The following is a 52,333-nucleotide window of genomic DNA, read 5'->3' as shown; positions in this document are numbered from 1 at the left end:
AAGGCAATCTGGAATGAATTTTGGCTACGTTACTGTGAACGGAGTGAACAGTAACGAATATTTTCATAATTTATGATATGCAGAAATGTCAGGGTATGATATAATAGATAAACTATAGTATTTTTACTGCGATAGTATTTGAGAGCAAATGTTCTGTAAGGAATACGTTACTGTTTACTATGTGTTTCATATCAGAAATATACATATATCAGACACTGTGACATATATGAATCGGGTATAGAAATCAGACGAATGCTGTAAAAAACTGTATAAGAAAGTGTAAGCAAATGAGAAACAAAAAGAAATCAATATTTAACACCATTTTTCTGATCCTTATATTTTCCATTACCGTATATATGGTATTTAAGGGAGAGGATCTGGGAGAGATTATTCATACAGTACGGCAGGCAGATCCGGTTTACTTACTGATCAGCGTGGTTTGTGTGGTACTGTTCATACTTGGCGAGTCTGTAATTATCTTCTATATGATGCGGACTCTCGGAGCAAAAGTAAAGATGGGGCATTGTGCTCTGTATTCTTTTGTGGGATTCTTTTTCAGCTGTATCACACCGTCTGCATCCGGCGGACAGCCAATGCAGATTTATTTTATGAAAAAGGACAAACTTCCGATTCCTGTCACTACGCTGGTCCTGATGATTGTCACGATTACTTATAAAGCGGTTCTGGTAGTGATCGGAATTGTAATCTGGATTTTTGGCAGAGGCTTTCTGGAAGGATATCTTGGTCAGTACATGTGGGTGTTTTACCTGGGCGTAGGCCTGAATATTTTCTGCGTTACTTTCATGATGATCCTTGTATTTGCCCCTGGATTGGCGAAGTGGATTATGGTAAAAGGACTGAAACTTATTGAACATTTCCGTTTCCTTAAGCCAAAGACAACCCGGCTTGAGAAACTGGAAGCGTCTATGGATCAGTATCATGAAACTGCGGCTTTCTGGGCAAGTCACAAGCTGGTGATCCTGAAAGTGCTCCTGATCACTATGGCGCAGAGGATTTTGTTATTTACAGTTACATACTGGGTATACCGTTCGCTGGGATTTCATGGATATTCCATCATAACCCTTACGATTTTGCAGTCTGTCATATCTGTCTCTGTTGATATGCTGCCTTTACCCGGAGGAATGGGAATCAGTGAGTCTCTTTATCTGGTGATGTTTGCACCGGTTTTCGGAGAAGCATTACTTCCTGCAATGCTGCTCAGCAGAGGAATTTCCTATTATGCACAGATGCTTATCAGTGCAGTGATGACCTGTGTGGCGTATTTCATAATAGGAAGAAAAGAACAAGAAGAAAAGTAGGGGGAGAAAATATGTTTTTAGGAATTTATGATTATACGGTAATATTGACTTATATAAGCCTGGGAATTTCCGTATTTGGAATTACCAGGGCTCTGGAGGGGGATTTTAAGGTTGCGATTTTCTGTCTGGCACTTTCCGGACTGTGTGATATGTTTGACGGAAAGATAGCCAGAACAAAGAAGAACCGTACGGATGATGAGAAGAATTTCGGGATTCAGATCGATTCCTTATGTGATGTGGTCTGCTTTGGTATTTTTCCGGCAATGATCTGTTACTGTCTGGGTGTGAATACACCGGCGGGGATTGGGGCGCTTATTTTTTACAGTGTGGCATCTGTCATCCGTCTTGCATATTTTAATGTTTCAGAAGCAAAGAGACAGAATGAGACTTCTGAGAACAGACAGTATTATCAGGGGCTTCCAATCACATCCATGGCGATCATTCTGCCGTTCCTTTATCTGATGAGAAGATATTGCGGACTCTATTTCCTGATCGTGATACATATTGCAGTAATTATCGTGGGATTGCTTTTTATTCTGGATATAAAGGTAAAAAAACCTCAGAATCCGGTACGCATCCTGCTGGTTGCAGTCGTAGCACTTGCACTTGCGAAGATGTTCCGTTTGATATAAAATAAATATAACTGTTGACTGGCCGCAGCGGTTCCCGGGAAACGGGAGGCTGCGGTTATACTTTTATGGAGGGAAGATACGAATGAAGTATATTGACAGAAAAGGAAATATCACGATTGAAGAGAATGAGCAGGATAAATTCCTACGGCATTTATATAATGACCGGGGTGGCAGACTCTGCCTGAAACTCCTGATCAGACCTTTCGTGTCAAAGGCAGCGGGAGTCCTGCTTAACACCAGACTTTCTGCCAGATTTGTACCGGATTTTGTAAAAAACAACAAGATTGACCTAAGCATTTACGAAAAACAGAACTTCTCTTCATGGAATGACTTCTTTATAAGGCGCATCCGAAAAGAAGAACGCCCGATCGATATGCGCGAAAACATCCTGATCAGCCCCTGTGACGGAAAACTTTCCGTACACAGGATCAGCTCAGACTCACGTTTCAGCATCAAAGATACAGAATATACAGCAGGACAGCTTCTGAAGAATAAGGCAATTGCTGAGAGATACACAGGCGGCTATGCGTTGATTTTCAGACTGACAGTAGATGACTATCATCATTACTGCTATGTGGAAGATGGAAGAAAATCCGCGAATGTAACTCTGCCCGGCGTTTTCCACACAGTGAATCCTGCAGCAAACGATGTATATCCCATCTACAAAGAAAACGCCAGAGAATACACTCTGCTGAAAACAAAACAATTCGGAACCATCCTCATGATGGAAGTAGGTGCCATGATGGTAGGAAAAATCACAAATCTCCATAAAAATCCTGCCACAGTAAAGAAAGGCCAGGAAAAAGGCAACTTCGAATTCGGAGGTTCCACAATAATCCTCCTCATCCAGCCGGGAAAAGTCCGTATTGACTATGATCTGATCGAGAATACAGAAGAGGGATATGAGACTATCGTAAAAATGGGCGAACGAATTGGAGAGTGCAGAAAATCAAAAAATACAAAGAATCATTACGAAGGCACAATAGAGAATGCCTGAACAGGCATTCGCATTTTATTAAAAGATAATAAAAAGCATTTGTGAAGATGCAGAAAGGATATAATAATACTGTTGAATAAACGAAACTATCAGAAAGAACTGGAAAAACTTATAGATCAGGCGCAAAAAGACAACAAAATCCCAAGCCTGTTTCTCCACAGCTGCTGTGCACCCTGCAGCAGTTACGTACTGGAATACCTGTCGAAATATTTCAACATCACAGTATTCTATTACAACCCAAACATCTACCCGGAAGAAGAATATCGCAAACGAGTCCATGAAATTACCCGTCTTGTAAACTCCATGGAATTTGAACACCCTGTCAAACTGATAGAGGGTCACTACGACCCACAGGAATTCTTCCGAATGGCAAAAGGTCTCGAAGATGTACCCGAAGGCGGCGAACGCTGCTTCAAATGCTACCGCCTCCGCATGGAAGAAGCAGCAAAACTGGCAGAAGAGGGCGGCTATGACTATTTTACCACAACTCTTTCCATCAGCCCTCTGAAAAACGCAGCCAAGATCAACGAAATCGGAGAAGAACTGGCAGAAATCTACCACGTCCAACACCTCCCATCTGACTTCAAGAAAAAAAACGGCTACAAACGTTCCATCGAACTATCCCACGAATACGACCTCTACCGTCAGAACTACTGCGGTTGCGTCTATTCCCGAAGAGAGGCTGAAAACAGAAAATAAAGCAGTAACCACAATTATGTAACATATAGCCAATACCCAGTGAAGAAAAAGAAGGTGTGTTGGGGCGCATTTGAGGGTTCTTGTAATTCTTGGTATTCGGGAATCTGCGTTATGAGCCGACCGTCTCACGTGTCTGAGCGAAGTTTGCAACGGAGCGAGTTTGAGAGGGCGGCTCATGGTTTTAGCAGATTCCCGAATGCCTTAGAATTACAGGGTTCCGAAACTAAGCCCCAACACACCTTCTTTTTCTTCACGTACCTTTTGAATGATTCCAAACTAACTACTTTGCAATACTGAAAAAATATGTTACACTAACACGTAAAAGCAATAATACCAAAAATAAAGAAGAAACGAGGAATAACACAATGGCACAGCTTTGGGGCGGACGTTTCACAAAAGAAACAGACAAACTTGTATATAACTTCAACGCATCCATCTCTTTTGACCAGAAATTCTATGAACAGGACATCAGAGGAAGCAAAGCACACGTAGCAATGCTCGCCAGACAGGGAATCCTGACAGCAGAAGAAAAAGACCAGATCGAAGCAGGACTTGACGGAATCCTTGCAGACGTAAAATCTGGCAAACTCGAGATCACATCCGAATACGAAGATATCCACAGCTTTGTAGAAGCAAACCTTATCGACAGAATCGGTGATGCAGGCAAGAAACTTCACACAGGAAGAAGCCGTAACGACCAGGTAGCCCTTGACATGAAACTCTATGTAAGAGATGAGATTGACGAGACAGACGAACTGGTAAAGAAACTTCTCGAAGCACTTCAGAAGATCATGGAAGAGAATGTCCACACATACATGCCAGGCTTCACACACCTCCAGAAAGCGCAGCCGGTCACACTGGCTCACCACGTAGGTGCATACTTTGAAATGTTTGTACGTGACAGAAGCAGACTTGCAGATATCCGTAAGAGAATGAACACCTGTCCTCTGGGTGCAGGCGCACTGGCAGGAACCACCTACCCGCTTGACAGAGAATATACAGCACAGCTTCTCGGTTTCGACGGCCCGACCAGAAACAGCATGGACTCTGTATCAGACAGAGACTATGTGATTGAACTGCTGTCCGCATTCTCCACAATTATGATGCACATGAGCCGTTTCTGCGAAGAAATCATTATGTGGAACTCCAATGAATACCGCTTCGTAGAGATAGACGACGCCTACAGTACAGGCAGCAGTATCATGCCTCAGAAAAAGAACCCGGATATCGCAGAACTTGTAAGAGGAAAAACAGGACGTGTATACGGGGCATTAACATCTATCCTTACAACCATGAAAGGAATCCCTCTTGCATACAACAAAGATATGCAGGAAGACAAAGAACTTACATTTGATGCCATTGACACTGTAAAAGGATGCCTTGCCCTTTTCACGGGCATGGTCTCAACTATGCAGTTCAACAAACAGAATATGGAAGCAAGTGCAAAGAATGGCTTTACAAACGCCACAGATGCAGCCGATTATCTGGTAAATCATGGAGTACCTTTCCGCGATGCACACGGCATTGTAGGCCGTCTGGTGCTTACCTGTATTGATAAAGGGATTTCTCTGGATGAACTTCCTCTTGAAGAATATAAAGCCATCAGCCCGGTATTCGAGAACGATATTTACGAAGCGATCAGTATGAAAACCTGTGTGGAAAAACGTATGACCATCGGTGCGCCGGGACCTGACGTGATGGAGAAAGTGATCGCTGAGAACAAAAAATATCTGGAAGAAAATTAAAAAAATGCTTGCAATTTATTTTGGTTTGTTATAGTATGTACAAGAAAGACAGATGTACGTAATATAAGGACACCTGGATAAAAATGTCCGCGCAAGGGTAGAGACGCGGGCAGAAGATAAAGAGGAGAAAGATATTATGAGTGAAAAGCTTAGAGTCGGTATTTTAGGTGCTACAGGTATGGTAGGTCAGAGATTTATCTCTCTGCTTGAGAATCATCCATGGTTTGAAGTTGTAACTGTAGCTGCAAGTCCGAGAAGTGCAGGAAAGACATACGAAGAGGCAGTTGGAGGAAGATGGAAAATGGATACTCCAATGCCGGAGGGTGTCAAGAATCTTGTTGTTATGAACGTAAACGAAGTAGAGAAGGTTGCTGCAACAGTTGATTTCGTATTCTCTGCTGTAGATATGTCAAAAGAAGAGATCAAGAAAATCGAAGAAGAATATGCTAAGACAGAGACACCGGTTGTTTCCAACAACAGTGCTCACAGATGGACACCGGATGTACCGATGGTAGTGCCGGAAATCAATCCGGAACACTTCGATGTAATCGAATCCCAGAAGAAACGTCTCGGAACAACACGCGGATTTATCGCTGTTAAACCAAACTGCTCTATCCAGAGCTATGCTCCTGTATTAACTGCATGGAAAGAGTTCGAGCCATATGAAGTAGTTGCTACTACATATCAGGCAATCTCTGGAGCAGGTAAGACATTTAAGGACTGGCCGGAAATGGTTGGAAACATCATCCCATACATCGGCGGCGAGGAAGAGAAGAGCGAGAAAGAGCCATTAAGAATCTGGGGTAAAGTAGAAGACGGTGTGATCAAACCTGCTACAGAACCGGTTATCACATGCCAGTGTATCCGTGTACCGGTACTGAACGGACATACAGCAGCTGTATTCGTTAAATTCCGTAAGAACCCTACTAAAGAGCAGCTTATCAAAGCATTAGTAGAGTTCAAGGGACTTCCACAGGAATTAGAACTTCCAAGTGCTCCGAAGCAGTTCATCCAGTATCTGGAAGAGGACAACCGTCCGCAGGTTACAGAGGATGTAAACTTCGAACATGGCATGGGCGTATCTGTAGGACGTCTTCGTGAAGATACCGTATATGACTGGAAATTCGTAGGACTTTCCCACAATACAGTCAGAGGTGCAGCAGGCGGAGCAGTTCTCTGTGCTGAAACCTTAAAAGCAAAAGGATATATCCAGGCGAAATAATTTATAGAAAATAATAAAAGAGGTGCCGGTAACGGTGCCTCTTTTTATGAGGACACGACGGATTATGAAAGAAAAAGTTCTGACAACAGTGGTGACTTTTGAAACTACCACTCAGGCAATTGCCATGGAAAGGGAATGTAAGAAAAACAAATTTACAGGCAGATTGATTCCTGTGCCAAGAGAAATATCAGCTTCCTGCGGCCTTGCGTGGAAATGCGGGGAACAGAACGAAGAAGAAACAGCTTCCTATATGAAGGAACAGGATCTGGAATATGAAAAGATTTATAGGATTCTTGCATAAAATGGAAAGATTTATAGGAATACCTGATATATGGTAAACGGTTCATATTTTGACGGATATGTGAAAACATGATACAATGATAGCACTGAATCTCTTGTTATAGAAGATATGTAACTATTCGGCAGTCTGTTGGCTGTGAAAGTACGTTACTGTTCACTCCGTTTACAGTAACGAAAGTATTGAACAGTTACGCGGAGATTCTGAATATGGAGATCAATTGGGGTGAACTGACTTATGGGAAATGAAATGAAAAAAAGTGAAGTGCGTCTTACACAGCTTGCCAGTGCAGCCGGATGCGGTGCTAAGATTGGCCCGAAAGTTCTGGCGCAGGTAGTAGGCAAACTTCCGAAATTTACAGATCCGATGCTTCTGGTAGGTCCGGAGACATCAGACGATGCAGCAGTATACAAGATTAATGATGAACTGGCAATGATCCATACAGTAGACTTTTTTCCGCCGGTAGTGGATGATCCGTATATGTACGGGCAGATTGCGGCAGCCAATGCACTGAGTGATGTCTATGCAATGGGCGGTGTTCCGAAACTGGCATTAAATGTGGTAGCATTTCCAAACTGCCTTGGTCCGGAAGTACTGGAGCAGATTCTGCGCGGCGGTGCAGATAAGGTCATGGAAGCCGGAGCAGTCCTTGCAGGCGGGCATACTATCAATGATAAAGAACCGAAATACGGACTCTGTGTAACTGGTTATGTGCATCCGGACAAAATGTGGAAAAATTACGGTGCAGAAGAAGGAGACATCCTTATTCTTACCAAACCGCTGGGCTGTGGAATTCTTAACACTGCCATTAAGGCAGAAATGGCGTCTCAGGAAGAAATTGAGAGAGTCCAGAAGATCATGGCGAAGCTGAACAAATATGCAGCAGAGATTGCATCTAAATACACGATCCACAGCTGTACCGACGTAACAGGATTCAGTCTTGCAGGCCACAGTCTGGAAATGGCAAAAGGCAGCCAGAAAACTCTGGTGATCCAGTCTGAGAAACTTCCGATCATTGAGGGTGTTGAAGAATATGCACAGATGGGGCTGATCCCTGAAGGTGCATACAGAAATCGTGACTTCGCAGGCGATGAAGTACGAAGCGAGATTAAGGAACTCTGGATGGAGGATCTGGTATTCGATCCGCAGACATCCGGCGGACTTCTGCTTGCAGTACCGGCAGAAGAAGCCGATGTTCTTGCAGAAGAACTTGCAGGTATGGATATCTTCGGCGGTGTTATCGGATATGTAACAGAATTGCAGGATAAAGCAGTTGTATTTGAATAAAAAAACCAGCTTTAATTTCAGACATTTTCTCCTGCGTCAGCATGTCTGCAGATATCTTTCTTGTCCTTTGTATTCAGCCGAACTGTCTTGAACACATTAGTTTATGGAATTGCTATAAAAATCTTCGAATATAATGGAACATAATTACAAATCTGATGAATATTCTTGAATTGTTTGACGATTTCGGTTGTGAAACAGATATTCAGGTGATATAATGTTCTCAATAAAATACATTGCGGAGGTGTAGTTATGAATTACGAAGATGTACAGAAAGTGTCAAACGCGGCGAAAGCCAAGAGTAACCTGGTGAATACCAACTTTTTCAAGTACTTTATACGTGCGGTCATGGCGGGATTTTTTATTGATGTGGCCATGATCTACAGTAATGTAGTTGGAAACGTATTCTCCAAGACCATGCCTGAATGGGGAAAATTTATGGGGGCATTAGTATTCTCCATTGCAGTGCTCCTGATCAGCTTTGTAGGCGGCGAGCTTTTTACAGGAAATAATATGGTAATGGCGTTCGGAGCCTATGATAAACAGGTAAGTTGGAAAGAGGCCGGTAAGGTATGGGGAGTAAGCTACCTTGGAAACTTTGTCGGATGTGCAATTTTAGCATTGCTGTTTGTATGGGCCGGAGCATCCGGAACAGCAGATTATTTTGCAGGATTTATCGGAAACAAGCTGAGTATTCCGCTCGGACAGATGTTCTTCAGAGCAGTGCTCTGTAACTTCTTCGTCTGTCTTGGTGTGCTCTGTGGTATGAAATTAAAGAGTGATGCAGGAAGATTCCTGATGATCGTTATGTGTATCTCAGGATTCGTTGTAAGCGGATTTGAGCACTGCATCGCAAACATGGGAATCTTTGTTACCGCATACTGTCTGGTACCTGGATTATCCCTTGGAGCCATGGTAAAGAGCATGGTAGTAGTAACTTTAGGAAATATGGTGGGCGGTGCCCTGTTGCTGGCATGGCCGCTCAGAAAGATGAGTGCAGATAAATAATATGTCAAAAGCTTTATACATAGCCGAAAAGCCCAGTGTGGCACAGGAATTCGCAAAAGCTTTGAAAATCAACGGACAAAGACGGGATGGCTACCTGGAATCTCAGGACAGCGTGGTGACCTGGTGCGTGGGACACTTGGTCACCATGAGCTACCCGGAAAAATATGATATCAAATATAAAAGGTGGAGTTTAGATACCCTGCCTTTTTTGCCGCGCGAATTTAAATATGAAGTGATCCCCGGAGTGCAGAAGCAGTTTGAGATTGTCAAAGGACTGCTTAACCGTGAGGATGTGGACACCATTTACGTGTGTACCGACTCCGGACGTGAGGGGGAATACATTTACCGTCTGGTGGCACAGATGGCAGGTGTTCATGGAAAAAAAGAAAAGAGGGTCTGGATCGACTCTCAGACAGAAGAAGAAATTATGAGAGGAATCAGAGAGGCAAAAGATCTGTCAGCATATGACAATCTTTCTGCTTCAGCCTATCTTCGGGCGAAAGAAGACTATCTCATGGGAATTAATTTTTCCCGTGTACTGACACTGCGTTATGGAAACAGTGTGTCAAATTATTTAAATACGAAATATCAGGCCATTTCCGTAGGACGGGTTATGACCTGTGTACTTGGAATGGTAGTGCGAAGAGAGCGCGAGATCCGTGCATTTGTGAAAACTCCGTTTTACCGCGTACTCAGCAGCATTGCCCTTGAGGGAGAAAACTTTGAGGGAGAGTGGAGAGCTGTGGAAGGCAGCAGATATTTCCAGACTCCTTATCTGTATAAAGAGAACGGATTTAAAGAGAAAGCCTATGCTGAAAAACTGATACAGGAGCTGTCTGTGAGTCAGCCGCTGCAATGTACAGTAGAGAAAATCGAGCGGAAAAAAGAGAACAGGAATCCGCCGCTTTTATTTAACCTGGCGGAGCTTCAGAATGTGTGCTCCAAGTTGTTCAAGATCAGCCCGGATGAGACATTAAAAATCGTACAGGAACTGTATGAAAAGAAACTGGTCACTTATCCCAGAACAGATGCCCGTGTATTGTCTACTGCGGCTGCAAAGGAGATTTATAAGAATATTTCCGGGTTGCGAAATTATGAACATACAGCAGAAATCGCACAGCACATTATTGAACAGGAAAATTACAAAAATCTGGCAAAAACCAGATATGTCAATGATAAACAGATTACAGACCATTATGCAATCGTACCCACAGGCCAGGGCTTAAATGCATTGAGAAGTGTTTCTCTTACTGCGCAACGTGTATATGAGACGATTGTCAGAAGATTTATATGTATTTTTTATCCGCCTGCAGTATATCAGAAGATTAGTCTTGTGACAAAAATTCAGAATGAGAGCTTCTTTTCTTCATTTAAAGTACTGCTGGATGAAGGGTACTTAAAAGTTGCCACAAATTCTTTTGCGAAGCGAAAAGCAGCAAATGCCATGAGCAGTGTGAACAGAGCCGGTGCAGCGGACAGTGAGGGAAGTGAAGAGGAAGATCCGGATACAGGAAAAAACGGCGGGAACAAAGCTGATGATTCGGCTGAGGATATGGCATGTGATACCAGACTTCTTGCCGCATTGCAGAACCTGAAAAAAGGTGATATACTCTCTGTGGACAGCCTGAGTATCAAAGAGGGCGAGACATCGCCGCCAAAGCGTTATAATTCCGGTTCTATGATTCTTGCAATGGAGAATGCAGGTCAGCTGATCGAGGACGAAGAGCTTCGTGCCCAGATTAAAAGCTGCGGAATCGGAACCAGTGCCACCAGAGCGGAAATTCTTAAGAAACTGTGCAATATCAAATATCTGGCACTCAATAAGAAAACCCAGGTGATCACTCCAACCCTTCTTGGAGAGATGATCTTTGATGTGGTAAACTGCTCCATCAGACAGCTTCTGAACCCGGAACTGACTGCAAGCTGGGAAAAAGGACTGAATTATGTGGCAGAGGGTAGTATTACAGAACAGGAATATATGGACAAGCTGGAGCATTTTGTGCGCCTTCGCACCAGACAAGTGGAGGACAGCAATATCCAGCCATATCTGAGACAGTTCTTTGATGCTGCAGCAGTGAATTATAAGGATTCATCTGAAAAAAACAGTGCGAAAACAACAGGCAGATCAACGTCCGCAGCGGGACGGTCACGTACCTGCAGAAAGCCGTCTGCTTCAAAGTAGTGTGTATTTGTGACAGATAAAAGAAAACATGTCATCATAGCGAGAGAAAAGAGGAAAATATTATGTTAAAAGATTTTACAATTGCAAACCTTCTGGATCTGAACGAAACAATCGCAAAGGATTTATTTGAAGGAAAAACATATCCATGGGAAGTATTACCGGAGATCGGAGATTTCATTCTGAAACTGGGACAGACCTTAAGTGAAGAAGAATACGACCACCCATCAGAAGATGTATGGATCGCCAAGAGTGCCAAAGTAGCACCTACAGCCTGCATCAACGGTCCGGTCATCATAGGTAAAGAAGCAGAAGTACGCCACTGTGCGTTTATACGTGGAAAAGCAATTATAGGTGAGGGTGCAGTAGTAGGTAATTCTACGGAATTAAAGAATGCGGTACTTTTCAACAAGGTACAGGTTCCGCACTACAATTATGTAGGCGATGCAGTTCTCGGCTACAAATCCCATATGGGCGCAGGTTCCATCTGTTCCAATGTAAAATCTGACAAGAAACTGGTAGTTGTAAAAGACGGTGACGAGAAGATTGAAACAGGCTTGAAGAAATTCGGCGCAATGCTGGGTGACAACGTAGAAGTAGGCTGCGGCTCCGTATTAAATCCCGGAACTGTGATCGGACGATGCTGCAACATTTACCCACTTTCTTCAGTAAGAGGCTGCGTACCTGCAAATCACATTTACAAGTCAAAAACAGAAATTGCAGAAAAGAGAAGTTGAAAATATAGAAGAGGCAGGTTGTATGAAGGATATTATTTCAGTCATACAGCCTGCCCTTTTATATTTTTATGTCTGTCTGATATAGACGATATTTGTTGTACCTGATATTACATATGAAATAAAAGTTTTCTCAGGATTACCAGAATGGTAATGTGCACCGGATAAAACCAGTAAAAAACATATTTCAGAAATTTTCCTTTTACAAATCCACGTTCACCATTGTACATATTAATGGAAAGAAAAGCAAAGCAGGCTTTCCATTCATAGTAAAGCCAGCAGCTTCCGATGATCGCCTGGGCGGTTTTATCGTTGCGGAACCAGTACATGATCAGCAGGAATACAAATCCCCGCCATCCGTAATCTGCCTTCAGAAACACAGAGACAGTCAGCAGTGCCAGCACGCAGACAAGCTGCATTTTCTGATTATCCCAGAAGTATTCCAGGGCACAGAATGCCAGGTATCCCAGAAACAGGGTGAAAAATACATTCTGTTTTTCATATCTCCAGGTGTTGGTAAACATGAAGTTCCATGGAATCTCAGAGATACATGCAAATAGAAACAGATTCAGGCCATATTTCTTACGGTTATGTGTATGCAGAAATCCCTCCACTAACAGAAAACAGAAAATTGGAAAAGCGGCCCTGCCGATATCCCGGAAAATCCGATACCAGCTGTAATCCACGCCGCCGAAACTGAAAAGGGTTGCAGTTGTGGCCGGATAATTATACAGGATCATTAAGCCGGTATGGTCGATCAGCATCAGGATGATAGCGATTAATTTTAAAGTGCTCCCGCTCAGAACCTGAAATTTTGCAGGGAGAAAGGAAGCAGGTAACTTTGTTGTCATAATAGAAATCCCTTCATTAATAGAAATTAGAACTATTTTACCACAAAAAAATCAAAGATGGTTAAAAATTTTACAATTTATGACTGGACGAATCAGCACTTTTGTGAGAAAATAACACTAGGTTGTTAGGCATACTCCTCTGAAGTCATTCAGCAGACATCAGAGTTTTACCCTGTGCAGTTCATTCAGCAGTTCTGTACAGCGGCGAGTATAACAACATGAAGTTAATCTATACTTGAAAGGAGTTTTACAATGATTTATTCACGCGAAGTAGAAGAAATGTGCCCAGTTGCACAGGGCGTTCATCATGGCGCCGCTCCAATCCCAGAAGAAGCTAAATGGGTACAGGCAAAAGAAGTCAAAGATATTTCCGGTCTTACACACGGTGTTGGCTGGTGTGCACCACAGCAGGGTGCCTGCAAGCTTACATTAAATGTTAAAGAGGGTATCATCCAGGAAGCACTGGTTGAGACTATCGGATGTTCAGGTATGACTCACTCTGCAGCTATGGCTTCCGAGATTCTTCCGGGACTTACAGTTATGGAGGCACTGAACACTGACTTAGTTTGTGATGCGATTAACACAGCTATGAGAGAACTCTTCCTTCAGATCGTTTATGGACGTACACAGTCTGCATTCTCAGAAGAAGGACTTCCAGTAGGTGCTGGACTTGAAGACCTTGGTAAAGGACTTCGCTCTCAGGTTGGTACAATGTATGGAACTCTGAAAAAAGGACCTCGTTACCTTGAAATGGCAGAAGGTTATGTAACAGGTATTGCTCTTGATGCAGATGATGAGATCATCGGATATCAGTTCGTAAGCCTTGGAAAAATGACTGATTTCATCAAAAAAGGCGATGACCCGAATACTGCATGGGAAAAAGCAAAAGGTCAGTACGGCCGTGTTGCAGACGCTGTTAAAATTATCGACCCAAGAAAAGAATAATTTAGGAGGTAACAGGAAATGGCTTTATTTGAATCATATGAGAGACGAATTGACAAGATCAATTCTGTTTTAAACAGCTATGGCATTGCTTCTATCGAAGAAGCTGAGAAAATCACAAAAGACGCAGGTCTTAATGTTTACGATCAGATCAAAGGCATTCAGCCAATCTGTTTTGAGAACGCTTGCTGGGCATATACAGTAGGTGCTGCAATCGCAATCAAAAAAGGATGTAAGAAAGCAGCAGACGCAGCAGCAGCTATCGGTGAAGGACTTCAGGCTTTCTGTATTCCTGGATCCGTTGCTGATACACGTAAAGTAGGTCTTGGACATGGTAACCTTGGCAAGATGCTTCTTGAAGAAGAAACAGAGTGCTTCTGCTTCCTGGCTGGACATGAGTCCTTCGCAGCAGCTGAAGGTGCTATCGGTATCGCTGAGAAAGCTAACAAAGTTCGTCAGAAACCATTACGTGTTATCCTGAACGGTCTTGGAAAAGATGCTGCTCAGATCATCTCCCGTATCAACGGCTTTACATATGTAGAGACAGAATACGATCCATACAAGAACGAAGTTAAAGAAGTATTCAGAAAAGCATACTCCGAAGGACTTCGTGCAAAAGTTAACTGCTACGGCGCTAACAGCGTTCCGGAAGGTGTTGCTATCATGTGGAAAGAAGACGTTGACGTTTCTATCACAGGTAACTCCACAAACCCGACACGTTTCCAGCATCCGGTTGCAGGTACATACAAGAAAGAACGTCTTGAAGCAGGTAAGAAATACTTCTCAGTTGCTTCCGGTGGTGGTACAGGACGTACACTTCACCCAGACAACATGGCAGCAGGTCCAGCTTCCTACGGTATGACAGATACATTAGGACGTATGCACTCTGATGCACAGTTCGCTGGTTCTTCTTCCGTACCGGCTCACGTAGAGATGATGGGTCTCATCGGCGCTGGTAACAACCCGATGGTTGGTATGACAGTTGCAGTAGCTGTTTCCATCGAGGAAGCTGCTAAAGCTGGTAAATTCTAATAAATGGCTTAAAATAAGCATTTATCGTGTCCAAACAGAGTAGTGAAAAATGGTTAAAATGGGGTCGTTTGTAACACGTTTGCAACACACCGTTTGTAACACATGTGATTTAAAAAATTGGGAGTTATTCATCATTGAGTAGCTCCCTTTTTGTTGTAATTTTTCCAAGTCTCTTCTTAACCATTCTAAGTCTCGGACAGTATATGCAGACTCAGTCATATCTTTAAATATGCGAAGATAAGAAATGTTCAGGATAAGGGAGCATAAAGATAAAAAAGTCGATTTTCAGATCATCACAGGAGAAGTAAACTCCTGTGGATGATATCTGAAAATCGACTTTTCTGTTTATGATGTATCTGTCGTGAGCAAAAAGAATGAAATCATTATCCCATGCAAACAGTTACATGATATTCCTTCTTACCTTCTTCAAAAGGAATCAGGCAGCCTTCATATTCTTTGCCGTCTACAACCACTTTCTTAACACCCTTCTGAACGTTATCCGGGTTCTTGACTTCGATGTGGTAAACAGCATCGCGGAATGTTCTGGTAAGTGTGAAATTACCAAATCCTTCCGGGATACATGGGTTGATACACAGTCCGTCGTAGGATGGCTGAACACCCAAGATAGCCTGAGACAGGTTCCAGAAAGTCCATGCTGCAGTACCTGTCAGCCAGCTGTTCTTTGCCTGACCATGGAAAACTGCGTCAGCGCCTGCAACCATCTGAGAATATACATATGGTTCCGTACAGTGGATTTCGCTGATATCTTCGATGTAGGACGGGCAGGTCTTTTTGTAAATCTCAAAAGCTCTGTTGCCGCGTCCGATGACGGTTTCTGCGATAGAAACCCATGGATTATTGTGACAGAAGATACCTGCGTTCTCTTTATATCCCGGCGGATAGGAGGAAATTTCTCCAAGGTTCAGATAATACTGGGTATAGGCCGGCTGAAGGATCATAATACCGTATTTGGTATCCAGACGCTCTTTGACAGAATCCAGAGCCTTTTGGGCAAGACCTTCTTTCACACCGATTCCTGCCATAACGCAGAAGCCCTGCGGTTCGATAAAGATCTGACCTTCCTTGCATTCTTTGGAACCAACTTTTTTTGATTCTGCATCATATGCACGTACAAACCATTCTCCATCCCAGCCGGCATCCAGAACTGCCTGATACATGGTATCGACTTCTTTTTCGGCTCTGTCTGCGGCTGTGGTGTCCCCCATATGACGGCTGATCTCTGCGAATTCTCTGCCGTATTTTACAAACATACCTGCGATAAATACAGACTCTGCAACAGGTCCTTCGGAAGGTCCTGTAGTCTGGAAGGATTCTCCCGGTTCTGTGGAGAAACAGTTAAGGTTCAGGCAGTCGTTCCAGTCTGCACGTCCGATCAATGGCAGCTTGTGCGGTCCGAGATGAGTGGCTGTATATTCGAAAGAACGGCGCAGATGCTCATACAGAGGTGCTGCTTTTTCTTTTTGATTATCGAAATCTACCATCTCATTTAAGATAGAGAAGTCACCTGTTTCTTTCAGATAAGCGGAAACAGCTGCAATCAGCCATAATGGGTCATCATTAAATCCACTTCCGATGTCCAGATTACCCTTCTTGGTAAGTGGCTGATACTGATGATAAGCGCTTCCATCTTCGAACTGAGTAGCTGCGATGTCCAGGATACGTTCTCTTGCACGTTCCGGGATCAGGTGTACGAAACCAAGAAGATCCTGACAGGAATCACGGAATCCCATTCCACGGCCTGTGCCGGATTCGTAGTAAGAAGCAGAACGTGACATGTTGAAAGTGACCATACACTGATACTGGTTCCAGATGTTGGCCATACGGTTTACGTGTTCGTCATTACTTTCTACATGATAACGAGAGAGTAGTGTATCCCAGTAAGCATTCAGTTCTGCGAATGCCGCATCAACCTGTTCGGTTGTCTGGAACTGTTCAAGGATTTTATGTGCGCCGTCTTTGCGGATTACGTTCGGAGCAACAAACTTCTGATCCTGAGGGTTCTCGCTGTAACCAAGAATAAAAATAAAGTCCTTGGATTCTCCGGCGGAAAGTGTTATATTAATCTGGTGGCTTGCGATAGGGTACCAGCCGCTTGCCACAGAATTTCTTGCTTTATTTTCTTTTACAGCAGCAGGGAAAGCGTTTCCGTTATTCATACCAAGGAAAACATCTCTGCTGGTATCAAAACCATCAACAGGGCTGTTTACGCTGAAGAAACTGTAATGTCTGCGGCGTTCGCGATATTCGGTTTTGTGGTAAATAGTGCTGCCTTCGAGTTCGACTTCTCCGATGCTTAAATTTCTCTGGAAGTTTGTGCTGTCATCAACTGCGTTCCATAGACAGAACTCTACATAAGAGAAAAGGGAAAAAGTTTTCGAAGTATCAGTTGTATTTGTGAGAGTCAGTTTGTTGATTTCGCAGGTTGAGTTAACAGGAACAAAAGCAAGAAGATTAGCTTTTAATCCATTTTTGGAAGAAAGAAAACGGCTGTAGCCGATTCCGTGATGGCATTCATAAGAATCCAGAGGTGTTTTGGAAGGCATGGAACCTGGATTCCAGATTTCTTCGCCGTCATGGATGTAGTAATATTTTCCGTTTGAATCTACCGGGATATTATTGTAGCGGTAACGAGTGATGCGAAGAAGTTTGGCATCTTTGTAGAAACTGTATCCGCCACAGGTATTGGAAATCAGTGAGAAGAAATCCTGAGACCCCAGATAGTTAATCCATGGGAGTGGAGTGTCTGGTGTAGTGATGACGTATTCTTTGGCACTGTCATCGAAATAACCGAATTTCATAAGAAGTCCTCCTGTTTTATAAATGATTTGTAGCAATTGTTCTGAATATACAGAAAACAAATACACGAAAACGAATAAGTTTAGAATAAAAACGTACGATTATCGTGGCATTACTGCTATTTTTCTTTAGTATAACGGAAGATGTTGATAAAATCAACTGCTTTGCAGAGAAATAAATGTCAAAAAATAAGAGTGAAATTTCGTTAAAATGATGAAAAGGATTTGTGATAAAAGGAAAATATAAGGGATAAAAATTGTGCAATCATACAAAAAATAGCAAAGATGCACAAAAAATAAATCTAAAAGCTTGAATAATTGTGCGGGTAGCTATACAATAAAAGCACGAAAACGTTTACGAAAATTTTAGGAAAGATTGAGGCATACCTATGGTTTCGATGAAAGAAATTGCGAAAAAGTGTAATGTCTCTGTGGCCAGTGTCAGCAAAGCATTGAATGGTTATTCCGATATCAGTGAGGAAACACGGAAAATGATTCTGAAAACAGCTTCGGAAATGGGATACTTGCCTAATTCTTCAGCAAGAACGCTGAAGACTAAGAGAAGCTATAATATCGGAGTAATGTTTGTTGATGAAGCTGCCAGCGGGCTTACCCATGATTATTTTAATCATGTGCTGGAGAGCTTTAAGAGGACTGCAGAGGAAAGAGGGTACGATATTACCTTCACGAGCGGAAAGATTTCCGGACAGAAACTGAGTTATTATGAGCATTGCCGTTACAGAGGAGTAGACGGGGTTGTGATTGCCTGTGTGGATTTCTATGCAGATGAAGTGCAGGAACTGATCCGTTCGGAGATTCCGGTGGTAACCATTGATCATGTGTTTGATGGAAACATTGCAGTTGTTTCCAATAACGGTCAGGGAATGGAAGATCTGGTTACTTATATTTATAATCAGGGACACAGGCGTATTGCATATATTCACGGGGATAATACATCTGTAACCAGGATACGTCTTACCAGTTTTTACCGGACTTTGCAGAGAGTGGGAGTGGAAACTCCTGATGATTATATTAAGGAAAGTCCGTACAGAGATGCGGACAGCGCTGCGAAAGCAACTAGAGAGTTGCTGGATCTGCCAAATCCGCCGACCTGTATTCTTTATCCGGATGATTATGCGGCCATTGGAGGAATCAATGAGATTCGGGAGAGAGGACTTCGGATTCCGGAGGATATTTCTATCGCAGGATATGATGGAATTACCATTGCGAAGATACTGGAACCGAAGCTGACAACGCTCTGTCAGGATACGGTTGCGATCGGCAGGATTGCGGCTGAGAAGCTGATCGATCTGATCGAGAATCCGAAGACAACTATGATCGACAAATTTACTGTGGATGGTACGTTATTTAAAGGTGCATCTGTAAAACAGTTATTGCCAGATAAGTAGATGTTGTGCTATTCTGACATCAGAGTTAAAAGGGGAATACAAGAAAAATAAGATCAGGAGTTAAAAACTAAATATGGATTATCAGTCAATAGTGACATTTGTCATGGAAATGGCAGGAACTGTGGCGTTTGCAGCTTCCGGAGCAATGGTGGGAGTAGAGCGCAATATGGATATTTTTGGCGTCAGTGTCCTGGGGGTGGCAACGGCAGTAGGAGGAGGAATGATCAGGGATATTGTTCTGGGAGTGATACCTCCGGCTGTATTCAGAAATCCGGTGTATGCACTGGTATCTGTGCTTGCTTCCTGTATTGTGTTCTTTATTTTTTATTTCAAAAGAGAGCTTTTGGAGGGACACAGAAGAGAAACCTATGACAAATTTATGCTGGTGCTGGACTCTGTGGGACTGGGGATTTTTACAGTAGTAGGAGTAAATGCGGGAATCCGTCAGGGACATATGGATAATGCATTTCTGCTTGTGTTTCTCGGAACGATCACAGGAGTGGGAGGTGGTCTTTTGAGAGATATGATGGCAAGTGTGCCGCCGTATATTTTTGTAAAGCATATCTATGCCTGTGCATCAATCATTGGCGCGATCGTTTGCGTATATATGAACCGGTTTGTGGGAAATGTAGAAGCGATGGTGGTATCGTCAATTGTGGTGGTGCTGATCCGATATCTGGCCGCGCATTATCACTGGAATTTACCCAGATTGTCTCCACATGAAGAACAGAATGACAGAAACAGAAATTAAAGGAAGAAAGCCCCGGGAATAACCCCGGGGCTTTCTTCCTTTTAGGATATTTATTATGAGTGGAAAGCTTATTTAGTATCCTGGAGAGCTAGATAACCTTCTTCTCCGGTACGGATCTTCACTACATTTTCAATATCATATACAAATACTTTACCATCACCAATCTGGCCTGTATGAAGGACTGCTTTGGCAGTTTCAATAACTTTCTGTACAGGTACGAGACTGACAACAATCTCAATTTTGATCTTAGGAAGAAGATTCATTTCCATCTCAACACCACGATAGTAGGATGGAGCCCCTTTCTGTACACCGCATCCGAGAACGTTCGTGATAGTGATACCTGTAACACCAATCTCGTTCATTGCCTGCATAAATTCATCAAGTTTATTCTGACGAGTGATGATAACAACTTTTGTAAGCTTATGAACGCCTTCTTTCGGAAGTTCAGGAACTGATTCAGCAGGAGCAGAAGGTCTGGCTGTGACAACAGGAGCTTTTATGGAAGTTCCCATAGGAGTCGGAACACCAGCCATTGCGAAACCGTCATAAGCACTTGCAAGACCATGTTCTTTGGAGTCAAGACCTGCAATCTCTTCTTCAGCTGAAACACGAAGTCCGATTGTATGTTTGATTACCTGGAAGATAATTGTCATAGTAACAACAACCCATGCGATTGTAATGATCATACCAGTGAACTGAACACCAAATCCGTGGAAGCCGCCGCCTGTAAGGAGTCCTTTCCAGTCTGTGCCTGATCCGTCTGAGAAAAGACCAACTGCAAGGGTACCGAAAGCACCGTTTAAACCATGAACACCGACAGCACCAACAGGGTCATCAATTTTCAGAACCTTGTCAATAAATTCAATACCAAATACTACGATAAAACCGGAAGCAATACCGATGATTGCTGCGGATGTAGGAGAAACTGTGTCACATCCTGCTGTAATTGCTACAAGTCCTGCAAGAGAACCATTCAGAGACATGGAAACATCTGGTTTTTTGTAACGTACCCATGTGATGATCATAACAGTTACAGTTGCAACAGCTGCTGCAAGGTTAGTAGTAACGAAGATTTTACCTGCACTTACAATTGCATCGCCTTCCATGCTGACTGTGGAAGCGCCGTTAAATCCGAACCAGCAGAACCAGAGGATAAATACACCTAAAGCACCAACTGTAAGGTTGTGCCCTGGGATAGCCTTTGATTTGCCGTCTTTTGTATATTTACCGATACGAGGTCCAAGGATGATGGCACCAATCAGAGCTGCCACACCACCTACCATATGTACTGCACAGGAACCTGCGAAATCATGAAATCCCATCTGGCTGATAAATCCACCGCCCCAGATCCAGTGTCCGGATACCGGATATACAACAAGACTGATCATAAGACTGTAGATGCAATAGGAAAGGAACTTGGTACGTTCTGCCATTGCACCGGAAACAATTGTTGCGGATGTTGCACAGAATACTGTCTGGAAGATTAAGAATGCCCAGAAAGGAACTCCGTCAGGAAGCATTCCTGAACCATAGTGTGCTTCTGTGGCAATACCACCGATCTTTCCGATAAATCCATTACCTGCACCAAACATCAGACCGAAGCCGACCAGCCAGAAGACCGGGGTTCCGATACAGAAGTCCATCAGGTTTTTCATAATAATGTTACCTGCGTTTTTGGCTCGTGTGAAGCCTGTTTCTACCATTGCGAATCCGGCCTGCATAAAGAAGACCAGTGCGGCGCCGACCAGCACCCATATTGTGTTTACTGCGGAAAATTCCATAATAATATTCCTCCCTCATAAAAATTTCCTCATATTTTATAAAATGCAAAAAGCGCAATGCCTGGAAATGTAGCCAGTTCATCGCGCTTTTGCGAATATAAAATCCATATTTATAGTGTATTGCATAACTGATGTAATAGAAAAGACATTTCGTATGACTGTATGCAATGCAGTTTAAAATCAAAATTATATGTAAAACAGGGGAATATCAAAATATCGTGTGATTAATGGATGAGGAAATCGATAATGAATTATGAAGTAGAGTTCATAAAGATATTCCCCTGTTATTACCTGTTAATTAAACGGAAAACAGAAGCTTGTCATATGTAGGATATGGAAGCAGTGCATCCGGAATCAGAGTTTCTGCTGCATCTACAGACTTTCTGAGTTCATCCATATCAGAAAGAACAACTGTCTGGTATGCTTTTGCATTAGCCAGAGGATCTTCTGTAGCAAGCGCTTTGGCAGTGTCTGCTTTTAAGGTCTCAAGACCTGTGGAAATCTCATCAGCAAGCTGTGACAGCTCTTTGATCAGTTTTCCTTCAGAAGCTGTGCTGACATCTGAAACAACTGATTTTTTAGCAACAGCAGTAGCTGCAACTTTGTCGATATATGCGAATACAGATGGAAGGAAATCCTTCTGTACCATTTCAACCATAGTATTGGACTCAATGTTAAGAATCTTGGAATAGGATTCCAGCCAGATCTCATAACGGGATTCAATTTCTTCTTTTGTGAAGATATGATATTTGGTAAAGAGTTCAATATTCTTATCTGCGATCCACTGAGGAAGAGCATCCGGTGTAGATTTCAGGTTGAAGAGACCACGTTTCGTAGCTTCTTCAATCCATTCGTCTGTATAACCGTTTCCGTTAAAGATAACACGTTTATGATTAATAATTGTCTTCTTGATCAGCTCGTGGATTGCATCCTCCATCTTGTCTTCCGGTACATCTTTTAACTGTTCTGCAAACTGGTGAACACACTCAGCGACAGCAGTGTTTAAGATAATGTTCGGGTTTGCAACAGAAGCCTCGGAACCAAGCATACGGAATTCAAATTTGTTTCCTGTAAATGCGAATGGTGAAGTACGGTTTCTGTCTGTATTGTCTTTTACGAAATGTGGAAGTACTTTTGCACCGATATCCATCTGGACTGCGCGGCTTCCTGCAAAGTATTCATTATTTTCGATAGATTTTAATACTTCTGTCAGTTCATCGCCGAGGAATACGGATACAACAGCAGGCGGAGCCTCGTTTGCACCGAGACGGTGATCATTTCCTGCACTTGCTACAGAAATACGAAGTACATCTGCATATTCATCAACTGCTTTGATAACAGCTGTCAGGAAAATCAGGAACTGTGTATTTTCAGCAGGTGTTTTTCCCGGATCAAGGATATTTACACCGGTATCTGTGATCATAGACCAGTTGTTGTGTTTACCGCTTCCGTTGATTCCCTCAAATGGTTTCTCATGAAGGAGGCATACAAGTCCATGCTTGTCGGCAACTTTCTTCATTACTTCCATTGTTAACTGGTTGTGATCAACTGCAACGTTTGTTGTATCGAATACAGGAGCCAGCTCGTGCTGTGCAGGAGCAACTTCGTTATGTTTTGTTTTGGCAGGAATACCAAGTTTCCAGAGCTCTACATCCAGGTCATGCATATAAGCTGCAACACGAGGTTTCAGAGCACCGAAGTAATGATCTTCCATTTCCTGACCTTTAGGAGCAGGAGCACCGATCAATGTACGTCCGCAGAATACAAGGTCTTTTCTCTGCTTGTATAATTCCTTGTCTACCAGGAAGTATTCCTGTTCAGGACCTACAGTTGTATTTACGTGTTTGACATCTTTATTACCTATTATATGGAGAAGTTTTGTAGCTTCTTTATCAAGTGTCTGCATGGAACGAAGGAGAGGGGTCTTTTTATCAAGAGCTTCTCCGCTGTAGGAGCAGAATGCTGTAGGAATGTAAAGGGTTCCGTCTTTGATGAATGCCGGTGATGTCGGATCCCATGCTGTATATCCTCTTGCCTCGAATGTGGCACGAAGACCGCCTGACGGGAAACTGGAAGCATCCGGCTCACCTTTTACCAGTTCTTTTCCTGAGAAATCCATGATCACCTGACCATCTCCTGTAGGAGAAATGAAACTGTCATGTTTCTCTGCAGTTACGTTTGTCATTGGCTGGAACCAGTGAGTATAATGAGTGGCGCCGTTCTCGGTAGCCCATTCTTTCATTGCAACAGCAACGGAGTTGGCAACATCAAGTTCAAGGTGTGTACCGCTCTCGATTGTTTTCTTTAATGCTTTGTACATGTCTTTTGGCAGTTTACTTCTCATTACTTTGTCGTTGAAGACCAGGCTGCCGTACAGTTCAGGGATATTCTGTGCCATATAGGTACTCTCCTTTCGGTTTGCAATATTTTCTGAATATGTGTAGTGCCGCTGCAGATCACCATTGTGACTGCCTGCGGTTTTCGTCTCATAGAAAATTCCTCATCGAACATTTTCTATGAAACGAAAGTTTTATAAAACGAAAAAGGCGCCTTGGATGCGATCTCTGTAGATCTTTCCAAAGCGCCTTTGCTTTATGTGCTGTACTATAAACGAAATGAAAACAGATGTCAAGCACTTTTTTTGAAAAAATTCAGAAAAAATTTTTGAGATATGGCAAAAAAAGGATAGGTTGACAAATTTGTTTCTATTATTATAATTTGATTTTGGAACCCGCCAAACATAAGAAAACAATGTCAGCGGGTTTTGAAAGTAAAGTTAAAGTCAGACAAGAGAATACGATCGGAGGAAATCAGATGGCTGGAATAAAAGAAGAGTGCGGCGTCTTTGGAATTTATGATCTGGATGGCGGCAATGTAGTTCCGTCCATATATTATGGACTGACTTCCCTGCAGCACAGAGGACAGGAATCCTGCGGACTTGCAGTTTCTGATACTAAGGGAGAGCGTGGAAATGTGAAGTTTCATAAGGATCTGGGACTTGTAAGTGAAGTTCTCAGACAGGATGTTGTCCGTAAATATGAGGGAGATATTGGTATTGGTCATGTAAGATATTCCACAACAGGAGCTTCTGTTGCAGAGAATGCACAGCCCCTTGTTTTGTCTTATGTAAAGGGAACTCTTGCACTTGCACATAACGGAAATCTGGTTAATACACCGGAACTGAAATGGGAACTGATCCAGAATGGAGCGATTTTCCATACAACTACAGATTCAGAGGTTATTGCGTTCCATATCGCAAGAGAACGTGTGCATTCTAAAACAGTAGAAGAGGCAGTGCTAAAGACTGCAAAGAAGATCAAAGGTGCATATGGTCTGGTAGTTATGAGCCCGAGAAAACTGATCGCAGTCCGCGACCCATATGGACTGAAACCATTGTGTCTCGGTAAAAGAGGAAATGCTTATGTTATTGCTTCTGAGAGCTGTGCTCTGACATCTGTAAGTGCGGAATTTATCCGTGACATTGAGCCGGGTGAGATTCTTACGATCACAAAAGACGGACTGAAGTCAAATAAAGAGCTTGCGTCTGCTGCTGCAAAACGTGCGCATTGTGTGTTTGAGTATATATATTTTGCAAGACTTGACAGTACCATTGATGGGGTGAAGGTCTACGATGCCAGAATCCGCGGCGGTAAATCTCTTGCCAAGTCTTATCCTGTAGAGGCAGATCTTGTAACAGGTGTACCGGAGTCCGGACTCCCTGCTGCAAAGGGATACTCCGAAGCATCAGGAATCCCGTTTGCATTTGCGTTCTATAAAAACAGCTATATTGGAAGAACATTTATCAAACCGACTCAGGAAGAACGTGAGTCCAGTGTTCATCTGAAACTGAGTGTGCTGGAATCTGTTGTAAAAGATAGGAGGATTGTTCTGGTGGATGATTCTATTGTTCGTGGAACAACCATTGCAAACCTGATCCACATGTTAAAAGAGGCGGGAGCAAAGGAAGTGCACGTACGTATCAGTTCACCGCCATTTTTACATCCATGCTATTTCGGAACGGATGTGCCGTCAAATGATCAGCTCATTGCAGCCAGCCACAGCACAGAGGAAATCTGTAAAATGATCGGAGCAGATTCTCTTGGCTACATGCAGACAGATTATCTGGAAGGAATGGCGGGCGGCCTGCCCTTATGTAAGGCATGCTTCGATGGAAATTATCCGATGGAGATTCCGGATTATACAAATGCGGAGTTTGCAGATATTGTGAAGTGTTAAGTCGCAAAAATTCATAAAAAATGCAGAAACCTGTCGATGATATATGGAATCAATCTCACATAATGGTAAAACCAATATAGGATGAAGTCATATATAATGTATAAAATAATGCTGTAAAAACATATATAAACGAACAAAATGTACAATAGAACCCTTGCGCTTTATGAAAATTGGATAAATTTAAAAACTTGACAAATTCTGAAATGTGGAACATAATATGGGCGTCTGATAGAAAAAAACAAAGAATGTTTTCAGAAAGGGTGATCACGATGTCACAGAGTAAAATCAAGTTAAATGCAACTGAAGAGGTGCAGGAATTTGTGAATGCTGCAAGCAGATGTGATTTTGATATTGATGTTTATTACAACAGATTTTTAATTGATGCCAAATCAATCCTTGGTGTACTTAGTCTGGATCTGACCAGAGAACTGACAGTAGACTGCCACGGGGAGAGCCGGGAATTTGATCGTACATTGAAGAAATTTGCAGTTGCATAAATTTTGCATTTTTATAACCGAATAATTATTGCAGAGAAGACGGGTCTGGAAGATGAACTTCTACAGATTCGTTTTTTCTGTATTATGACTGTGTTCAGAGTAATTCCATAAAATATAACTGCTTCATAGTTTATCAGAAGGAACTTGTTTGATTTGCTTTTGCTTAAAAATGGGAAATTCATTATTGACAAACGAAAAAAAATGTTTTATAGTATAGCATATTTTTAAAGAAAGCCAATTGAACATATTATTATAGAAGATATGATGATCTGACAAAGGCGTCAGATGCAGAATACCAGATGGGTCAAGTGCCCTCTGATAGCTGCATCTGACGCTTTTTTATTAACAAAGGATGATGGAGGAGGAAATCAAAATGGCAGTGAAATACGTATTTGTTACAGGAGGAGTTGTTTCCGGTCTTGGAAAGGGAATCACAGCTGCATCTCTGGGGCGTCTTCTGAAAGCGAGAGGATACCAGGTAACCATGCAGAAGTTTGATCCTTATATCAATATCGACCCCGGAACCATGAACCCGATTCAGCACGGAGAAGTTTTTGTAACAGACGATGGTACAGAGACAGACCTGGATCTGGGACATTATGAGAGATTCATTGATGAGAGTCTTGATAAAAATTCCAATGTGACAACCGGTAAGGTTTACTGGTCTGTTCTTCAGAAAGAACGTCACGGGGATTTCGGCGGGGGTACCGTACAGGTAATTCCTCATATTACAAATGAGATTAAGAGCCGTTTCTACCGCGCCAAATCACCGGAGGAAAACAAGATTGCCATTATCGAGGTGGGAGGAACAGTCGGTGATATTGAAAGCCAACCGTTCTTGGAAGCAATTCGTCAGTTCCAGCTCAATGTGGGACATGACAATGCAATCCTGATCCACGTAACATTAATTCCTTATTTAAAGGCATCTGAAGAACTGAAAACAAAACCTACACAGGCAAGCGTAAAGGAACTTCAGGGAATGGGAATCCAGCCGGATGTACTGGTGTGCAGAAGTGAACATGAGCTGACAGAGGACATTAAAGAAAAAATCGCTTTATTCTGCAACGTACCTGTATCACATGTACTTCAGAACCTGGATGTGGAATATTTATATGAAGCTCCTCTTGCAATGGAAAGAGAGAAGCTTGCAGATGTAGTTCTTTCAAGTCTCCGTCTGGAAAACAGAAAACCGGATTTAAGTGACTGGGAGGAAATGGTAGAAAGTCTGAGAAATCCGAATAAAACAGTAAAGATCGCAATTGTAGGAAAATATACACAGCTTCATGATGCATATCTCAGTGTAGTAGAGGCACTGAAACATGGCGGAATTTCCTGCAGAGCCAAGGTAGAGCTTGACTGGATCGATTCTGAAGAACTGACAGAGAAGAATCTGGATCAGCAGCTTCACAATGTAGATGGTATCCTGGTTCCGGGTGGTTTCGGAAACAGAGGTACAGAAGGAATGATTCTGGCAGCACAGTACGCAAGAGTACATAAGATTCCATATCTTGGAATCTGTCTGGGAATGCAGATGGCAATTGTAGAATTCGCCCGTCATGTACTTGGATACGAAGATGCAAACAGTATTGAACTGAATCCGGAGACAAAGCATCCGGTAATTGCATTAATGCCGGATCAGGAAGATATCGAAGATATTGGTGGAACCTTAAGACTTGGAAGCTATCCATGTATTCTTGCAGAAGATTCCAGATCCTATGAACTCTTTGGCAAAAAAGAAATCCATGAGCGTCACAGACATCGTTATGAAGTAAACAATGCATTCCGTAAAGAACTTCAGGAGAAGGGAATGAATATCGTAGGAACTTCCCCTGATAATCGTATCGTAGAGATGATCGAGATCGCAGGGCACCCGTTCTATGTAGGAACCCAGGCCCATCCGGAATTCAAATCCCGCCCGAACCATGCACATCCTTTATTCAAAGGATTCATCCAGGCGGCCGTCGATAAGAAAATAAGCGAAGAACAGCAGCAGAAATAGAAAGGATGAGGAGATTATGAAAGAAGTGAGAGAACAGCAGCAACAGCAAGGTATGTACAGGCCTGAATTTGAGCATGACAACTGCGGTATCGGAGCAGTTGTCAATATCAAAGGCAAGAAAACCCACGATACTGTTGCAAATGCATTAAAGATCGTAGAACATCTGGAACACCGCGCAGGTAAGGATGCGGAAGGCAAAACCGGTGACGGTGTAGGTATCCTTCTCCAGATTTCCCATAAATTTTTCAAGAAAGCCTGTAAGAAAGAGGGATTTGAGATTGGCGATGAGAGAGAATATGGCATCGCACAGTTTTTCTTCCCGCAACACGAGATCAAACGTGCACAGGCAAAGAAGATGTTTGAGATCATTCTTGAAAAAGAAGGTCTGGAACTTCTTGGCTGGCGTCAGGTTCCGGTATTTCCGGAGGTACTCGGACATAAAGCCAGAGAATGTATGCCATGTATTATGCAGGCATTTATCAAAAAGCCGGAAGATGTGGAAAAAGGTCTTCCATTTGACCGTATGCTCTACATTGCAAGACGTGAGTTTGAACAGAGTAATGATAATACTTATGTAGTTTCCATGAGCAGCCGTACCATCGTTTACAAAGGTATGTTCCTGGTTGGACAGCTTCGTACTTTCTTCGAAGATCTTCAGAACCCGGATTATGAATCTGCAATCGCCATGGTACATTCCCGTTTCAGTACCAACACAAACCCAAGCTGGGAGAGAGCACATCCTAACCGCTTTATGGTACACAACGGTGAGATCAACACCATCCGCGGCAACGCAGATAAGATGCTTGCAAGAGAAGAAAATATGGAATCACCATATCTGGAGGGACAGCTTCATAAAGTGCTTCCTGTTGTAAACAGAAATGGTTCTGATTCTGCAATGCTTGATAATACACTGGAATTCCTGGTAATGAGTGGCATGGAGCTGCCTCTTGCAGTGATGATCACAATCCCTGAACCATGGGCAAACAATGATACTATTTCACAGGCAAAGCGTGATTTCTACCAGTACTATGCAACTATGATGGAGCCATGGGACGGACCTGCATCTATCCTCTTCTCAGACGGTGATGTGATGGGAGCTGTCCTGGACAGAAACGGTCTCCGTCCATCCAGATATTATATTACCTCCGATGGTTACATGATCCTTTCCTCAGAAGTGGGTGTTCTGCCAATCCCGGAAGAGAAAATCGTATTAAAAGAGCGTCTCCATCCTGGAAAAATGCTTCTTGTAGATACTGTAAAGGGAAAAGTAATTGATGACAATGAACTGAAAGAGGGTTATGCAAAAATGCAGCCATACGGTGAATGGCTGGATAGTCATCTGGTACAGTTAAAAGACATCAAGATTCCTAACGAAAGACCGGAAGAATATACACCTGAGCAGAGAGCACGTCTGCAGAAAGCATTCGGCTATACTTATGAGCAGTACCGTACTTCCATCAGAAACATGGCGTTAAACGGAGCAGAGAGCATCGGAGCTATGGGTGTGGATACCCCGCTTGCAGTATTTTCCAAACAGAACAGACCATTATTTGACTACTTTAAACAGCTCTTTGCACAGGTTACCAACCCTCCGATCGATGCGATCCGTGAGGAAATCGTTACCAGCACAAGTGTTTATGTAGGTAAAGACGGAAACCTGCTGGAGCAGAAACCGGAAAACTGTCAGGTATTAAAGATTAATAACCCGATCCTGACAAATACAGACATGATGAAGATCAAGAGCTTCAAGCATGAGGGCTTCAAGACAGCTGTTGTTTCTACCTTATATTACAAAAGCACCAAGCTTGAGAGAGCAATTGACCGTCTTTTTGTAGAAGTAGATAAAGCATTCCGTGAGGGTGCAAACATCCTTGTTCTTTCAGACAGGGGAGTAGATGAAAATCATATGCCAATCCCGTCACTTCTGGCAGTATCCGCAGTTCATCAGCATCTGGTAAAGACGAAAAAGAGTACCTCCCTTGCAATTATCCTGGAATCCGGAGAGCCAAGAGAAGTACATCACTTTGCAACCTTACTTGGTTACGGCGCAAGTGCCATCAACCCGTACCTTGCCCTTGAGACCATTCATGAACTGATCGACAGCCATATGCTGGACAAAGATTACTATGCAGCAGTAGATGATTACAACCATGCAGTTATCAGCGGAATTGTAAAGATTGCTTCCAAGATGGGTATTTCCACCATTCAGTCCTATCAGGGATCTCAGATTTTTGAGGCAATTGGTATCTCTTCTGATGTGATCGAGAAATACTTTACAGGTACAGTCAGCCGTGTGGGCGGAATCACACTGGAAGACATCGAAGAGAATGTAGAGAAACTTCACTCAGAAGCATTTGACCCGTTAGGACTTCCGACAGACCTAACACTGGACAGCGTTGGTGCACATAAGATGAGAAGCCAGGGAGAGGAACATCGTTACAATCCTCAGACCATCCATCTTCTGCAGCAGTCCACATGGACAGGAAGCTATGATCTGTTCAAACAGTACACAGATCTGGTAGATAAAGAAAACCACGGAAACTTAAGAGGTCTTCTGGACTTTAAGTTTGCTGAGACACCGGTTCCGCTTGAAGAAGTAGAAAGTGTAGATGATATCGTAAAACGATTTAAGACAGGTGCTATGTCCTATGGTTCTATTTCACAGGAAGCACATGAGACACTGGCAATCGCCATGAATCACCTCCATGGAAAATCCAATACAGGTGAGGGCGGTGAAAGTGACGAGAGACTGGATTCTGCAGGAAGCAGCGATGACAGATGCTCCGCAATCAAACAGGTTGCCAGCGGACGTTTCGGTGTAACCAGCCGTTATCTTGTATCTGCAAGAGAAATCCAGATCAAGATGGCACAGGGTGCAAAACCTGGTGAAGGCGGACATCTTCCTGCAAAGAAGGTATATCCATGGATTGCCAAAACCCGTCATTCTACACCAGGTGTCAGCCTGATCTCCCCGCCACCGCACCACGATATCTATTCTATCGAGGACCTGGCACAGTTAATCTATGACCTTAAGAATGCAAATAAATATGCAGATATTTCTGTCAAACTGGTATCTGAAGCAGGTGTGGGTACAGTTGCAGCAGGTGTTGCAAAAGCCGGTGCACAAACTATTCTGATCTCTGGTTATGACGGAGGTACAGGTGCAGCTCCGAGAAGTTCTATCCACAATGCAGGACTTCCATGGGAACTTGGACTTGCAGAAACACATCAGACACTGCTCAAGAATGGTCTGAGAAACCGTGTCCGCATTGAGACAGACGGTAAGCTTATGAGTGGTCGTGACGTTGCGATCGCAGCATTAATGGGTGCCGAGGAATTTGGTTTTGCAACAGCTCCGCTTGTAACCATGGGATGCGTTATGATGCGTGTATGTAACCTGGATACCTGCCCGGTTGGTGTGGCAACACAGAACCCTGAACTTCGTAAGAGATTCAAAGGTAAACCGGAATATGTAGAGAATTTCATGCGCTTTATCGCACAGGAATTAAGAGAATACATGTCCAAGCTCGGATTCCGTACAGTCAGTGAAATGGTAGGCCGTACAGATCTCCTTGTTCAGACAGACAACGTACAGGAACCACATCAGGGCAAAGTAGACTTAAGTGCAATCCTGGACAATCCGTTCGCAGGCAAAGACCAGAAAGTTACTTTTGACCCGAAAGCCGTATATAACTTCGAACTGGAAAAGACCATGGATGAAAAAGTTCTGGTTAAAAAATGCGCAAATGCCATCAATAAAGGTCAGAAAACAGAGCTTTCTGTAAACCTGACAAACATTGACCGTACATTCGGAACCATCCTTGGTGCAGAGATCACCAGAAAGAATAAAAACGGACTTGCAGATGACACTATCACTGTACACTGCAATGGTGCCGGCGGACAGAGTTTCGGTGCATTTATTCCGAAAGGTCTGACACTGGAACTGACCGGTGACAGCAACGACTACTTCGGAAAAGGTCTTTCCGGTGGTAAACTGATTCTGAAAGTTCCGGAGAAAGCTGCATACAAAGCAGAAGAGAACATTATCGTAGGTAACGTTGCCCTCTACGGTGCAACCAGTGGTACTGCATTTATCAATGGTGTTGCAGGCGAGCGTTTCGCAGTCCGTAACTCCGGTGCATCTGCAGTTGTAGAAGGTGTAGGAGAGCACGGCTGTGAATATATGACAGGCGGCCGCGTAGTCGTACTTGGTAAGACTGGCAAGAACTTTGCCGCAGGTATGAGCGGCGGTATCGCATATGTACTGGACGTAGACAATGTCCTTTATAAGAACCTCAACAAAGCTATGATTTCCATCGAAAAAGTGGAAAACAAATATGACAAAAAAGAACTCCGTGACCTGATCGAAGCCCATGTAGAAGCTACAGGCTCCAAACTCGGTGCGAAAGTTCTCGCTGACTTTGATTACTATCTGCCACACTTCAAGAAACTCATTCCGAATGAGTACAAGAAGATGATCACTTTAAGTGCGAAACTGGAAGAAAAAGGACTCAACAGTCAGCAGGCACAGATGGAAGCGTTCTATGAAAGTATTGGCGCTAAACATTGATAATAATTGAATATATCGTGTGAACTTATCAATGTTGCCCCGTCATCTTTTAGAATAAATAAAAAGGTGGCGTGGGCCATACCATTATTGCCGCAGCAAGTGCGGCGAAGAGGAGGAAATCATGGGCAAACCAACAGGATTTTTAGAATATGAGAGAGAGACGGCAAAAGTTCTGCCGCCAAAGGTCCGCATTGCAAACTTCAAAGAATTCAGGACCCCATTAAATAAAGAAAAACAGAAACTTCAGGGCGCACGCTGCATGGCATGCGGCGTCCCGTTCTGCCAGTCAGGTATGATGATCGGCGGTATGGCATCCGGCTGCCCTCTGCACAACCTTGTACCTGAGACAAACGATCTGGTTTATACAGGCAACTGGAAACAGGCATTCTTAAGACTGAGCAAGACACATAGCTTCCCGGAATTTACTTCCCGTGTCTGCCCCGCACTCTGTGAAGCAGCCTGCACCTGTAATATAAACGGAGAACCGGTATCCACCAAAGAAAACGAACGTGCGATCATTGAGACAGCCTATGAGAACGGATGGGTAACCCCGCAGATCCCGGAAGTACGTACAGGCAAATCTATAGCAGTCATCGGAAGTGGTCCCTCCGGACTGGCAGCAGCCCAGCAGTTAAACAGACGAGGCCACAGTGTAACTGTATTTGAAAGAAAAGACCGTGTAGGCGGACTTCTCCGCTACGGTATCCCTAACATGAAGCTGGATAAAGCTGTTGTTGACAGAAGAATCCATCTTATGGAAGAAGAGGGAGTTAAATTCGTTACAAATGTAAACGTAGGAAAGGACATCAAAGCAGAAGAACTTCTGAAACAGTTCGACCGCGTTATCCTTGCCTGCGGAGCATCCAATCCACGAGACATTAAAGTTCCGGGACGGGATGCAAAAGGAATTTATTTCGCAGTAGATTTCCTGGGACAGGTAACAAAAGCGCTGTTGGACTCTGATTTTGCCAAAGTTCCATATGAACTTGCCAAAGGAAAAAATGTTCTGGTCATCGGTGGTGGTGATACAGGAAATGACTGTGTGGGAACATCTATCCGTCTGGGTGCCAAATCTGTGATCCAGTTAGAGATGATGCCCAAGCCGCCAGTGGAAAGAACACCATCCAATCCATGGCCGCAGTGGCCGAGAGTCCTCAAAACAGACTATGGCCAGGAAGAAGCTATCGCAGTATTCGGACATGATCCACGAGTATACCAGACTACTGTTACCGAGTTTATCAAAGATAAAAACGGAAATGTCTGCCAGGCAAAGCTCACAAAATTAAAGAGCGAAAAAGATCCAAAGACAGGACGTATGATGATGGTTCCTGTAGAAGGAACAGAAGAAGTCATTCCTGTAGACGTAGTTCTTATCGCAGCCGGATTCCTTGGCAGTGAGAAATATGTAACAGACGCATTCAAGGTAGCCATCAATGGAAGAACCAATGTAGATACAAAACCAGAGCAGTATCAGACCTCCGTAGACAAAGTCTTCACAGCAGGAGACATGCACAGAGGCCAGTCCCTGGTAGTATGGGCGATCCGTGAAGGCAGAGAAGCTGCGAAAGCGGTAGATGAATCACTGATGGGATATTCCTATCTGTAAAAAATAATAAAATAAAAGTGAAAAATGCTGCTGTCTGATGAAAGTAGATTATCAGATGGCAGTATTTTTGTTGGTAGATTCATCAGGCCAGTCAGGTGAATATTTGCAATTGAAGTTTGAGTGATTCGATTGATTTGGTTAAAATATCGATTGACAAAGAACAGGTACATTGTTATAATTGCCTACATGAACAAAGGCGTTCTTTCTATAGAAAAGTAACTGTAGAAAGTGCGCCATTTTTTATATCATTATAAAAAGAATCTATAAAACTTCCAGACAGGACAAAACTGTATCGAAGAATCATTAAGAAAGCAAAAACAGCAGAAACTATGCTGACAAGGAGTGAATGAAAATGGGGAATTATACCAGAGAAGAAATATTACAGATGGCTGAGGAGGAAGACGTGGAATTTATCCGTCTCCAGTTCACAGATATGTTCGGAACGCTGAAAAACATCGCCATAACTGCCCGGGAACTTCCCCGTGCGCTGGATAACCGATGTATTGTAGATGGTTCCTTTATCGCAGGAATTGCAGGAGAATCTGAACCGGATATGTACTTAAGACCGGATCTTGACACTTTTGCAATTCTCCCATGGAGACCACAGCAGGGCAAAGTTGCCAGACTGTTATGCGATATCTATTGTCCGGACGGAACCCCTCATGAGAGAAGTCCGAGATATATCCTGAAGAAAACCGCCCGGGAGGCAAAGAAGGAGGGATACACCTGTCTGGTAGATCCGGAATGTGAATTTTTCCTTTTTCATACAGATGATAACGGAGTTCCGACTACTGTAACACATGAAAAGGCCGGATATCTGGATGTCAGTCCTGTGGATCTGGGTGAAAACGCAAGACGTGATATTGTATTAAATCTAGAAGACATGGGGATTGAGGTAGAATCTTCTCACCATGAAACTGCTCCTGCACAGCACGAAGTAGATTTCAAATACGGTGAAGTCCGTACGATTGCAGATCGGATCATGTCATTTAAGATGACGGTCCGTACCATTGCCAAACGCCATGGACTTCATGCGACATTTATGCCGAAACCAAGGGCAGAAGTAAACGGCTCCGGAATGCACATTCATTTCTCCTTATTTAAAGATGGAAGAAATGTATTCGTCAATCCGGGAAATCCACAGGAATTAAGCGAAGAAGCTTATTACTTCGTAGGAGGTCTTCTGGCTCACAGCAAAGAGATGGCACTGATCACCAATCCTATCGTAAATTCCTACAAACGTCTGGTTCCGGGCTATGAAGCACCGACAGAACTGACATGGACAAAGAACAACCAGAATTCACTGGTAAGAATTCCGGGATCCAGAGGTATGGAGACAAGGATCGAACTGAGAAGTCCGGATGCAGCAGCAAATCCGTATCTGGTATTTGCAGTATGTCTGGCAGCAGGGCTGGATGGAATTCATAAGAAAATTTATCCGACCAAGTCTTCAAGCAGAGAATTATCCGAAACAGATCAGAAAACAATGAAGATTGAAAATCTTCCGGGAAATTTGAACGAAGCAATTGATTACTTCGAACAGAGTGACTGGATCAAAGAAGTACTTGGAACAGAATTTTGTAAAGAATACGCAGCAGCCAAGAAAAAAGAATGGCTGCGCTATACAAGAGAAATTTCAGCCTGGGAAATCGAGGAATACTTATACAGAATTTAACCGAATCAAACAAGTCCCCTGTAGAAATTGTAAAAGGCAATAAGCAGTGGATGGAAACTCAGGCTGTAACAGAAATAGGAGTGGCAGAGTTATGAGCAGCAGCATTGTGATTGCGTTACCGAAAATTGAAGACGCAAAGAAAATCCGCACAATACTTAACAGACATGGGCTCACAGTAGCCTCTGTCTGCAGCTCTGTCTCTAATGCGCTGGCCAGTATCTCAGAACTTGACAGTGGTGTCCTGATATGCGGGTATAAGCTGACAGATGCCTATTATAAAGACGCTCTCGATGACCTGCCACAATATTTTGAAATGCTGCTTCTGGCTTCTCAGCGTATTATAGATGAAGCACCGAATTCCGTCAGCACTGTACAGATGCCGATGAAAGCAAGCGCACTGATAGATACGGTCAATGACATGCTCTATCATCTGGAACGCCGGATCAAAAAAGAAAAAAAGAAACCAAAGCCCAGATCAGAAAAAGAACAGAATTATATCTCGAATGCCAAACGCCTTCTTATGGAAAAAAACCAGATGACAGAAGAGGAAGCATATCGACACATCCAGAAATGCAGCATGGATTCAGGAACCAACATGGTAGAAACTGCACAGATGTTACTCATGCTGATGTATGATGAAATCTGATTTTTCAAACACGTTCTAAATAAAATATCCGAAAATAATAAGGAAAATTTTGTAAAAAATGACGATATTATTTTGACAGAATATGTGGTAATATACAGAATATATTTTTGTTCATATCAAGTTAGAGGAAAAATACATTTTAACCCTAACATTATATATAGAAAGAACACAAACAAACATAAAATAGATAATAACAGGAAGAATGATTACAAAGGCGTAATCAGAGAGTCCAGGGGATAAGTGTCTCCGGATTTTCTGATTACGCCTTTTTGATATTCCAGGGTTTTAAGCCAAAAAGTCGTTGTGCTTGCACGAAAAGCCTTTTGAACTTGAAACCAGTGAAGATATCACAAAGGTTTTCAGAAATGAAGAAATGGAGGATGAGGAAATGGAATTTATGGATGGAACATGGAAAAAAGAAATCAATACCTGGGAGGAACTCGTAGGTAATAATCTCCTGAACCAGGAAGCCGTAATCGAAGGCGCTGTTCACAGCATCCGTAATATGGGTGATGTGGCATTTATCATTCTTAGAAGAAGGGAAGGCTTATTCCAGACAGTCTATGAAAATGAAATGGCAAATGTTTCCATTCATGAATTGAAGGAAGCAATGACGGTCAGGGTGAAAGGAATCCTGCATGAAGAGGAGAGAGCACCCCACGGAAGAGAACTTCTTATCCGTCATATTGATATTTTATCAACACCTGCAGAACCTCTTCCAATGGCAATTGACAAATGGAAACTGAACACTTCCCTGGAGGCGAAATTAAACTACAGACCGATTTCCCTGAGAAACATTCAGGAGCGTTCCAAATTTAAAATCCAGGAGGCACTGACAAAGGCATTTCGTGATTATCTCTACGGACAGGGATTTACAGAGATTCACACTCCGAAGATTGGAGCCAGAGGAGCAGAGGGTGGGGCAAACCTTTTCAAATTTAGCTATTTCCACAAACCTGCAGTACTTGCGCAGAGCCCACAGTTCTACAAACAGATGATGGTTGGCGTATTTGACAGAGTATTTGAGACAGGCCCCGTATTCCGGGCTGAGAAACATAATACCAAACGTCACTTAAATGAATACACCAGTCTGGACTTCGAGATGGGATATATTGACAGCTTCGAAGAAATTATGGCAATGGAAACAGGATTTCTCCAGTATGCTATGAACCTTCTGAAAACAGAATATGCAAAAGAAGTACAGATTTTGAAGCTTGAGATCCCGGATGTATCCAAAATCCCGGCAGTCCGTTTCGATGTAGCCAAGGAACTGGTATCACAGAAATATAACCGTAAGATCAGAAATCCATTCGATCTGGAGCCGGAAGAAGAAGCACTGATCGGACAGTATTTCAAAGAAGAATATGGCTCAGATTTCGTATTTGTCACACATTATCCGTCAAAGAAACGTCCATTCTATGCAATGGATGATCCGGAAGACGCAAGATTTACCTTAAGCTTTGACCTGTTATTCAAAGGCCTTGAGATCACAACAGGCGGACAGCGTATCCATGATTACAATATGCTGGTACAGAAAATTGAAGACAGAGGTATGACGCAAGAAGGCATGGAACAGTATCTGGATACCTTCAAACATGGTATGCCGCCTCACGGTGGGCTGGGAATCGGTCTGGAACGTCTGACCATGCAGCTTATCGGTGAAGAGAATGTTCGTGAAACCTGTCTCTTCCCGCGAGATATGAACCGTCTGGAACCGTAAATAAGAAGTCGGAAATAAAAGCAATATAGAATGTTACAGGCAGTATATATAAGGAGAAAATCATGGCAAAGATCATAGATGATGAAACAATGGAAAATGTCTGCATCCTGGCCAAGCTTTCCCTCTCGGAAGAAGAAAAGGAAAAAGCAAAAGCTGAAATGCAGAAAATGCTTGATTATGTAGAGAAACTGGATGAACTGGATACATCGGAAGTAGAGCCTATGTCCCATATTTTCCAGGACGAAAACGTATTTCGTGAGGACGTTGTCACAAACGGAGACAACAAAGAAGCAATGCTGGCAAATGCACCGAAGGCAAAAGAAGGACAGTATCAGGTTCCGAAAACCATAGGATAGGAGACAGGACAATGGAGTTGGAAAAATTAACAGCCCTGCAGCTTGGGGAAAAAATAAAACAGCGTCAGGTCAGCGTCCTGGATGGAGTAAAAACTGTTTTTGAACAGATTGAGAAACAGGATTCAGAAGTACACGCTTATCTTGACACATATAAAGAAGAAGCATACAAACGTGCAGAAGAAGTACAAAAAGGCATCGAGGACGGTACTTATACCAGTCCTCTTGCAGGCGTACCGATCGCGATCAAAGATAATATCTGTATTAATGGAAAGAAAACTACCTGTGCATCAAAGATTCTTGAGAATTTTGTGCCTCAGTATAATGCAGAAGTCATTGACCGTCTGGAAAAAGCCGGACTGGTCATTATCGGAAAAACAAACATGGATGAATTTGCCATGGGAAGTACAACAGAGACCTCCGCTTACGGCATCACCAGAAACCCATGGAATCTGGAACATGTACCAGGCGGTTCTTCAGGTGGTTCCTGTGCAGCAGTAGCAGCAGGAGAAACTTATCTGGCACTTGGTTCAGATACAGGCGGATCTATCCGTCAGCCAAGTTCCTACTGTGGTGTAACCGGAATTAAACCAACCTATGGAACAGTATCCCGTTACGGCCTTGTAGCTTATGCATCTTCCCTGGATCAGATCGGTCCTGTAGGAAAAGACGTATCTGACTGTGCAGCTCTTCTGGAGATCATCGCAGGACATGATACAAAAGACAGCACATCCATGAAAAGAGAAGATCTTCAGTTCTCCAAAGAACTGACAGGAGATATCAAGGGGATGAAATTCGGAGTTCCTGAAGAATATCTGGCAGAGGGACTTGATCCGGAAGTAAAAGCATCTTTTATGGGTGTTCTTGATACGCTGAAAGAACTGGGAGCAGAAGTAGAATTCTTCTCTATCAAAACCATGGAATACATGATTCCGGCTTATTATATTATCGCCAGTGCAGAAGCAAGTTCCAACCTGGAACGTTTCGATGGAGTGAAGTACGGTTTCCGTGCAGCAGAATATGAAGGTCTTCACGACATGTACAAAAAGACCAGAACAGCAGGTTTCGGTGAGGAAGTAAAACGCCGTATCATGCTTGGTTCCTTCGTGTTAAGCTCCGGTTATTATGATGCATACTATCTGAAGGCACTCCGCACAAAAGCCCTGATCAAGAAAGAATTTGACCAGGCATTTGGCAAATATGATGTGCTCCTTGCACCGGCATCTCCATTTACAGCGCCGAAGATCGGTGAAAGCTTAAAGAATCCCCTTGCCATGTATCTTGGAGATATCTACACAGTAGCAGTCAATCTCTGCGGTTTTCCGGGAATTACAGTTCCATGCGGAAAAGACAGCAAAGGTCTCCCAATCGGTATCCAGATGATCGGGGACTGCTTCATGGAAAAGAAAATCCTGCGTGCAGCACACGCCTATGAAACCAGCCGCGGCTCCTTTGCCGTGCCAGGAGAAGGAGGCACCAGATAATGAAACAGTACGAAACAGTCATAGGACTTGAAGTCCATGTAGAACTTGCAACAAAAACAAAAATTTTCTGCGGATGCTCCACTGAATTCGGAGGAGCACCCAATACACATACATGCCCGGTCTGCACAGGTATGCCGGGTTCCCTGCCTGTATTAAATAAGAAAGTAGTAGAGTTTGCCCTGAAAGCAGGTCTTGCAGCAAACTGCCAGATCCATCAGTACTGCAAATTTGACCGCAAGAACTATTTCTATCCGGACAACCCACAGAACTATCAGATCTCTCAGTTATATCTGCCAATCTGTCATGACGGATGGGTAGAGATTGAAACCTCTGCAGGCAAAAAGAAAATCCGCATCCATGAAATGCATATGGAAGAGGATGCAGGTAAACTGATTCATGATGAATGGGAAGACTGCTCCCTGGTAGACTATAACCGAAGCGGTGTCCCGTTGATCGAGATTGTATCCGAGCCGGATATGAGAAGCTCTGAGGAAGTAATCGCCTATCTTGAAAAACTCCGTTGTATGATGCAGTATCTGGGTGTATCAGACTGTAAGCTTCAGGAAGGTTCCATGCGTGCAGACGTTAACCTTTCTGTCCGTGAAGTGGGAGCAGAAGAATTCGGTACCAGAACAGAGATGAAGAACCTGAACTCTTTCAAAGCCATTGCCAGAGCAATCGAAGGCGAAAGAGAACGTCAGATCGAACTGATCGAAGAAGGCAAGGCAGTTACACAGGAGACACGCCGTTGGGATGACAACAAAGAATATTCTTACGCCATGCGTTCCAAGGAAGATGCCAAAGACTACAGATATTTCCCTGATCCAGATCTGCCTCCAATCCATATCTCTGATGCATGGATTGAAAAGATTAAAGCGGAACAGCCGGAGCTTCGCGAAGTGAAACAGGCCCGTTATCAGGAAGAGTACGGACTTCCGGCATACGATGCGGGAATCCTTACAGAATCCCGCCATCTTGCAGGTCTTTTTGAAGAAACAGCAGCAATCTACGGAAATGCAAAGAAGACAGCAAACTGGTTTATGGGTGAGGTACTCCGTCTGACGAAAGATAAAGCTATGGATCCGGAACAGGTATCTTTCTCACCGAAGCATCTTGCAGATCTTCTGGTAATGGTAGAAAAATCCGAAGTCAGCCCTCAGAATGCCAAAAAAGTCTTTGAGAAAGTCTTTGAGGAAGACATTGATCCTGTAGCCTACATTGAGGAACATGGTCTGAAGATTGTAGAAGACACAGGACTTCTGGAAGAAACCATCAACAGGATCCTGGATGCTAACCCAGGACCACTTTCAGAACTTCTGGGAGGTAAAGATAAAGTCATGGGCTTCTTTGTAGGTCAGATCATGAAAGAAATGAAAGGCAAGGCAAATCCTGCAAGCGTCCGCGAGACACTTATGAAAGAAGTAGAGAAGCGCAAATAAAATAAATCACCCCGGACATTATGCCCGGGGTAAAAAATGTTACTGTTCACTCTGTTCACAGCAACACGCTTCGCGATGCAAAAAATATGAACCTCCTTGTACAAAGCACAAGGAGTATCGTTTGCTTCGCAAACTTAATTTATGCTAATCGCATAAATTCGCACAGTATGTCTCGGGTTTTCTGTAACCTTCGCTCACAAAAAACACCTCGCGGGATATTACCAGTGAACAGTAATGTTAATATTAAAAATTATGCTCAGAAAATACTTTGAGACTTTACATTATTAAATAATTAAGTATAATAAAACTCGAATAAAATATATTTGCAGAAAAGACACAAATAGAAATGGAAAGGCAAAGCAGCAGCCTGCTGTAGACAGGTATATAAAAACTGCGAAACATGCCAGGGAGGAAATCAAACATGGTAACAGTAAACCACAACTATCTGAAATTACCGGGAAGCTATCTGTTTTCCACAATTGCAAAAAAAGTAAAAGCATATAAAGAAGCCAACCCACAGGCAAACGTGATCTCACTGGGAATCGGTGATGTAACCCAGCCTCTGGCTCCGGCGATCATTGAGGCACTTCATAAATCTGTAGATGAAATGGGTGATGCAGCTACATTTCATGGTTATGCACCTGATCTTGGTTATGAATTCTTAAGATCTGCCATTGCAAAGAATGACTACAAAGACAGAGGCTGTGACATTGAAGCAGACGAAATCTTTGTATCTGACGGTGCAAAGAGCGATTCCGGAAATATCCAGGAAATATTCGGACTGGATAACAAGATTGCAGTGTGCGACCCTGTATACCCAGTATATGTAGATACAAACGTAATGGCAGGCCGTACAGGAGAATACAACAAAGAACGTGGCAACTTTGATAACGTAATCTATATGCCATGTACAGCATCCAACGGCTTCCTTCCGGAATTCCCGGAAGAAGTACCGGATCTTATCTACCTTTGCTTCCCGAATAACCCAACCGGTGGTGCGATCACCAAACCCCAGCTTCAGGAATGGGTAGACTATGCAAATAAAAACGGTTCTGTAATTATCTATGATGCAGCATACGAAGCATACATCTCCGAAGAAAATGTACCCCACAGCATCTATGAGTGCGAAGGAGCAAGAACCTGCGCCATCGAGCTGCGCAGCTTCTCCAAAAATGCAGGTTTCACAGGTGTCCGTCTCGGCTTTACAGTTGTACCAAAGGATCTGGTTCGTGACGGTGTAGATCTCCACAGTCTCTGGGCAAGACGTCATGGCACAAAATTTAATGGTGCGCCATATATCGTACAGCGTGCAGGAGAGGCTGTATACTCTCCTGAAGGAAAAGCACAGCTGAAAGAACAGGTAGGCTACTATATGAGCAACGCCAAAGCCATCTACGAAGGTCTGGCATCAGCAGGCTATTCCGTATCCGGTGGCGTAAACGCTCCGTATATCTGGCTGAAAACACCTGATAAGATGACTTCCTGGGAGTTCTTTGACTATCTCCTTGAAAAAGCCAACATTGTAGGAACTCCAGGCTCAGGATTTGGTGCTCATGGTGAGGGATTCTTCCGTCTCACTGCGTTTGGAACCCATGAGAATACACTGGAAGCAATTGAACGAATTAAGAATCTGTAAGCAGCTTCCTGATAGGGATGCGGCAGATGTCACTTTGATAGAGAAAATTCGAAGGAGCATGGAGAACTGATTTTAACATTATTTTCAGAGGAATAGTTATGATATACACAGTAAAACGAATTGAGGAAGACCTGGACTTCGGTTGTGAAGAGCGACCGAAAGGCATGCCAGTCATGGCAATAGTGACGCTTATGGATTCTTCAGGCGAAGAAATAAGGATAAAAGCAGAGGATGCCATGCTCTATGAATGTAACATCAATGAAGGGGACAAGGTTTGCCTTGATGCGAATAATAAGTTAGAAAAAGTAAAATAGAAATTATAGAAGAACCAGAGAATATATTTGGATAAAGAAAACCAATGGCTTTGACTGTTATCAGTCTGCACCATTGGTTTTTTTAGGATAAATATAAGGCAAAAAAGCTGGCACGACAGATTGACAACATAGCATATATCTGGCGTTATTAAATAACGCAATGCGTTAATTTGGCGGGAGAGTTTTATCATGAGTAGAGGAAAAGAAGTAAAAGAATTAAGAGAAAAAATGGGAATGAACAGACGTGAATTTAGTGACTACTATGGTATTCCGTATCGCACCGTTCAAGATTGGGAAGCAGAAAAAAGAGAACTTCCAGATTATCTGTTACGTTTATTAAAGTATAGAGCAGAAATAGAATGTCGAATCGAAAGAGCAGGTAAATAGAATAATTTAACTAATGACTTAACTTTTTATTACCAGTTACGATGTAATGAACATAAAAAAAGAAACGAGCACCCTTTTCCAGTCCGAAGACATTACTCAGTAAAAAACCCATTTCTTAGTTATGATTGTATCCCCATAGTAGCAAAAAGTCAATAAAAAGAAACGAATATATTTTGGAATATTTTGGAAATCATTTCACAATTAAATAAGGCACTCTAATGAAAACCCAGCCTAGCTATTCATCGGAAAGACCATAGAAAAGCCAGGTTCAGATACACTGATTACTCTCAGTGCGTTCGGACCTGTTTTTTTGTTGCTATTGTTTCTTTCGACTGCCTTTGCCACGCTTACTTCCGGGGAATTTCGGAATATCGCATTTACGAAGAATGTCTATTAAAGTGACAAATTCATCTTTGGTGATTTTGCTATATTTGATTCCTAATTGTTTCAGGAATATGGAAACCCTGTTTATAAACCAGGAGAACATCATGCAGCTTGAATAGTTCTGGTTTTGATCAGTGATTTCAAGTAGGCGCATTCTTCATCTGATATTGCTATACTATAAGGTAATGCTGGCATAATTGACCTCCATAAAATGTATTTATTAAGTTCATCGTACCAGATATTGAAACTATCAACAACTTAATTTGTGTTATGTTAGTTTACTACTGCACTTTTTTAACCAGATTTTCATTGTATGATATGAAAAAATTGAGTATAATGATTACAACTTGTAAATTATATTGTAAAAACAAAGGAGTGAAAAAGTTATGAGAAGAAAAAACATGTGGGCCGGCAGACTGACAGCAATCCTGCTTTGCACTGTTTTATCAGCAGAGCCAATTGCAATCTATGCAGAAGATTTTTCTGATGGAACTGCAAATACAGAGATGCAGGATAAAACAGAAATTCCAGAAAGTACAGAATCTTATCAGAACGCCGAATCTCAAGTGGATGCGGATCCGGAATCCCTGTCAGATGAATTTGAATCTCCTGAGCAGGATTTTGAATCTGAAGAAGATGCATTTTCATCCGGAATCCCGGATACCCAATCAGAAGATGCGCCATCTGCAGGGGCTGTGCGAAATGGAACCTGTGGAAAGAACGTTACATGGGCTCTGCAGAATGGAGTATTAACTGTAGAGGGAAACGGCGCAATGGATGATTTTTACAGAATAGTAGACTGGGAAACAGGTGAACCGGTAAATTCACATCTGTGCCCATGGGAAGATTATGCAGATGAGATCGTGGAAGCAGACATCAAAGACGGAGTTACATCAATAGGTGACATTGCATTTGTTAACTGTAATAATCTTCGAAAAGTTGTGATTGGAAATTCTGTGAAGCGAATCGGTGAAAAAGCTTTTGCAAACGATTATTCTCTGACAGACATTACTATCGGAAACTCTCTGGAAAACATTGAAGATGATGCTCTTTATGGATGTGGTATAAAAAAGCTTGTGTTACCTGCAAGCCTGAAAGAGATAAGTCCCTTTGGCCTGGTTTCTTTATGGGAGCTGGAGGAAATAGATATTCCGGATAATGGCGTTTTTAAGTCCATAGATGGAGCTCTATATATAGATCAGGGAAAAACACTTTTACTCTATCCACCCAAACGTACGGGTGAATATGTGATCCCGGATGGAGTGACTGCGATTGGAGGAAACGCTTTCTCATCTACACATCTTACAAAAGTTGTAATTCCGGGTACGGTTAAGGAAATTGGAATGTGTGCATTTAGTTACAGTAACTATCTTACTACAATCATTTTTGGGAATGGAATTACAGAAATTCCATCGATGTGCTGTTTTTACTGCAAAGCACTTACTTCTGTGACACTTCCGGAAGGGCTGAAAACAATAGAATATTCTGCTTTTGATTCCTGCACATCATTAAAAAGCATTACTGTTCCTTCTACCGTTACAAACTTAGGACAGGACGCATTTGATAATGGAACAAAAGTAACTTTTCTGAATCCGTCTTTCTCCCGGCTGGAGGATGGCAGCTACATAAACGGAATCAATGTAAACGTAGAGGCAAAAGAAATGTATGCAAAAGCCTTTCAGGTCCTTGATCTTGTAAATAAGGAAAGAGCAAAACAGGGTCTCTCACCACTAACAATGGACAGCAGCCTTCTTGATACTGCGATGCAGAGAGGATTTGAAAATGTACTCTACTGGTCTCACACCAGACCGAGCGGTCAGGATTGTTTTTCCGCTAATAGTCTAATGATGGGAGAGAATATCGCAATGGGGCCTGATGCTGCCGGGCAGGTTATGAACCTGTGGATGAATTCAGAGGGACACAGAAACAATATTTTGTCAGCAAGATTCAGAAGTATCGGAATTGGATGTGTATGTTACCAGGGAATCTACTATTGGGTACAGTGCTTTGGTGAACAGCTGAGTTCAACAGCAGACAGCACCTCTTATACAGACAAAACTAACAGCAGAAATGTACTGGTAAACTACACCCCAAAATATTATAAAGCATCCCTGCAGGTTTCAAAACATCACTGCAGAAAGGCCAGACAGGGGAAGTAAATATTTTCTGGGATGATCTGCCGCTAAAAGGTTCTGGTGCGGTCATAGAATCTTCTGATCCATCTGTATGTACAGTAAAGGATGGAATCATTACAGCAGTCGGAAAAGGAAAAGCAGATATCCGTATGTATTTTGAAGGACATCCGGAAACGACTCTTACCAAAACGATTCAGGTTACAAAGCCCGCAACCGTCCAGAAAAAAGTAAAAGTTACATTTAATGCCAATGGCGGATCCGTAAATATAAAATCCAAAAATATAACTGTGAAATCTAAAATCGGAAAACTCCCGATACCTCGCAGAAAAGGCTATGTTTTCACTGGATGGTATACTGCAAAGACCAAAGGAAAGAAAGTGATTTCTTCTACTAAGATAACTAAAAAACAAACCTTGTATGCTCATTGGAAAAGAGCATAAACTATATAGTTTTTTCGAATATGAGAAGAGCCCCAGTCAATAAAGGATGGGCTTCTTCTCATATGCACATAAAAAGATCCAAACCACATAGATAAGAATCTCTATCCAGCTTGGATCTTTTATTTCAATATATTTATTATTTATATCATTGCCAAATAGCTTTTACCAATATTCTTCCACATAACCGGCCGCATCTTCTTCTGACAATGAAAATACCTTCATCAGGTTTTTCACTGTAACATCTTTACTGGCGTTAAAACTTTTACAGGTACTGATTGTCGCCTGGATGCCCTCTAACCGTCCTTCACGCCAATCACAATTCCCAGTTCGGATGTGATGTTTCTGTTTTTATATACCGTATTGATTCTTTGGTAATCGCGTTCATAAATAGAACGGCTGATATCAAATACAGCAGCAACTTCCGGATCTTGAAAATCACAGGTTTCACTTGCCCTCAGCTGAAGCAGATTCATTTTATAATCCGACACCATTGGACGGACTTTTTCAGGAATCTCAAGCATATCTGCCAAACATAGCGGGCCATCCCATGGATCTTTGCCTGATTCTCCAGTCCTCAGAGGACAAAATCAATGCCATAGGCAGTTTCCTTTACAACATCCAGTATTTTCTGGACAGTTTCTGCATGACCATTAAATTTGATCAGTGAAGAAACATCGGTGTCAGCTTCTGTAAGGTCATTCGGATTCAGCACTTGTTCCCCATCGAATAATGCCGCATTGAACAAGTCTGCAAAATGGTGGTTGTTTCTTCAGAAGTTCTTTAGTATGGTATCTGGTTTTACTTTATTTTGTTCCAGCGTTCGACATCTCCTGCTGTTTTGTTACTACCACTATATCACATATAACGTTTTATTTCCATAAGAGAATTTATCGAAATGTGTCATTTGGCAATATATTCAAGGGTCCTTGCTTCAGCAATATCTTTTATCATGCGATTTTCTATGAATAGAACAGCGATTTTATCCTGATGCTCAACCAGACTGCCGATCCTTGCAAAGCAGCTTAATATCTCACCTTATCAGTTATCCTATGTAACTAACAGCGGTGAAGGTGAAGGACTTCTGTTCTATGGAAGCACTATCATTCCGTTCAAGGATAAGTTCGATAAGACATTAAAGCTTTACTCACTCATGACTACTAAGCCGGAAGAGATTGAAGCCAGAAAGCAGAAGGAAATGGAAGAATAATTGTGAAAAGAGTGTGTGAATTATTGACTAGAGTGGCTTCCAATGGTATATTTAAATTACCCAACGGGTAATTTAAAAAGGAGGGCAAACGTGCAGCTACTATACAATAACAGCAAAGTTCAGAAACAATGTACCGATTTAAAAACTGCAAAAAAGTTGTTTGGCGGGAATGCTGCATTAGCAACCAGCTTATTTGCCCGAATAAATGCTATGCAGCAGGCGAATGTAATTAAGGATATAGTAATGATGCCGACGTTTCATTTTCATAAGTTGAATGGCAACATGGATGGATTTTTTGCTATAGACGTAAAAACGAGGAGAGATCCATGGCGTATTATTATTCAGCCATTAGATGAGAATGAAGAACCTTATGATCCTTGTAATATTGATGAAATTGCTGGTGTGGTTAGAATTGTTGAAGTAAAGGAGGTAAGTAACCATTATGAGTAACTATATTGAATATAATGATAAGATTGCTTTTCATCCTGGATACTATATCAAAGAAATCATTGAAGAAAGTGGACTTTCTCAGAAAGATTTTGCAAAACGATTAGATACCACGCCAAAGAATTTAAGTATTCTGGTACGTGGGGAGCAAAGCTTATCAATCGATATAGCCATGAAATTATCTCGAATGTTAGGGACTAGTGTTGAATACTGGCTGAATCTTCAGAAGAGCTATGACGCTTTGATTGCTGAGTTTGAATTATCCAAGGAATTAGAACAGGAAAGAAGAATATTCAAGTACTTTCAGTACACATATTTCAGAGAGAATTTTGGACTGCCTGATCTTCCGAGAAAAATAAATGAGCAGATTAAGTGCCTGCGTGAATTTTTAAATGTTGCATCATTATCTGTTTTCACAAAGCAAAATATGGCAGTTAGTTTCCGAAGTGCATCTGAGGATATGAAAGAGGCTAATATTGCCAGAGCAAATGCAATGGTTCAGATTGCAATTAATCAGGCTCTGAAGATAGAAGCACCTAAGTTTGACAAAAAGAAGTTTGAAAAAGCTGTTGATTATGCATTGACATTAACAACACAGCATGGTGATTTTTATCCATTGATTAGGAAGGCCTTTGAAGATGCGGGAGTAATATTCGTAATACTTCCAAATCTTCCGGGTTCAGGAATAAATGGTGCAACCAAGAAAATTGGGCAGAATGTAATGCTGATGGTGAATGACAGACGTTTCTATTCAGATACATTTTGGTTTACTCTGTTCCATGAGATTGGCCATATTATTAATGGTGATTATGGAATTACGTTTGAAAATGAGCATGTTGGACAGGAGGATGCAGCAGATAAATATGCGGAAGATAAATTGATTCCTCCAGGAGAATATGAGGCTTTTGTTAAAATGAATGAGTTTAGCGAAAATGCTATCCGCAGATTTGCTGAAAGAATTGACAGAGATCCAGGTATTGTCCTTGGCCGCTTGCAAAATGATCAGATTGTTCCATTTACAAATGTTGCACTGTCAAAAGCATTAAAACACAAATACAAAGTAATAACATCATAAAAAAGTATATAACTTGAGGTCGTCTACTATTATCCACGATAGATGGCGGAATAATAGATGCTGTGATAGAATAAAGAAAACGATTTGATGTGTAAACTGGAATTTACAGGGATGATAAGCGGTTCATTATGATATAAATTGAATATGGAAATGAAAAGGCTATTTACCGTAAAACAGTAAATGGTCTTTTTTATATTTTTTTGGAACAAGTAGAAATGTATAGCTGGAAATATACGTTTTATCATAATCTGTGAAATAAGATGGGTTAATTCTTCGATTTATATATTTTTTAAGGCGTTCTGGCATGGTATTATGGTACTTATAAAGAACCTATTATGTTTGTTGGAGAGAGCGGTGAAAAGTTATGAAGCTATTATTTAAACAAAGGCTGTTTTCATGGTTTGACAGCTATGATATCTATGATGAAGCAGGCAACACTGTTTATGTAGTAAAGGGGCAGTTGTCCTGGGGACATAAACTTGCAATTTATGATGCTTATGGAAATGAAGTAGGAATGGTTGTTCAGAAAGTTCTTACCTTCCTTCCTAAATTTGAAATTTATAAAAACGGCAGTTATATCGGATGCCTAAGCAAAGAATTCTCATTCCTGACACCACATTATAATATTGATTATAATGGATGGCATATTGATGGAACAATTATGGAATGGGATTATAGCATTCTTGATCGAAGCGGTTATTCAATTGCACGGGTTAGTAAAGAATTGTTTCATATGACTGATACATATGTTATTGATGTGCCGGATACAGGAAATGCGTTGGATGCTCTGATGTTTGTACTTGCGATTGATGCAGAAAAATGTTCCAGGAATTAAATAGTTGATTTTGGTGCCGTGTGATAGGGGAGAATATAAATGAGGTGATCAGATGGAAGCAGCACAGAGAATTCGATTGATCCGAATAATAGAAAAGACAGAGAAAAATCCGGAATTCAGTAATAAGATTGGAATAAAGAATACATCTGAATATTTAACAGAGAAAGAAAAGAATAAATGAAAGACATATATTAGAATGAGTTTCAGGAGGAGTAAAAATGTTATCATTATTATTTACAATTTGTATGATCTGGTTTGTAGGAAAATTTTTTGTTTTTGGGTTAAGAGCATCTTGGGGAATTATGAAACTGCTTTGTACAGTTATTTTCTTTCCGGTAATATTGATTGGTATGGTTATAGGTGGACTGCTGTACATTGCTTTTCCATTGTTGATTGTCGGTGGTATTATAGCATTGGTAACATCACATTCATAATGGATCCAGAGAAGAAAAAGAAGCAATTCGAAGAACAGAAAGTATAGTCAATCAATTACAGCGTATGTAAGGTAAAAGGCAATGAGTCAGAAATGGTTCATTGCCTTTTGTGGTGTTATAGATTATTTTAATTTTTCTTTCTCAGCATTTAAGAGTTTGAGATTGAGCCTCTGTTCTCCAGCTGTCTTATCTACCCAAAGATTCAAAGAGTCTATGGCCAAAGAAATTTCATCAAGTTTTTTACTGATATAAGCAAAATCTTTTATTTCATCATCGCTGATCTTACCGTCACGGGCAATCTGGATCAGACGACCGGTAAGAGGGTTGATTTCATTTAGACTGGCAATTGTCTCCAAAATGATATTTGACAGATCGGTTACTTCTACTTCTGGAACATAACGATAGCCAATTTCACATTTGTGAGAGCAATAATAATTGCAAAGATCTGGTCTTTTGTAGGCATCTGCCATCTGAAGGATATCATAAGGCGTAGGTTCTTGTGTTTCATATTCAAATTTTTCAATTTTTGAAGCAGAGACAGCATTCATTTTTTCACTGGCCTCTGCTCTTGTAAGTCCTGCCGCTTCTCGGCAAAGCTGATAAATTGTTTTGTTTTCCCGGGTGGATTGTTTACCCATGAGAATTTCCTCCCTGTATAGCGCTAAACATGAGGATTATCTATCTTTCAGACCACATGCTGAGCGTGTATTTCTTATATGAATTTTATTATACATAAATTATGAACTAACAACAAGTAATAGGCTTTGTAAAATTATCATTTTAACAACCGTAGCAAGAATTCCCTCACCTCTATAGGGACGCCACTGAAAAAGTCTTTATTTTGCATAAAGCAGTACAATATAAAGTGTTTTTATTTGTTTTAATCTACTATATAATGTGTATAAAAATAGTTTTTCAGTGGCGTCCTATAGGTGATGGGATGAATTGCACATTCGAGCATGTCTGCTCAAATTCATAAAAAATCGCAAAAACACTTGTTTTGATACAATAAATATATTATAATAGAAAAAGAACAATATGCTCTTGAAATTTAGACGGCCGAAATAAGCAATAAGTGAGTGTACATAATGAGTTTAGATAATAATTCTCATTCA

Annotated in this window: 42 protein-coding genes and 1 pseudogene; 36 read left to right on the top strand and 7 right to left on the bottom strand. The window is 42.1% G+C overall.

Annotated features, from left to right (window positions below):
• The first annotated feature begins 287 nt into the window (after positions 1-287).
• The 11 genes from G4417_RS12390 (at position 288) to G4417_RS12340 (ending at position 12,120) form a co-directional block, all read left to right on the top strand.
• On the top strand, positions 288-1,319 hold the full coding sequence (locus tag G4417_RS12390; protein ID WP_173683705.1) for a lysylphosphatidylglycerol synthase transmembrane domain-containing protein: 1,032 nt from the start codon (positions 288-290) through the stop codon (positions 1,317-1,319).
• Positions 1,320-1,330: 11 nt separating this feature from the next.
• Positions 1,331-1,951 (top strand): CDP-alcohol phosphatidyltransferase family protein, encoded by a 621-nt coding sequence (locus tag G4417_RS12385; protein ID WP_118341815.1) that lies wholly within the window; start codon positions 1,331-1,333, stop codon positions 1,949-1,951.
• Positions 1,952-2,033: 82 nt separating this feature from the next.
• Complete coding sequence (locus G4417_RS12380; RefSeq protein WP_173683704.1) at positions 2,034-2,948, top strand: phosphatidylserine decarboxylase; 915 nt, start codon at positions 2,034-2,036, stop codon at positions 2,946-2,948.
• 69 nt (positions 2,949-3,017) lie between these two features.
• A complete protein-coding gene (locus G4417_RS12375; protein WP_119243712.1) occupies positions 3,018-3,647 on the top strand; it encodes an epoxyqueuosine reductase QueH in 630 nt (209 codons plus the stop codon).
• Positions 3,648-4,012: 365 nt separating this feature from the next.
• Positions 4,013-5,392 carry an argininosuccinate lyase gene (gene argH / locus G4417_RS12370; protein WP_173683702.1) on the top strand — a complete coding sequence of 460 codons (1,380 nt, stop codon included), beginning with the start codon at positions 4,013-4,015 and terminating at the stop codon, positions 5,390-5,392.
• Between the two features lie 136 nt (positions 5,393-5,528).
• The gene (asd, locus tag G4417_RS12365) at positions 5,529-6,614 is read left to right on the top strand and encodes an aspartate-semialdehyde dehydrogenase (RefSeq protein ID WP_008707510.1); all 1,086 of its coding nucleotides are present in this window, start codon (positions 5,529-5,531) and stop codon (positions 6,612-6,614) included.
• 64 nt (positions 6,615-6,678) lie between these two features.
• Positions 6,679-6,915 carry a DUF3343 domain-containing protein gene (locus G4417_RS12360; RefSeq protein ID WP_008707504.1) on the top strand — a complete coding sequence of 79 codons (237 nt, stop codon included), beginning with the start codon at positions 6,679-6,681 and terminating at the stop codon, positions 6,913-6,915.
• A gap of 246 nt (positions 6,916-7,161) precedes the next feature.
• The gene (gene selD / locus G4417_RS12355) at positions 7,162-8,199 is read left to right on the top strand and encodes a selenide, water dikinase SelD (protein WP_173683707.1); all 1,038 of its coding nucleotides are present in this window, start codon (positions 7,162-7,164) and stop codon (positions 8,197-8,199) included.
• Positions 8,200-8,448: 249 nt separating this feature from the next.
• The gene (locus tag G4417_RS12350) at positions 8,449-9,204 is read left to right on the top strand and encodes a formate/nitrite transporter family protein (RefSeq protein ID WP_173683701.1); all 756 of its coding nucleotides are present in this window, start codon (positions 8,449-8,451) and stop codon (positions 9,202-9,204) included.
• 1 nt (position 9,205) lies between these two features.
• Positions 9,206-11,386 (top strand): DNA topoisomerase, encoded by a 2,181-nt coding sequence (locus tag G4417_RS12345; protein WP_173683700.1) that lies wholly within the window; start codon positions 9,206-9,208, stop codon positions 11,384-11,386.
• Between the two features lie 62 nt (positions 11,387-11,448).
• Positions 11,449-12,120 (top strand): UDP-N-acetylglucosamine pyrophosphorylase, encoded by a 672-nt coding sequence (locus G4417_RS12340; protein ID WP_008707500.1) that lies wholly within the window; start codon positions 11,449-11,451, stop codon positions 12,118-12,120.
• A gap of 107 nt (positions 12,121-12,227) precedes the next feature.
• Here the strand turns inward: G4417_RS12340 and G4417_RS12335 are convergent, their stop codons facing one another.
• On the bottom strand, positions 12,228-12,968 hold the full coding sequence (locus G4417_RS12335; protein WP_055058250.1) for a TraX family protein: 741 nt from the start codon (positions 12,966-12,968) through the stop codon (positions 12,228-12,230).
• A gap of 252 nt (positions 12,969-13,220) precedes the next feature.
• Between G4417_RS12335 and G4417_RS12330 the strand changes: the two genes are divergently transcribed.
• The gene (locus tag G4417_RS12330; RefSeq protein ID WP_008707498.1) at positions 13,221-13,913 is read left to right on the top strand and encodes an iron-sulfur cluster assembly scaffold protein; all 693 of its coding nucleotides are present in this window, start codon (positions 13,221-13,223) and stop codon (positions 13,911-13,913) included.
• An 18-nt stretch (positions 13,914-13,931) separates the two neighbouring features.
• On the top strand, positions 13,932-14,942 hold the full coding sequence (locus tag G4417_RS12325) for a GGGtGRT protein (protein ID WP_008707497.1): 1,011 nt from the start codon (positions 13,932-13,934) through the stop codon (positions 14,940-14,942).
• 383 nt (positions 14,943-15,325) lie between these two features.
• Here the strand turns inward: G4417_RS12325 and G4417_RS12320 are convergent, their stop codons facing one another.
• Positions 15,326-17,761 carry a GH36-type glycosyl hydrolase domain-containing protein gene (locus G4417_RS12320; RefSeq protein WP_173683699.1) on the bottom strand — a complete coding sequence of 812 codons (2,436 nt, stop codon included), beginning with the start codon at positions 17,759-17,761 and terminating at the stop codon, positions 15,326-15,328.
• A gap of 386 nt (positions 17,762-18,147) precedes the next feature.
• Here G4417_RS12320 and G4417_RS12315 point away from each other — a divergent pair, with 386 nt between their 5' ends.
• Both G4417_RS12315 and G4417_RS12310 read left to right on the top strand, forming a co-directional pair.
• A complete protein-coding gene (locus G4417_RS12315; RefSeq protein ID WP_173683698.1) occupies positions 18,148-19,167 on the top strand; it encodes a LacI family DNA-binding transcriptional regulator in 1,020 nt (339 codons plus the stop codon).
• Positions 19,168-19,240: 73 nt separating this feature from the next.
• The gene (locus G4417_RS12310; protein ID WP_173683697.1) at positions 19,241-19,918 is read left to right on the top strand and encodes a trimeric intracellular cation channel family protein; all 678 of its coding nucleotides are present in this window, start codon (positions 19,241-19,243) and stop codon (positions 19,916-19,918) included.
• A gap of 68 nt (positions 19,919-19,986) precedes the next feature.
• On the opposite strand, the gene G4417_RS12305 is transcribed toward G4417_RS12310, so the two are convergent.
• Entirely contained in the window at positions 19,987-21,699 is a 1,713-nt protein-coding gene (locus G4417_RS12305; RefSeq protein ID WP_173683696.1) for an ammonium transporter, read from the bottom strand.
• A 298-nt stretch (positions 21,700-21,997) separates the two neighbouring features.
• Complete coding sequence (locus G4417_RS12300) at positions 21,998-24,097, bottom strand: glutamine synthetase III (protein WP_173683695.1); 2,100 nt, start codon at positions 24,095-24,097, stop codon at positions 21,998-22,000.
• A gap of 416 nt (positions 24,098-24,513) precedes the next feature.
• On the opposite strand from G4417_RS12300, the gene purF reads away from it, so the two are divergent.
• From purF to G4417_RS12220, 16 genes are all read left to right on the top strand, one after another.
• Positions 24,514-25,935 (top strand): amidophosphoribosyltransferase, encoded by a 1,422-nt coding sequence (purF, locus tag G4417_RS12295; protein WP_173683694.1) that lies wholly within the window; start codon positions 24,514-24,516, stop codon positions 25,933-25,935.
• 269 nt (positions 25,936-26,204) lie between these two features.
• The gene (locus tag G4417_RS12290) at positions 26,205-26,432 is read left to right on the top strand and encodes an HPr family phosphocarrier protein (RefSeq protein WP_020993699.1); all 228 of its coding nucleotides are present in this window, start codon (positions 26,205-26,207) and stop codon (positions 26,430-26,432) included.
• A gap of 373 nt (positions 26,433-26,805) precedes the next feature.
• The gene (locus G4417_RS12285; RefSeq protein ID WP_119235390.1) at positions 26,806-28,431 is read left to right on the top strand and encodes a CTP synthase; all 1,626 of its coding nucleotides are present in this window, start codon (positions 26,806-26,808) and stop codon (positions 28,429-28,431) included.
• A gap of 16 nt (positions 28,432-28,447) precedes the next feature.
• Positions 28,448-33,001 (top strand): glutamate synthase large subunit, encoded by a 4,554-nt coding sequence (gene gltB / locus G4417_RS12280; protein WP_173683693.1) that lies wholly within the window; start codon positions 28,448-28,450, stop codon positions 32,999-33,001.
• Positions 33,002-33,122: 121 nt separating this feature from the next.
• Complete coding sequence (locus tag G4417_RS12275; protein ID WP_173683692.1) at positions 33,123-34,607, top strand: glutamate synthase subunit beta; 1,485 nt, start codon at positions 33,123-33,125, stop codon at positions 34,605-34,607.
• A gap of 352 nt (positions 34,608-34,959) precedes the next feature.
• The gene (locus G4417_RS12270) at positions 34,960-36,282 is read left to right on the top strand and encodes a glutamine synthetase family protein (protein WP_119233465.1); all 1,323 of its coding nucleotides are present in this window, start codon (positions 34,960-34,962) and stop codon (positions 36,280-36,282) included.
• 91 nt (positions 36,283-36,373) lie between these two features.
• On the top strand, positions 36,374-36,928 hold the full coding sequence (locus tag G4417_RS12265; RefSeq protein ID WP_022380270.1) for an ANTAR domain-containing response regulator: 555 nt from the start codon (positions 36,374-36,376) through the stop codon (positions 36,926-36,928).
• A 388-nt stretch (positions 36,929-37,316) separates the two neighbouring features.
• Positions 37,317-38,648 (top strand): aspartate--tRNA(Asn) ligase, encoded by a 1,332-nt coding sequence (aspS, locus tag G4417_RS12260; RefSeq protein WP_173683706.1) that lies wholly within the window; start codon positions 37,317-37,319, stop codon positions 38,646-38,648.
• Between the two features lie 62 nt (positions 38,649-38,710).
• Positions 38,711-39,004 (top strand): Asp-tRNA(Asn)/Glu-tRNA(Gln) amidotransferase subunit GatC, encoded by a 294-nt coding sequence (gene gatC, locus G4417_RS12255; protein ID WP_008704901.1) that lies wholly within the window; start codon positions 38,711-38,713, stop codon positions 39,002-39,004.
• Positions 39,005-39,015: 11 nt separating this feature from the next.
• Positions 39,016-40,485, top strand: a complete 1,470-nt coding sequence (gene gatA / locus G4417_RS12250; RefSeq protein WP_173683691.1) for an Asp-tRNA(Asn)/Glu-tRNA(Gln) amidotransferase subunit GatA — start codon at positions 39,016-39,018, stop codon at positions 40,483-40,485.
• Positions 40,482-41,924, top strand: coding sequence for an Asp-tRNA(Asn)/Glu-tRNA(Gln) amidotransferase subunit GatB (gatB, locus tag G4417_RS12245; RefSeq protein WP_026650061.1), 1,443 nt, complete (start codon positions 40,482-40,484; stop codon positions 41,922-41,924). The genes gatA and gatB overlap by 4 nt, the downstream gene beginning before the upstream one ends.
• A 421-nt stretch (positions 41,925-42,345) precedes the next feature.
• Positions 42,346-43,560: an LL-diaminopimelate aminotransferase gene (locus G4417_RS12240; RefSeq protein ID WP_118331640.1), complete on the top strand. Its 1,215-nt coding sequence runs from the start codon at positions 42,346-42,348 to the stop codon at positions 43,558-43,560.
• Between the two features lie 98 nt (positions 43,561-43,658).
• Positions 43,659-43,874 carry a hypothetical protein gene (locus G4417_RS12235; RefSeq protein WP_055153464.1) on the top strand — a complete coding sequence of 72 codons (216 nt, stop codon included), beginning with the start codon at positions 43,659-43,661 and terminating at the stop codon, positions 43,872-43,874.
• Between the two features lie 189 nt (positions 43,875-44,063).
• Positions 44,064-44,261 (top strand): helix-turn-helix domain-containing protein, encoded by a 198-nt coding sequence (locus G4417_RS12230; protein ID WP_173683690.1) that lies wholly within the window; start codon positions 44,064-44,066, stop codon positions 44,259-44,261.
• Positions 44,262-45,031: 770 nt separating this feature from the next.
• Positions 45,032-46,804, top strand: coding sequence for a leucine-rich repeat protein (locus G4417_RS12225; protein WP_173683689.1), 1,773 nt, complete (start codon positions 45,032-45,034; stop codon positions 46,802-46,804).
• A 125-nt stretch (positions 46,805-46,929) separates the two neighbouring features.
• A complete protein-coding gene (locus G4417_RS12220; RefSeq protein WP_173683688.1) occupies positions 46,930-47,220 on the top strand; it encodes an InlB B-repeat-containing protein in 291 nt (96 codons plus the stop codon).
• Positions 47,221-47,513: 293 nt separating this feature from the next.
• Here the strand turns inward: G4417_RS12220 and G4417_RS12215 are convergent, their stop codons facing one another.
• Both G4417_RS12215 and G4417_RS12210 read right to left on the bottom strand, forming a co-directional pair.
• The gene (locus tag G4417_RS12215) at positions 47,514-47,750 is read right to left on the bottom strand and encodes a hypothetical protein (RefSeq protein WP_173683687.1); all 237 of its coding nucleotides are present in this window, start codon (positions 47,748-47,750) and stop codon (positions 47,514-47,516) included.
• Between the two features lie 44 nt (positions 47,751-47,794).
• Positions 47,795-47,965 (bottom strand): hypothetical protein, encoded by a 171-nt coding sequence (locus G4417_RS12210; RefSeq protein WP_243872140.1) that lies wholly within the window; start codon positions 47,963-47,965, stop codon positions 47,795-47,797.
• Positions 47,966-48,189: 224 nt separating this feature from the next.
• On the opposite strand from G4417_RS12210, the pseudogene G4417_RS16995 reads away from it, so the two are divergent.
• The 5 genes and pseudogenes from G4417_RS16995 to G4417_RS12190 form a co-directional block, all read left to right on the top strand.
• A pseudogene (locus G4417_RS16995) lies at positions 48,190-48,427 on the top strand (conjugal transfer protein); the annotation flags it as partial.
• A 42-nt stretch (positions 48,428-48,469) separates the two neighbouring features.
• Positions 48,470-48,877 (top strand): type II toxin-antitoxin system RelE/ParE family toxin, encoded by a 408-nt coding sequence (locus G4417_RS12205; RefSeq protein ID WP_082809124.1) that lies wholly within the window; start codon positions 48,470-48,472, stop codon positions 48,875-48,877.
• Positions 48,870-49,949, top strand: coding sequence for a HigA family addiction module antitoxin (locus G4417_RS12200; protein WP_062807548.1), 1,080 nt, complete (start codon positions 48,870-48,872; stop codon positions 49,947-49,949). Before G4417_RS12205 ends, G4417_RS12200 begins: the two co-directional genes overlap by 8 nt.
• A 364-nt stretch (positions 49,950-50,313) precedes the next feature.
• The gene (locus G4417_RS12195) at positions 50,314-50,784 is read left to right on the top strand and encodes an LURP-one-related/scramblase family protein (protein WP_055153458.1); all 471 of its coding nucleotides are present in this window, start codon (positions 50,314-50,316) and stop codon (positions 50,782-50,784) included.
• 218 nt (positions 50,785-51,002) lie between these two features.
• Complete coding sequence (locus G4417_RS12190) at positions 51,003-51,218, top strand: hypothetical protein (protein ID WP_062807549.1); 216 nt, start codon at positions 51,003-51,005, stop codon at positions 51,216-51,218.
• 122 nt (positions 51,219-51,340) lie between these two features.
• Here the strand turns inward: G4417_RS12190 and G4417_RS12185 are convergent, their stop codons facing one another.
• Entirely contained in the window at positions 51,341-51,856 is a 516-nt protein-coding gene (locus G4417_RS12185) for a helix-turn-helix domain-containing protein (protein WP_062807550.1), read from the bottom strand.
• Positions 51,857-52,333 lie beyond the last annotated feature (477 nt).

Origin of the sequence: Blautia wexlerae, assembly GCF_013300825.1 — a bacterium.
GTDB lineage: Bacteria > Bacillota > Clostridia > Lachnospirales > Lachnospiraceae > Blautia_A > Blautia_A wexlerae_B.
The sequence above is the reverse complement of the archived record's forward strand: the minus strand, read 5'-3'. Positions and strand labels throughout refer to the sequence as shown.

Bases quoted from the DNA above. Each gene is read 5' to 3' on its own strand.
- G4417_RS12300 (WP_173683695.1), bottom strand. From the start codon at position 24,097: ATGGCACAGAATATCCCTGAACTGTACGGCAGCCTGGTCTTCAACGAC.
- G4417_RS12185 (WP_062807550.1), bottom strand. From the start codon at position 51,856: ATGGGTAAACAATCCACCCGGGAAAACAAAACAATTTATCAGCTTTGC.
- G4417_RS12290 (WP_020993699.1), top strand. From the start codon at position 26,205: ATGTCACAGAGTAAAATCAAGTTAAATGCAACTGAAGAGGTGCAGGAA.
- G4417_RS12225 (WP_173683689.1), top strand. From the start codon at position 45,032: ATGAGAAGAAAAAACATGTGGGCCGGCAGACTGACAGCAATCCTGCTT.
- gatC (WP_008704901.1), top strand. From the start codon at position 38,711: ATGGCAAAGATCATAGATGATGAAACAATGGAAAATGTCTGCATCCTG.
- G4417_RS12235 (WP_055153464.1), top strand. From the start codon at position 43,659: ATGATATACACAGTAAAACGAATTGAGGAAGACCTGGACTTCGGTTGT.
- G4417_RS12330 (WP_008707498.1), top strand. From the start codon at position 13,221: ATGATTTATTCACGCGAAGTAGAAGAAATGTGCCCAGTTGCACAGGGC.
- G4417_RS12390 (WP_173683705.1), top strand. From the start codon at position 288: ATGAGAAACAAAAAGAAATCAATATTTAACACCATTTTTCTGATCCTT.
- G4417_RS12230 (WP_173683690.1), top strand. From the start codon at position 44,064: ATGAGTAGAGGAAAAGAAGTAAAAGAATTAAGAGAAAAAATGGGAATG.
- G4417_RS12195 (WP_055153458.1), top strand. From the start codon at position 50,314: ATGAAGCTATTATTTAAACAAAGGCTGTTTTCATGGTTTGACAGCTAT.
- G4417_RS12340 (WP_008707500.1), top strand. From the start codon at position 11,449: ATGTTAAAAGATTTTACAATTGCAAACCTTCTGGATCTGAACGAAACA.
- G4417_RS12335 (WP_055058250.1), bottom strand. From the start codon at position 12,968: ATGACAACAAAGTTACCTGCTTCCTTTCTCCCTGCAAAATTTCAGGTT.
- G4417_RS12205 (WP_082809124.1), top strand. From the start codon at position 48,470: ATGGTATATTTAAATTACCCAACGGGTAATTTAAAAAGGAGGGCAAAC.
- aspS (WP_173683706.1), top strand. From the start codon at position 37,317: ATGGAATTTATGGATGGAACATGGAAAAAAGAAATCAATACCTGGGAG.
- G4417_RS12220 (WP_173683688.1), top strand. From the start codon at position 46,930: ATGTATTTTGAAGGACATCCGGAAACGACTCTTACCAAAACGATTCAG.
- G4417_RS12270 (WP_119233465.1), top strand. From the start codon at position 34,960: ATGGGGAATTATACCAGAGAAGAAATATTACAGATGGCTGAGGAGGAA.
- selD (WP_173683707.1), top strand. From the start codon at position 7,162: ATGAAAAAAAGTGAAGTGCGTCTTACACAGCTTGCCAGTGCAGCCGGA.
- G4417_RS12360 (WP_008707504.1), top strand. From the start codon at position 6,679: ATGAAAGAAAAAGTTCTGACAACAGTGGTGACTTTTGAAACTACCACT.
- G4417_RS12190 (WP_062807549.1), top strand. From the start codon at position 51,003: ATGTTATCATTATTATTTACAATTTGTATGATCTGGTTTGTAGGAAAA.
- G4417_RS12345 (WP_173683700.1), top strand. From the start codon at position 9,206: ATGTCAAAAGCTTTATACATAGCCGAAAAGCCCAGTGTGGCACAGGAA.
- purF (WP_173683694.1), top strand. From the start codon at position 24,514: ATGGCTGGAATAAAAGAAGAGTGCGGCGTCTTTGGAATTTATGATCTG.
- gltB (WP_173683693.1), top strand. From the start codon at position 28,448: ATGAAAGAAGTGAGAGAACAGCAGCAACAGCAAGGTATGTACAGGCCT.
- gatA (WP_173683691.1), top strand. From the start codon at position 39,016: ATGGAGTTGGAAAAATTAACAGCCCTGCAGCTTGGGGAAAAAATAAAA.
- G4417_RS12265 (WP_022380270.1), top strand. From the start codon at position 36,374: ATGAGCAGCAGCATTGTGATTGCGTTACCGAAAATTGAAGACGCAAAG.
- asd (WP_008707510.1), top strand. From the start codon at position 5,529: ATGAGTGAAAAGCTTAGAGTCGGTATTTTAGGTGCTACAGGTATGGTA.
- G4417_RS12385 (WP_118341815.1), top strand. From the start codon at position 1,331: ATGTTTTTAGGAATTTATGATTATACGGTAATATTGACTTATATAAGC.
- G4417_RS12320 (WP_173683699.1), bottom strand. From the start codon at position 17,761: ATGAAATTCGGTTATTTCGATGACAGTGCCAAAGAATACGTCATCACT.
- argH (WP_173683702.1), top strand. From the start codon at position 4,013: ATGGCACAGCTTTGGGGCGGACGTTTCACAAAAGAAACAGACAAACTT.
- G4417_RS12315 (WP_173683698.1), top strand. From the start codon at position 18,148: ATGGTTTCGATGAAAGAAATTGCGAAAAAGTGTAATGTCTCTGTGGCC.
- G4417_RS12380 (WP_173683704.1), top strand. From the start codon at position 2,034: ATGAAGTATATTGACAGAAAAGGAAATATCACGATTGAAGAGAATGAG.
- G4417_RS12350 (WP_173683701.1), top strand. From the start codon at position 8,449: ATGAATTACGAAGATGTACAGAAAGTGTCAAACGCGGCGAAAGCCAAG.
- G4417_RS12275 (WP_173683692.1), top strand. From the start codon at position 33,123: ATGGGCAAACCAACAGGATTTTTAGAATATGAGAGAGAGACGGCAAAA.
- G4417_RS12240 (WP_118331640.1), top strand. From the start codon at position 42,346: ATGGTAACAGTAAACCACAACTATCTGAAATTACCGGGAAGCTATCTG.
- G4417_RS12200 (WP_062807548.1), top strand. From the start codon at position 48,870: ATGAGTAACTATATTGAATATAATGATAAGATTGCTTTTCATCCTGGA.
- G4417_RS12310 (WP_173683697.1), top strand. From the start codon at position 19,241: ATGGATTATCAGTCAATAGTGACATTTGTCATGGAAATGGCAGGAACT.
- G4417_RS12325 (WP_008707497.1), top strand. From the start codon at position 13,932: ATGGCTTTATTTGAATCATATGAGAGACGAATTGACAAGATCAATTCT.
- G4417_RS12285 (WP_119235390.1), top strand. From the start codon at position 26,806: ATGGCAGTGAAATACGTATTTGTTACAGGAGGAGTTGTTTCCGGTCTT.
- G4417_RS12305 (WP_173683696.1), bottom strand. From the start codon at position 21,699: ATGGAATTTTCCGCAGTAAACACAATATGGGTGCTGGTCGGCGCCGCA.